Below are 56,228 nucleotides of genomic sequence, written 5' to 3'. Positions count from 1 at the left end.
GTCTTGAACTACAGTCAACTTGAAACTTTCGTCATACCTAGCCATGAAAATACCCCAAAGGTTGGATTTGCGTCCAACTTTTGGGGTGCAGTTCAACATCGCGGGGCTTTTGTTATGGTGAGGTGCCGTCAGGCGGGCTGGGTCTGCCCGAAGTAATCGGCCAGAAACTCATCAAAGCTCAGGGTGTCACTGCGCTCAATGTCACGCTGCTTGAGCAGGGAGTCGCGCGCTTCACCGGCGAAATACTCCTCATCCCAATACTCCAGCGCACTGCCACGCAGCTCGTCGCGATAACGGGCGGCCAGCTCGCGGCCAAAGCTGCTGTTGTCACGGTTATTTTCCCGCAGCTCGCGCAGCACCCGTGCCGACAGGGTCAGCTCCGGATCGTCGAGACGCTGGCGCAGGGAAGTGAGCGTCGCCATATAACGGCTGCGGCCGTTACTGCGATCAAGCAGTGCAGCAACCTTGGCCAGCTCGTCAAACAGGGCATGCCCGTACTCGTGCAGGCTGATTGGGCCAGCTTCGTTCTCCAACATCAGGCCGGGGCGACGACCTTCCAGCACCACCTTGGTCTGGTTGCGACGATTGCGCTCAATGGAGGCATCGTCGAGCAGGGCGGATGGGCGCAGCAGGCACCACACCAGGAAGATGTCAAAGAAGCGGATCTGATCGGCATCGACCCCGATCGGGCTGAACGGGTTGATGTCCACGGTGCGCAGTTCGATGTACTGAATACCGCGGCGCGCCAGCGCATCGGAAGGCTTCTCACCGGTGCGCGGCGGCTGTTTGGGCCGAATTGGCGCATAGAGCTCGTTTTCCAGCTGCAGCACGTTGTCATTGAGCTGGCGATAGTCGCCATTGACCTTCACACCGATGCGGGAGAAACCGGCATCGTGGGTGCGAATGGCTTTGCGCAGGCTATCCACATAGGCCGGCAAGCTGTCGTGGCTGATCTTGAGACCGGCCTGGGCATTGTTGGTGTAACCCAGATCCGACAGGCGCAGTGAGGTGGCATACGGCAGATAGAGAGTGCCCTTACCGAGTTTTTCAAACGGCAATGTGCTTGCACGCCCCTTGAGGAACGAGCTGCAGATGGCCGGTGAAGCGCCAAACAGATAGGGAACCAGCCAGCCGAAGCGGTAGACGTTGCGAATCAGCCCCATGTACTTCTCGGAGATAAAACGCTGGCTGCAACAATCCTTGCAGGCTAGGGCCTGCCATTCACACCAGAAACTCTCCGGCATCGAGAAGTTGAAATGCACACCGGCGATCACCTGCATCAGGCTGCCATAACGGCTCTTCAAGCCCTGCCGGTAGAGGGTCTTCATGCGGCCAATGTTGGAGCTGCCATATTGGGCCAGCCGGATATCATCCTGATCACCGACGAAGCAGGGCATGGAGAGCGGCCACAGCCGCTCTTCACCCAGTTCACGCACGGCAATGCGATGAATGTCCGCCAACTGCTCGAGCAGGGTATCGATTGAATCTGTCGCCGGAGTGATGAACTCCAGCAGCGGCTCGGCATAGTCGGTGGTAATGCTGGTATGGGTCAGGGCAGCACCAAGGGCGCGCGGATGATCCTGTTGCGACAGGGTGCCATCGGGCTGGATCCGCAGGGTTTCACGCTCGATGCCACGACGCATTCCCTTGAGGGCAGGCAGGCGTTCCGGTGTATTCAGGGCGGCCAGCAGTTCGTCCAGGGAGAGAGTCTGGGTGGTCATAATCACGGCTCATTCCGGGCTCCCCCCAGAGGAGGGAGCCGGTGGTTGTTATAAGCTGTCCGAAGAGAGCGACAGCGGATAGACAGGAAGATGTAGTTCTTTCAGCGGTTTTTCAAGTTTACTGCGATCTCCGACCACTACGATCACCATCTTCGCAGGATCCAGCCACTCATTGGCCAGTGCCTTGAGATCCTTGGCCGACACGTCGGTGATGATCTTGCCCTGCTGGTTCACCACATCGGGATCGAGCCCGTAAACCACCAGTTGCAGCAAGAAACCAGCCTTCTGATCCAGTGTTTCATAAGAGAGCGCATCCTGCTGGGTCACGGCGCTGCGCAGGTAGGTCATCTCGTTAGCACTCGGTCCTTGTGAACGGTATTTTTTGAACTCCTGCATAATCTGGCGAATGGCATCGACCGTGGCATTGGCTCGCACATCGGCACCGACCGAGAAGAAACCGGCGTCCCGATTGGCCTGGAAGCCCGAGCTGATCCCGTAGGTATAACCCTTGTCCTCGCGCAGGTTCAGGTTGAGGCGGCTGTTGAAATTGCCTCCCAGATTAAAGTTCATCAAACCGCTACGGAAGTAATCGCCGGTAGCGTCATAGGGCATGGCGCGCCGACCGATGCGGATCACCGACTGCGGCGCACCCGGCTTGTCCAGCAGATAGATACCCGGTTTGGCCTGTTTGCTCTTCGGTTTGAGGTTGCCGAACTTGGCCGCCTCGCCCTGCCACTGGGTCAGGAAACCGAGTTGCTGCTCGATGCTCTTCTGGTCCACATCACCGGCGACCACCACCTTGGCATTGGCCGGGTTGTAGGTTTGCTGCCAGAAGGCTTTCACATCGGCCAGGGTCAGCTTCTGCACATCGGCCAAGGTGCCGTCTCCGGGCAAGCCCAGGCGGGACGCTTTGCCGTAAATCAGCTCACGGAAGGCTTGTCCGGCCATGCTGGAGGGCTGCTGACGATTTTGCTGGATGATCTGCAGGATTTGCTCGCGGGTGCGGGCAAAGTCCTCTTCACGCATGCCCGGTTCGAACAATAGTTCACGCACCAGCGCGAGCGTCTGTGGCAGCTTGTCGGTGAGACTGCTGACAGAGATGAGGTTGCTGTACTGGCCGTTGGAGAAGCTGATGTTCGAGCCCAGTTTCTCCAGCTCGTCACTCAACTGCGCTTCACTCAGGCGGCGGCTCCCCTGCTCCATCATCATGGCGGTCAGGTTGGCCAGCCCCAGCTGCCCTTCCCCTTCAGCACGCAGCCCGCCCGGCAGGGCGATGGTGATGGAGACTGCCGGAATCTCGCTGCTGTGAGTACCGGTGATCTCGATGCCCTTGTCGAGGCGGCCATGCCAGATGGTCGGCACGTTAATCTTGACCGCCGGACCAGCCTTGGGCTGCACCGAGCGATCAAAGCTGTCTTTCACCACCCGCAGCGGCAGCGACTCACCGTGCTTGCTGTAATCGGGCAGTTGGCGAGCAGCCGGCGTGAAGTTGGGCACGCTCGCCTGCCATTCGCTCTTGCCGCGCGGCACCACGCTCAGCACCACAGCCGGTTTGCCGGCCACGTACTTCTCATAGGCCTCTTTCACCTGCTGCGCTGTCACCTTGGAGACTGCATCAAGGTTTTTCAGCATGTAGTCAGGGTCATTAGCCAGTACCTGGCCAAGCGAGAGCTGGTTGACCTTGCCCTCGACACTGCCCATGCGCCATACCACGCCGGCGCGGTATTTGCTGATCGCCTTGGCCACATCTTCAGGCTGCAATCCGCGCTGGGCAAACTGGGCCACCACCTTGTCCACGTCGGCTTTTAGCTGCTTGAGACTGCCGTTGGTCGCCGGATTGGGGTAGGCATAAATGCTCAGGGTGCACGCCAGTTCGGCGCAGGAGTGTGACGCCCCCGCATCGACCGCCTTGCCGCTTTTGACCAGCGCCTGATAGAGCATGGAGCTGGCCGAACCGCCCAGCACATCGCCGAGGATATCGAGCGCCGGCTCGGCGGCATCGTTAAAGGAGACGGTCGGATAGGTGATGTAGAGCAGCGGCAGGTGAACCTTGTCCTCCAGCGTCACATAGCGGGTCTCCGGCAGGGTGACCGGCTGCGGCGCCGGTTTGCTCACCTCGGGGCCGCGCGGGATCGGGCCGAAGAATTTCTCAATCCAGGCCAGCGCCTGGCTCACATCAAAGTCGCCACCGAGCGTCAGGGTCGCGTTGTTGGGGCCATACCAGCGCAGGAAGAACTGCTTGAGATCGTTCACATCGACCCGATCGAGATCCTGCACATAGCCGATGGGCTGCCAGGAGTAGGGATGAGTGCGCGGATAGAGCGTCTCGCCAAGCTTCTCACCAACCAGACCATAGGGCTGGTTATCCACTCGCTGGGCCCGCTCGTTTTTGACCGTAGCGCGCTGAATTTCAAACTTTTTCTGGCTCACCGCATCGAGCAAAAAGCCCATGCGATCGGCCTCCAGCCACAGCACCTTCTCCAGCTGGTTAGCCGGCACGGTTTCGTAATAGACGGTGCGATCCTGGCTGGTGGCGCCATTCATACTGCCACCGGCCTCGTTGATGATGCGCATGTGCTCCTGATCGCCCACATGCTTGGAGCCTTGGAACATCATGTGTTCAAAGAAGTGTGCGAAACCGGATTTACCCACCGTCTCACGCGCCGAGCCGACGTGATAGGTCACATCGAGGTGCACCAAGGGATCGGAGTGATCGGGAGTCAGGATGATGGTCAGGCCATTATCCAGCCGATACATCTGGTAAGGGATAGTCAGCTTTCCCTGACCGGCTTGTTGTTCGCCAACCAGAGTCGGCGCCGCCAGCGCCGGTGCGCCCAGCAGCAGCGAGCACACCGCAACGGTGACAAAAGAGAGAGTGCGATTCACGATTACCTCGCAGAAGAGACGATTTAGAGAAGGCGTAAGGTCAGCCAGGCAATCACGCCGTAGCGGGCCAGCTTGCCCACCGCGATAAGAAGAGATGCTCGCAGTGGCGCCATCTTGAGCCATCCGGCCAACAGGCACAAGGCATCCCCCACCAAAGGAGTCCAAGCCAGTAACAGCGCCCAGTGACCATGACGCTCCAGCCAGCGCAGGGCGGTCTGCTCGCCCCGTCCGGCTTTGCGCAGCGGCTGCTTTCGATTCGCCGCCCACCAGCCCAGCCAGAAGGTGGTCATAGAGCCCAGCGTATTACCCAATGTGGCCCAAAACAGCAGAGAGGCAGTGGACCAGGCTTGCTGGGCCACCATGGCGCCGAGTAGCACTTCGGAGCCTCCTGGCAGCAGGGTGGAAGAGACAAAGGCGCTGGCAAACAGTGCCAGCGGTCCCTGCCCACCCAGCCAGAGCGCCAGATCAGGCATGGGTATTCATGCGCAGCAGCAATTTGCCGCGAGTGTGGCCACTTTCAATCGCCTGATGGGCCAGCGCCCCTTCGGCCAGATCAAACACACCGGCAATCTGGATGCGGGCCTCACCCATTTCGAGCAAAGTCACCATCTGTGCCAGCTGCTTCTGATCCGGATGCACCAGCATGCCGCGCACCTCAAGGCCGCGCTCGGCGCCGGCTGTCTTGATCTGCTCGGCAGTGATGGTCGGCACCGTAATCAGACGCCCTCCCGCTGCGACACAGTCAAGTGCCTTGCGGCCATTTTCACCGCCCACCAGATCCAGCACCAGATCCACCTTGCCAACCAGCGCTGGCCAATTCGCGTCGTGGTAATCGACCACCCGCTTCGCGCCAAGGCTGCCGACAAAGCCATGGTTATCGGGGCCAGCCAGTGCAACCACTTCGGCGCCCCAGGCGCAGGCCCACTGCACTGCCAGGTGACCGACGCCACCGGCTGCCGCCAGGATCAGCACTCGCTGCCCTTTGCGCAGCTCGCCATGCTCGAACAGCCCTTGCCAGGCGGTCAGTCCGGCCAGCGGCAAGGCCGCCGCCACGTCCAGATCCACCTTGGCAAGGCGCACCAGCTCGCTGGCCGCGACCACCACCGATTCGCCATAGGCGCCGCCGGTCAGCGGGAAGCCCACCATGCCGCAAACCCGATCACCGACGTTCAATTGCTCTACATCGGGACCGAGCGCCTCGACCACGCCAGCCACGTCATAGCCCGGAGTCCAGGGCAGGCGATCCTTGTTTTGCGCAGCGGCCCAGCCCAAACCGGCCCGGGTTTTGGCATCGATGGGATTGACGCCGGCAAAGTGCACGCGCACCCGAACCTGCCCCTTGGCAGGAACAGTGTCGGGTACAGCAGCCAGTTGCAGGACGGAAGGGGAGCCAAAGGCGGTGATCTGCAGTTGATTCATTGTTACAGTCCATGTCGTGTGACACACAGACCTGACAGCATATCAGCGAGGAGCACATGGCTCGACTGTTTCTTCTCCCCCTGCTACTGGCCATTGGCTGGACGCTGTTTCTGATCTGGCAGAGGATTCCGCTCAAGCAGGGATTGACGGGGTATTACTGGATTATCGGGGGCGGCAGTGCCCTGGCCGGGTTTCTCACCCTGATGATGTGGCTGACCCATTAAGGGAGGCAACGCGATGTTAACCGGACTGAATCATATTACGCTGGCGACCGGCGATCTGGACCGCAGTCTGCTCTTTTACCGGGATCTGCTCGGCTTTACCGCCCATGTACGCTGGCTGGGCGGTGCCTATTTAAGCTTGGGCGAGCTGTGGCTCTGTCTCTCCTGTGACCAGAGCCTGCCAGCGCGCGACTACAGCCATGTGGCCTTCTCTGTTAGCGAAGAGGCGTTTGCCCCCTTCTGCGCCACACTGCGCGCGGCCGGCGTCAGGGAGTGGAAACAAAATCGCAGCGAGGGGCAGTCGCTCTATCTGCTCGACCCCGACGGCCATCAGCTGGAGATCCACGTCGGCTCGCTGCAAAGCCGTCTGGATACCCTGCGTCAACAGCCGTATCAGGGGCTGCAGTGGCTATAAGCCACCCCCATCTCTAAAGCGTAAACTGCCCCAGTTTTGCCAACAGGTCAGCACTTTGGCTGCGCATGCGGCTGGCCATCTCTTCGGCCGCCCGGCTATGCTCGACCACCTCCCGTGACAAGTTCTGCATGCTGGCCACATGCAGGTTCATGCCGCTGGTCACCTGGCTTTGCTGCTGCGCCGCCGTCGCCACCTGAGCATTCATCTCGTTAATGGTATGCATCTGCCCGGTCAGGGCCGTCAGCATGGTCTCGATGGTGGCGGTGGCCTGATTGGCCTGCTCGGCGCTCTGCCGGTTATGGGCTATCGAACCGTGCACTTCGGCGGTCGATTGCTGCAGCGCCTCAACCATGCGTTCGATTTCGTGGGTGGAGTCCTGAGTACGCTGCGCCAGGGTTCGCACCTCGTCAGCCACCACCGCAAAGCCGCGACCGTGCTCGCCGGCACGTGCCGCTTCGATAGCCGCATTGAGTGCCAGCAGATTGGTCTGCCCGGCAATCTCGCGGATCACCGTCACCACAGACCCGATCTGGCTGCTGTGCTCGTTAAGCGTCATCACCCGTACTGAGGTCTGATTCATCTCCTCGCCAATCTGGTGAATGGCGCGGGCATTCTCCTGCACAGTCCGGCTACTCCCTTCGGCCGCCTGACTGGCCTGATCGCTCGCCTGCAACGTCTGCCCGGCACTGTGGGAGACCGCCTCGGCCGAAGCCGAAATTTGCACCAGTGCAGCGGCAATCTGCTCTACCTCGCCCAACTGGCCACTGGCATTGCGCTGGGTCTGCTCGGCTTGAGCGCACAGCTGCGCCGATGAAGTGCTGACCTGATGCCCGATGCCAATCAGCTCATGAATCAGGGTGCTCAAGGTTGCCATGGTGCGGTTGAAGGCCCGTGCCAGCGCACCAATCTCATCTTGCCGTGAGTCCGGCAGGCGCCGCGTCAAATCGCCACCGCCACCGGCTATGCTGCCCAGCAGGGCGGCCACCTGATTGATGGGCCGCACCACCAGACCACGCACACACCAGAACACCATAACCGAGACCAGCAGCAACACGGTCAGCAGCACACCCACCAGAATCACCAGCAGGTGATTGCGCTGGGCAAGAGTGCCTGATGGGTCAAAGTCGAGGTGTAGATAACCTATCACCGCCCCATTCTCCTGCTTGAGCGCCACCTTCTTTTCAATGACGCCACCTGCGGCAGGTCGCTCGTGTTCGGCCAGCATCTTGTCATTCTGATCGCTAATCACCATGCGGGTCACTGACGGCAGGCCGGTCACTGCGTTGGCAAGATCGGTCATCTGGGCAAAATCAAAGGTGAGCACCGGTTGACGTGCCACCACCTCGACAAAGGCAGCCACCCGCTCGGCGTCATCACGAAAGGCGCTGTCGAGGTAGCGATTGACCATCACAGCTGAAATACATCCACCCCCAACCAGCCCCACCAGACCGGTGAGCAGCAGCCAGAGCAGCAATTTGACATTGAGGGAACGGAAACGGCGGGGAGCCGGTTTGTGAAGCGGTGTTGCCATGCCCGGAACGGGCAGCGAGGCGATATGGCTGTTCATCCTTCATGACTCATGCTGACGTCGGAAGCCGTCATCCTAGTCACCAAGCATGACAGTTTTGTGGCAACGCAATAGTCAGATAAATCAGCAGTAACAATATCTGCGACAGGTTATGCCAATATTGATTATTAAAATGGCATAAAGAGCCAATCAAAACCCAGCCAAATCAGCTTCATATGTAACCACCTCATCAACAAAAAAGGAGCCGTTATGGCTCCTTTTGGATGGGGACTGCTGAGCATTAGGCGCTCAGAGCAGCGATATCCACCTTCTTGACGGTGTCGCCGTCGAACTTGATGACCACGCCTTTCTTAGCCAGATCGGTGTCTTTGAAGGCATCCTTGGCGATCTGCTCCAGCGTCGGCTGTGCGGTTTTGATGGCGTTCAGATCGTAGGTCCACACCTCGAGACCCGCTTCGGTGGCCTGCTTGGTCGGCTTGCCAAACTTGCTCTCAACGGCCTGCTTGTTGGATTGCCCTTCCTTGATGCCCAGTGCACTCTTGAGCGCCAGGTCGGAGGCGCTGTTCATGGCGCTCTCTTTGGCACTGCCAGCGGCTTGCTTGACGCTGGAGGTGACATTGTCGGTCACCGACTGGGTCACCGAGTCGAGCAGACCAGCGTTGGCCATCAGGGGGAGCCCGAACAGAGCAATCAGTACTGCTTTTTTCATTGTTATCTATCCCGTGTATTGAAAAGCGGGCTTACCTTAACCACCGAGGCCACAAACATCAACCCGTGTTTTTTCTTGTAAATTAGTGAGTTAAACATCAAAAAAAGACCCCGGCACAAGCCGGGGTCGCGTGGTTCGTTCTTGATAAGGCGTTATTGAGTGCCGCCCACGGTCAGCTGGTCGAGCTTGAGCGTAGGCTGGCCAACACCAACCGGCACGCTCTGCCCCTCTTTGCCACACACTCCGACGCCGCGGTCGATCTGCAGGTCGTTACCGACCATGGAGACCTGGCTCATCGCCTCGGGACCGTTGCCAATCAGGGTCGCCCCCTTGATGGGGGCGGTGATGCGGCCATCCTCGATGAGGTAAGCCTCAGAGGCTGAGAACACAAACTTGCCGGAGGTGATATCCACCTGACCACCACCGAAGTTGGGGGCATAGATACCCCGTTTGACCGAGGCAATAATCTCCTGCGGATCGCTCTCGCCGGCCAGCATGTAGGTATTGGTCATACGCGGCATCGGCAGGCTGGCGTAGGATTCACGCCGGCCGTTGCCGGTCAGCGGCACCCCCATCAGACGGGCATTCTGCTTGTCTTGCAGATAGCCTTTGAGAATGCCGTTTTCAATCAGCACGTTGTAACCACCGGGCGTCCCTTCGTCATCGATGGTGACCGAGCCGCGCCGACCGGCCAGGGTGCCGTCATCGACGATGGTGCACAGGCTCGAGGCAACCCGCTCGCCGATGCGACCGGCATAGGCCGAAGAGCCCTTGCGGTTAAAATCCCCTTCCAGACCGTGACCGACCGCCTCGTGCAGCAGCACGCCGGGCCAACCAGCCCCGAGCACCACCGGCATGGTACCGGCCGGGGCATCGATCGCCTCGAGGTTGACCAGCGCCTGACGCACCGCCTCGCGCACATACCCCAGGGCGCGGCTCTCGTCCCCTTCCAGCTCAAGGAACCAGTCGTAACCAAAGCGGCCACCGCCGCCTGCACTGCCACGCTCGCGACGTCCGCCACGCTCGGCCAGCACCGTTACCGACAGGCGCACCAGTGGGCGCACATCAGCCGCCAGGGTGCCGTCGGTGGCGGCCACCAGCACCTCTTCATACACGCCGCTGATCGACGCCATCACCTGGGTAATAGCCGGGTCAAGGCTACGGGCAAAGCGATCCATCTGCTCAAGCAGAGCGATCTTCTGCTGTTTACCGAGGCTTTCGAGTGGGTCGCTGGCCGGATAGAGCAAACCAGTCTCGGTGCGTTGCCAGGCCTGAACTCGCCCTTCACCACCACTGGCGGCAATACCACGGGCGGCGATCACCGATTGTTGCAGCGCCGCCAGACTCAGCTCGTCGGAGTAGGCAAACCCGCTCTTCTCACCGCTGACGGCACGCACCCCCACCCCTTGGTCGATGTTGTAGCTGCCATCCTTGACGATGCCATCTTCCAACATCCACGACTCATGCCAGCTGCGCTGGAAATAGAGATCGCCAAAATCGATGCGGTGGTTCATCAGGCTGCCGAGCAGTCCTTCCAACCGACCGGTATCCAGATCATGGGGGGCCAGCAGGGACGCACTAACCTGTTCAAGTAGACTCAATGCTCTCTCCATCGCCATCACTCGGCGTTCAGATTCATCAGGCGGGCATGCTGCAAAACCGGCATGCGCGCCGCAAGCTGGGTGGCATGCTGCGGATCGAAGGGGGCCATCACCACGGCCGGGCCCGACTCCTGACACGCCACCACCCGACCCCAGGGGTCGATAATCATGCTGTGACCGTAGGTTTCCCGGCCCGTTTCATGGTCTCCCCCCTGCCCAGCGGCCACCACCCAGCACTGGTTCTCAATGGCGCGTGCCCGCAGCAAAGGCTCCCAGTGCGCCGCGCCAGTGGCCCGGGTAAAGGCTGCCGGCACGAGCAGGACTTTGGCGCCATGCGCCACTAGGGTGCGATACAGCTCGGGGAAACGCAGATCATAACAGATGGAGAGCCCCAGCGCGCCGAAGGGGGAATCCACCACCACCGGTTGCTCGCCGGCGGTGAAGGTCTCCGACTCCCGATAGCGGCCATGACTGTCGGCTACATCCACATCAAACAGATGCAGCTTGTGATACAGACCGCAGCACTTCCCGTCGGGGTTAAACACCAGAGAGCTGGTGTGGATTCGGCTCTCGCCGTCGATGCGGGTCGGCATGGCGCCGGCCACCAGCCAGATGCCATAGTGACGGGCCCACTCGGCCAGCTGATGCTGGATTGGCCCATCACCTGGCACTTCAGCACCATCGAGATAACCTTGCCGCTCACCAAACAGGGCGAAATTTTCCGGCAGCAGTGCCAACAGCGGTCGCTCGGCGGGCAACTGCGCCAGCAAGTTGGCAATCTGATCGCGATTCTCGGGCCAGCGGCGCCCGGAGATCAGCTGTAGTGCGGCTAGCCACATAACTTGCTCCTTGTCCCTGTTAATCAGGATCCACAATATCCGGATCTTGCTCCATGCAGGCCAACAGTTTACGCAGATGGTGCCTGACCAGTGCGCGCTGACCTCGTTGAGCCCATTTGAGACAGTCAAACAACTCCCAAACCAGACCGTTACCCTCCCCCATGTACGCGGGGAAATCCCAATGGCTGGGCGCCGGACCTTCTACCTCCAGCACAGACAAGATATTGCTTTTATCAAAAAGGGGAAGATAAGGCTTGGCAAGTGGGAAATCGGCTGTGCGATCAGCAATATGGATTTCAATACTGGTCATATCCAGAAAGATATAACGCCAATACGAGGCGACCTCTGAATGCCGCCCTTGCCAACAATGAAAAACCGCCCGCTCACCCACAATGGCCCGTACCAGTTCTTCCCCCTCGGCATGAAAACCCGGCTCGGCCAGCAGCAAGACGTCGACATCCGATACTCGGTCTGCTTTTCCCTTGGCAAGCGATCCAACCACAACGCCAGCCGCTATGGCGGGATGCTTGTTCCCATATTCCGCAACAGTTTGCAACAGAGCACGTTGCAGCGGTGGCACAGCGGCCCAGCGAGAATCGCTCATCAGCTCACCCCAACCTCTCCGGATTTCAGGGTGTAATCAAAGACGATGGCGCGCGCCATCACCGGGCGAAATACGGCCTTGAGGGCATCATGCTCGGGATGGGGCAGGTAGCGCTGACGGGCGGCCTCGTCGGCGAAGGTCATCAATACGCTATGGGTGTACCCATCGTGGCGCCCTTCCGGACTGTCCCCCACGCCCCACTCCACCGCAATGACCCCTTCCACCCGTTTGGGCATGGAGAGGAACTCCTGGCGCACCGCGTCAATGTGAGAGGCACTAGTATCCGGTTTGAACTCGATAAGCAGTATATGGCGAATCATCATCACCTCCGGTGTGAGCGTCATCAGGGGTTGGCGGGTGCCAACGGGGTAGCCTGCGCTGCAGCTTTCTGCTGCTCGGCGTTGAGCTTGATACGGGCCTTGCTGCGACCGGCTTCACTCAGGTGCGGGTTATCGAGTGGCCCTTCGACCCGAAAATCGATGCGGGTCACCACATCAACCACCGGCTCGAGCAATTTGGAGAGGGCAAACACATAGAGTCCGGTCAACGGCGTGAGCGAGAAAGCGGCCACCACCGGCAGGGTTCCGCCCAGATTGGGCGAGAAGCTGAGCTGATAATCCACATTCCAGCGCACCAGATCGGCAATCCCTTCGCCACGCAGGTTGCCAGCCGCCCCCTTCATAAAGAAGTCACGGTTGTCGATAAGGCCGTGGCTTATCTTGAAGCTGCCGGTCATTGACTCGAAATAGAGCCCCTTGTCGAACACATCGCGAAAATCGAGCCGCAGTTTACGCACCAGCGAATCGAAGCTAAGCAGCGAGAGGATCCGGGCGCCACGGTCATTGACCTCGCGCAGGGTGCCGCCATCGAGTTTGATGTTGCTTTCCCCACCGAGCCCGGCACGGCTCGGACGCCAGGGCACGTCATCCCAGCCCAGCACAAATTCGGCCTTGCCCGGCGCATCGCTGATGGGCGAGACATAACCAAAACGATGCAGCAGCAGTTCGCTGTTGTTGGTCTCGATTTTCCCTTCCAGACGAGTCTGCATCAGGTTGTCCTCGGCGCGCCACAACGCCTTGCCTTTGAGGGTTGAGCCCCCCAGCAGCGCACTGAAATTATCCAGCTCCACCCGATTGGCGCCGGGTTTGAGCTCACCCTTGATCTGCCCGAGCGGAATATCACCAAAGCGGCAATCGGCGCAGGTGAAGCGCAGCCAAGGCATCGCACGCAGCAGTGAGAGCTCCTGCGCATTATCGGGTTGCCCCTTGAAGTCTTCACTCGAACCGGACCAGTGCAGACGACCAAACTGCGCCTCTACCGGTTGACGCGGTTTAAGCGGCACCCGCACCACGCCAAGCACCTCAGGACTTTCAATCAGTACTTCGGTAGCCTCTTTGGTCGGGCCCACGGTGAACTGCACCGCCTTGAGCGTGGCCGAGCCCATCTTGGCCCGGTTGATATGACCATCGACCCACCAAGGGGCAGGCAGGAACGGCACCCCCACCAACGCTGGCGCCGCATCACTGCGTTCGGGCAGCCAATCGGACAGCTTGCTCAGCCAGCCCCCCACATCAGCTTCGTTCTGGCTGATAGTCAGCACCATTGGCGCCTCGCGCACCTTGCGAGTACCAGGTTGCCCGACGTCCACCCGTAGCCGGGACAGGTGCGCCGGACCCTCGCCATACTCAAGGCGCGCCACCAGATCCGTATCCATCCCCAGCACGCCGTGCAGATCGGCGCCGCCATCGCGGCCGCGCGCGGTCACCCGCAGCGGCAGGCTACCGCCCTCGCCCTTGGCCAAGGGCGTCGGCAGATTGAGCGCCATACCACGCAAATCACTCGACAGATCCACGTCAAACGAGAAGGGGGCATTTTGTGGCAAGCTGACCGCGACCTTGCCGCCCCAGCGGGTCTTGCCAGAGAGCACCTCCAGCCCGGGCGCACTTAAGGTCGTGCGCGCCGACGACCACTCCCCATTGACCCCTACATTAACCTGATAGCCATTCGGGCGAGTCTGCCCGCTGTAATCGAGGGTGACCGGGTTGCCAAACAGCTGGGCCTTGAGCCCCTTAAAACCGGTTTTCTCGTTATCGTAGCTCAGCACGCCATGCACCTGCTCTAGCGGCAGACCCAAAGAGGCCAGCTTAACCTTGCTCCCCTCAAAGCGGGCTTCACCGCCCACCTTCACCTCACTCTCGCCATCAAGCGGGATGTCGAGGCCAACCAGACCGGTCAGCGGGCCGGTCACCTGCACCTCGGTCAGCGCTTTGCCTACCGAGCCGTGCAGCGGCGAGTTAATCAGGTAATCGCTCACATCACGGCCATCACCGGCAACGTCAGCATCAATAAACAGGTGCGCCCCTTCGCCCAGATAGGGAATGCGGGCATGAATGCGGCTTGATGTGGCTTTGCCCAGCACCGCCGAGCGGCTCTGCATATCCAGCGAGGCGTTTTCAAACAGGAGATCGAGCTGCATGTCGGTCAGCGGTTGCCAACCGGGATCAAACTGGAAGGTAGTCTGCTCAAGCGGCACCGCAGCCTGGAAGATCCCCTCGCCCTTGGCATAAGGGAAATCGGCAAAGGCGCCATACCAGAGCAGGCTGGCGTGCTTGGCGTGGCCCCCTTTCAGAGCGCCACTCAGATAATCGACCAGCGGCATCCCCATCGCCTGCAGCGGGTAGTAGCGATCCGCATGACCGGCATTCTTCAGATCCACCGAGCCGGTCAGCGCCAGAAACGGCTGATTGGCCAGATCGAGCCGAAAGCGGGTATCGAGCGTTAAATCGGCGTTATCGAGGGCAATGTCCTGCCCATAGAGGCTCCAGCTGTCATCCTGACGCCACCAGTCGAGCCGGCCACTGAAGCGATCTACGGCAATCGGCTGCTTGAAGTGACCGCCGGTATCGATACGATCTTTGCCCAGGCGCAGCTCAACGCTGCCGCCTTCCGGGGTGATCCAAAACTCGCCATCGAGTGCCTGCACACCCGGCAGTAACTGATACGGATTGCCGCCGACCTTCTCCAGTTCACCGCTGACCTGCAGGTTGCTCCAGTCGGCATCAGCGGTCAGTTGCAGATTACTGACTACACCGTGCGGCTGCATGGCGCCGAGAGTGCGGGAGAAATCGGGATAGAGCCCGCTGACCAACTGGCCCAGCAGGGAGAGCTTGTCGAGCTCGATGCGCGGAATGGCGCCCTGAATACGCGAGCCGATACGCTCCAGCTGCATCTGGCTCTGCAACCAAGTGCGGCCATCAAGCTTGAACTGCACGTCGTAGCTGGCCAGCTGCCACTCATCGCCATCACGACGCAGCTGGATCTGGCCACCGTCGAGCCCGAGCCGGTGCATCGACTCCTGTTCTTGCCAGATCAGGTAGTTGTTACCAAATTTCAGCAGGCTTTCGCCCCATTGACCGCCCTTGAGCTCGCTCCACAGCTGCAGATCGAGCTGGCCATCAATGTTGGACTTGCCAGCCTGCATCCGGCCCAGCAAAGGGCCCAGATCGAGGTGGCGCGCCGCCAGATAGAACTTCCCTTCCAGATCGGCCCAGCGGCGGCTGGGCCCTTGCAGATCGATCACCAGATCGAGGGTGCTGTTACGCACCCCTTCCACCAGATAGGCCTTGCCGACCCCCTGATGGTGCTCGCCGCGGTTCTGCCAGCGCAGGTCGGCAATGCTCAGGGTGGTCAGATCCCCCAGCGGCGTCTTGAGGCGTAGCCGGCTGTCGTGCAGGGTGAAGTTACTAAAGCGCCCGAGCAGCATGTCGAGCAGCGTATCGAACTGCTGGTCGGACGATGCGGCGGCAGGCTGGGTCAGATCGAGCGTCAGATCGAGCCGGCTGAAATCGAGTCGGCGAAAGATGGCCTGCTGCTGCTGCAAAGAGCGCCACAGGTCGAGGCGGATCTGCGCTTCACCGAGTAGCAGCCGATAACGACTGCCGGACGGATTCACGCTTAAACCACGCAGGGAGAGGGCTGGCGCGCGATCAACCCAGGTCAGTCCGACCTCGTCAATATGCACGCCCAGTTCACTGCCAAACAGGCGATTGAGCAGCGCCTGACGATGCTGGTTGAGCAGGGGGCCACCATAGCGCACCGCCGTAATCGCAACGGCCAGTAGCACCAGACAGACACCCAGGGCCAGCCAGGCCCGGCTCAACCAGCGGTGAACCACTTACATCATCACCACGTCGAAGTGTTCCTGGCTGTAGAGCGGCTCGCTGACCACGCGCACCTGCTTGCCAATAAACACTTCCAGTTCGGCCAGACTGTGCGACTCTTCGCCGCGCAGGAACTCGGCAACTGCCGGCGCCGCATAGACGGTAAACTGGTCGGCATCGTAGGCACGGTTGACACGGATGATCTCGCGCAGGATCTCGTAGCAGACCGAATCGACCGTCTTGACCCGGCCACGCCCCTTGCACTCCGGACACTCGGAACACAGCACATGCTCGAGGCTTTCGCGGGTACGCTTGCGGGTCATCTCCACCAGACCGAGCTGGGAGAAGCCATTGACGTTGGTCTTGGCGCGATCCTTGGACAGCGCCAATTCGAGGCTGTGCAGCACCCGGCGGCGATGATCCTCGGACTGCATGTCGATGAAATCGATGATGATGATGCCACCGAGGTTGCGCAGACGCAGATGCCGGGCAATCGCCGCCGTCGCCTCGATGTTGGTGTTGAAGATGGTCTCTTCCAGATTGCGATGGCCGACAAAGGCGCCGGTGTTGATGTCCACCGTGGTCATCGCTTCAGTCTGATCGATAATCAGGTAGCCGCCGGACTTGAGCTCCACCTTGCGCTCGAGGGCGCGCTGGATCTCGTTCTCCACATCATACATGTCAAAGATCGGCGACTCGCCGGGGTAATACTCGACCTTGTCCGCTAGCTCGGGCACATACTCTTCGCAAAAGCGCTTGAGCGCCTCAAAGCTCTGGCGTGAATCGACCCGGATCTTATCAAGTTCAGTGCCGACAAAATCACGCACCACCCGAAACGCCAGGCTGGGATCTTCATAGATGACCCGGCACGGCGGATATTTCTGCTTGCGCTCGAGGATCTTGCGCCACAAACGCTTGAGGAAGGCGGCATCTTGCTCGAGCTCTTGCTCACCCACCCCTTCGGCTGCGGTACGGATGATAAAGCCACCGAGCTCGTCAACGTAGTTGCTGACCACGTTCTTGAGGCGTTCACGCTCCTCTTCCGATTCGATACGCTGGGAGACCCCGACGTGAGCACTGCCGGGCATAAAGACCAGATAGCGGGAGGGCAGGGTCAGGTCAGTGGTCAGGCGGGCACCCTTGGTACCCAGTGGATCTTTTACCACCTGCACCATGATGTCCTGCCCTTGACGTACCAGCTCGGCGATGTTGCCGGCCTGGAACTGCTCCTTCTCCTTGATCGCCACACACTCGGTGTGCGGCACGATGTCGGAGGCGTGCAAAAACGCCGCCTTGTCCATGCCGATATCGACAAAAGCGGCCTGCATACCGGGCAGTACCCGACTGATCTTGCCCTTGTAGATATTGCCAACGATACCGCGCCGGGCCTGGCGCTCCACGTGCACTTCCTGCAGCTGGCCGTTTTCAACCAGGGCGACCCGCGTCTCGGAGGGGGTCACGTTAATCAACAGTTCTACGGACATAAGTCACCATTCCTGATGCGTGTATTCGGGGAGACACCGCTCTGCCACAATCCCTGGCCGCAATACGGCAAACGTTCAGCGCAGCTCCAGCGCGCTCTTGATCAGCAGATCGGTCTCCAGCAGGGGCAGCCCGACCACGGCGCTGTAACTCCCCTCGATGCGACTGACAAACTTGCCAGCGATCCCCTGAATGCCATAGGCACCCGCTTTGTCACAGGGTTCACCCGTCTGCCAGTAGGCTTCAATCTCGGACTCTTCCAGCTTGCGAAACGCCACATTGGTCGTGACCAGCCGCACATCGCACCGCTCCGGTGTCGCCAGCGCCACCGCTGTCATCACCTGATGTACCCGACCGGAGAGGGCCTCCAACATGTCTTTGGCATCGAGCAGGTCGGAGGGTTTCTCCAACACCCGCTCACCCAACACCACTATGGTATCGGCGCCCAGCACTGGAAGCACAGTGGGCGCCACGGCCAAGCCGGCCTGCGCCTTGTCACGGGCCAGCCGACAGACATAATCCTGCGGCTTCTCGCCGCTTTGGCGCTCTTCCGGCACGTCACAGCGCAGCACCTCGAAGCGGTAACCCAGCTGGGTCAGCAGTTCGCGGCGGCGCGGTGAGCCAGAGGCCAGGTACAGTTGCGTTAAGTTGCTCATAACTATTTGATATTGAAGCGTCGGCGCAGCTGACGCAAGACCAGGAACACCCACGGCCAGAGAAACATGGTGGAAAGGGTCGACCAGAAGTAGACAAAGTTGAGGTTGGCGCGAGTAAACAGATGCTCGGCCCAGAACACCGTCGCCTTACCCACAAAGGTCAGGGCACCCACAATCAGGGCCTGTTGCCAGACCGAGAAGTTACGAATCTTCTGGAACTGGAACGCCGCCAGATAAACGGTGATCCCCATGGCCATGGCCCGCACCCCCAAGGTACTGCCAAGCAGCACATCAAGCAGCAGACCCGCCACCCAGGCACTGCCCACATTGACCCGGTGCGGCAGCGCCAGCGCCCAGTAGAGCAGAACCATCGACAACCAGTCAGGACGAAACGGGGCCAGCTGAATCGGCAACGGCAAAATGGAGAGACTAAGGGCCAGCAGGATCGTCAGCCAAATCCACAGCCGGCCACTAGCAGGTTGCAACATCAGGGTTTCTTCTCCGCGGTCGAGGTCGCACCCGACACGGCCGTGCTGGCGCTCGGCGCCTGTGCTTCATCGTCATGCAGCTCCGGGCGCTTGTCCGTCCACAGCAGCAGCATGTAACGCAAGCGATCAAGCGGAACCAAGGGTTTGGCCTCCACCTGGGCGAAGGGCTTGCCCTCCACGTAGTCGGAGCGGGTCACAGTCGCCACCGGGTAGCCTTCCGGGAAGCGGCCGCCAAGACCGGAGGTGACCAGCAGATCGCCGACCTGAATATCGGTGTTACGCGGCAGGTTACGCAGCTCAAGCTTATCGAGCTCGCCACTGCCGGTTGCAATAGCGCGCAGGTCGTTACGCAGCACCCGCACCGGCAGCCCATGGCTGGAGTCGGTGATCAGCAGCACCCGACTGGTGGTGGAGCCCACATGCAGAACCTGACCGATGACGCCCTGATCATTGATCACCGGTTGACCGTTATAGACGCCATCAAGGGCGCCCTTGTTGATCAGGATCTGGTGGCTGAAGGGGTCGGAGTCGACGGAAATCAGCTCGGCCACCATTTTGCGCGACTCTTTCTGCACCGGAGAGCCGAGCAGTTCACGCAGGCGCTGGTTTTCATGCTCGAGGTGCTCCATCTGCAGCAGACGGGTACGCAGGGTAAACAGCTGTTTCTCCTGCTGCTTGGTCTGCTCAATCAGATCGGCGCGGGTCTGCACCTGATCGGACATGGAGTCGAGCATGGTGCCGGGTGCATTGGCGAGGTATTGCAGCGGACTGACCAGCGAACCCAGATAGACGCGGACGTGCTCAAACACATTGAAGCGTGAATCCGCCACAATGGCTGCAATAGAGATGACAACGGCCAGAAAAAGCCGTAACTGAAGCGAGGGGCCTCGACCAAATATCGGTTTCATAAATCATTTCAGAGGCCGGTAGCCGGGTGCGCATTCAAGCCAGGCTTGAGGGGGCTCACCACAGGATATCCGGCGCCACGCTTGAAGGGGCCGCCAAAAAAGAGCCGGCATTGCCGGCTCATCTTCTGTTACTCGTAGTGGAACAGGTCGCCGCCGTGCATATCGATAAGCTCCAGCGCCTTGCCGCCGCCGCGGGCGACGCAGGTGAGCGGATCTTCGGCCACCACCACCGGGATACCGGTCTCTTCCATCAGCAACCGGTCCAGGTCACGCAGCAGCGCACCACCACCGGTCAGCACCATGCCACGCTCGGAGATGTCGGACGCCAGTTCCGGCGGGGACTGCTCCAGCGCCACCATCACGGCAGAGACGATACCGGAGAGCGGCTCTTGCAGTGCTTCCAGAATTTCGTTGGAGTTGAGGGTGAAGCTGCGCGGCACACCTTCGGCCAGATTACGGCCACGGACTTCGATTTCACGCACTTCGTCGCCCGGATAGGCAGAGCCGATCTCGTGCTTGATGCGCTCTGCGGTGGCTTCACCGATCAGGCTGCCGTAGTTACGGCGCACGTAATTGATGATGGCTTCGTCGAACTTGTCACCACCGATACGTACGGATTGGGAGTAGACCACACCGTTTAAGGAGATGATGGCCACTTCAGTGGTACCACCACCGATGTCCACCACCATGGAGCCGGTCGCTTCGGAAACCGGCAGGCCGGCACCGATTGCGGCGGCCATCGGTTCGTCAATCAGGTACACCTCACGGGCACCGGCGCCGAGGGCCGATTCCTTGATGGCGCGACGTTCAACCTGAGTGGAACCGCACGGTACGCACACCAGCACACGCGGGCTGGGGCGGAAGAAATTGTTGTCGTGAACCTGCTTGATGAAGTGTTGCAGCATCTTTTCGGTCACGTAGAAGTCGGCAATCACCCCGTCCTTCATCGGACGGATGGCGGAAATGTTGCCCGGAGTACGGCCCAGCATCTGCTTGGCAGCGTGGCCTACCGCGGCGACCGACTTGGCGTTCCCGCGCTCTTGGCGAATGGCGACAACGGAGGGTTCGTTGAGGACGATCCCTTGATCTTTCACGTAGATCAGGGTGTTGGCAGTTCCCAGATCGATCGACAGATCGTTGGAGAAGACGCCTCTGAGCTTTTTGAACATGGCTACGGGAAATCCTAAGAATTTGGAAGAGCAGAAAACCGGCTAACTTTACCAATGCCCATCCCATTGGGCAAGCGAACAAACCGTGGACTGCGGCGGCACAGCGACAAAAAAACGAAAGTTGTCACTTACCGCGCACTCCAACTCAAGCTTAATTTCCTGTGTTGACAAGCAGTTGTTCACTTTTCTGCTGGCGGCCCCGAACAGGGCCACCTAAATCGGGATCTGACTAGTAACGCTCCCGCCGGTAAATAATGCGATCATTGCCCCGGGTCACGCCGAAAATCGCCATACCGGAGAGAGATTCATCATCGGAGAGCCAGGTGGGCGACCCGCTCTGATTGGCCAACACCACCTTGTAGGGCACCTTGAGACTCTGCCCTGGCGCACCGAATTGCAGCAAGATCTGGCCAAGGGAAGCCTGCGCGGTCACCCCGCTACTGCTGCCATTGCCCAGCGTGGCACTGATATGCCCGGTCCCGCCGCTCGCGTTCGGGAAGGCCAACTCCTGATTGGTCTGACTGTAAGACTGACCATCCCCGGTAAAGTCGTAACCGGTCAGGGTCAGCGCCGTACAGCTATCGAGGCTGTTGGTCACCCACTGACCGGATTGGTAATACTGTAGCGTCTGCGCCAGCGACAGCGGTGCGCTGGCTAGCCCCTGACCGGTTGCAGCCTTGAGGCGGCCATAGAACCACTGCCCGCTGCCGAGCTTGACCGCATTACAGTTACCGCTCGTTGAACAATCGCCGCTTTGATCTGCCCGCAGGTCAGAATTTTTGACAAACGTCGTTGCTGTGCTCTCGTTGTCAGCGATCTTGATCCCGAGTGCCAGCGCCGTCAGTGGGCTTTCAACCGCCGAGCCACGTGCAAACACCGTATTGGGCTTAACCTCGCCCTGATTGACGCTGGCGACACCACTACTCCAGCTAAGCGTCGGGACTGTGGTCAAACGCGAAGAGAGATCCACCCCATCCAGATTGTTGGCCGCCACCAGGCTTGCTGTGCCTTTGGCAAAGGCATCCTTGTAGTTCTGGGTTGTGGCGCCCGAGGTATTGACCGCAGTGGCAACAAAACCGGTAGCAAAAGGCTGACCCATGTAAGTAAAAGAGTTCGTGCCATCGTTAGTGGTGCAATAAGGGGTAATACTCCCGCCGCTAATCACAAAACTGGCGGGCACAAAGCGGCCGACCGGTGCGCTGCTGGAAGCCGGGATAGTCATCCCCATATAGCTCGGCGGCGTGGCGGTGAGTTTAAATACCCCCACTTCGCTCACACTTTGGTTAAACGATGCGCTGCCGCTGGCACTACGGGTGTGGTCATAACTGGTCACCCCTAACGTGGCAGCAGCACCACCACTTGGCGCGACCAACGTTGAGCCCAGCACAATGCCACTCAAGGCAAAGTTGGGTGTCACCGTATTTCCGCTGCACAGATCCGTGTCACTGTCACTCTCCCAGGCGACCGGTTTCATGGTGACCGTAAAACTCTCACCGGCTTTTTTGAATACCGGGCAACTGGCGCTGCCGGCGCTGCAGGTCGTTTCTGGCGCAACACAGATGCCGGCTGGTGCGCTGACAAAGGTATCGCTGCCACTCATCACCAGACTGGCATCGCTGGTCGCGCTAGAGCCGGTATAAGTCGCATTGAGTGTCATCTGCCCGGCGTCCAGGTAATTGACGCTGCTCAGCGTCGCCGTCCCGGTGCTATCAAAGGCCAGCGCCAGCGAGGTTGCCGCTGCTTGAGATTTTCCGATATTACTGCCATTGACGGTCACGGAAGGGGCTGCAGCATTGACCGTGTCGCTTGGGCTGGTGTAACTGCTCCAAAACGCCACGTTACGGGTTACGTTAGCAAACCCGGGCACGCAGCTGGCACTGCTGTCGCTCTTGCGCACCGCCTGCACCGTCACACCGGTTGCGGGCTTGCCGGCAATTTTGTTAGGCACATCGAACAGCAATCCGCTGTCGGCAAAGGTCAAGGTACAGGCGGCACTGGTGGCCGTGGCACTACCGACCCGGCACAGGGTGGTGCTAAGCGGCTTGGCAGAGGGCGTCGACCCGGTCACATCCAGCGTCACGCTCCCCACTGTGCGTTTGGCCAGTTGCAAGGTGGTGCTACCGCCGCTGAAAGTCACACTGCTACCACTGACCCAACCGCCATCAGTCAGCGAAGAGGGCGACAGATTGGCGGTAACGCTGCCGGTGTAGAGCGTGCTGCAACTGCTGTCAGCACAGGCATACAGCGTCACCGCTTGCGGAGTGCAGGTCAGTGGCGATCCGCTGTAGCTGTATTCAAAATGGTCGATGACGCTGGTGCTCGTCGAGGTTTTCAACGCGCAGATCTGCACATTATCGACCGCGTGATAGTTGGTCAGCGAGCCGGTGGAGGATGTCAGTGACAGATAGAAGTTGCTGGGCAGGGTGGCTTGGCTGCTACTGCTTAAGGCATCAAAGCTACTAATCAGGGTCGAATAGCTCCCCGTACCCACTTTACGCTCGACCGTGACCAGTGCTTGGCCGCTGGTTCGGGTATCTACCGTAATACGATAGCGCCGGGTATCGGTCGGATAGCTGGAACTACTAATGGTGGGTGACAAGGTGCTGGTCTGCTTGAGCAGGTTGTAGCCACTGGTGCCAGAACCTGACCCGCGAATCGCCAGGGTATTGGCCACCCGGCTGGAATTGTTACTGCTTCCGCCCTGCACCGAGTACATACCGTACTCATCCAGCCCCACCCCCAGCCAGCCACCGGCAAAGCCGGAGATATCGGTCGTGCTCTGCCCGGATGCTTTGGTTTTAAAGCCATAACCGAGTGGCCCGCCAAATGCGCCAGGCTTAGGCGTGACACTGGCATCGGAGAGCACCACGGCCATGCCGTCCGCGCCAGAGCCGCCCCAGGCGCCGTGGTCCATTTCGACCGTGATCAGGTTGCCACTACCGGGAAACAGCTTTTGTAACGTGGTCGCGGTAGCCTGATTGGTCACAGCCTGAGTCATCTGCAAACGCCCGCTGACAATAGCCGGCGTGAAACTTCCACTGCTGACGGCAGTGACCCAATCGGTAGTACTGAGCGCCGAAGCAGAAAAATCATCACTAAAACAAGTCAATGTCTCGTCACATACGCCCGGCCAGCTATTGGCATAGGCTTCGTGAATGATTTTGCTGTTATCAGACATCGTGATATTAACGGCCGACGCCGAGCCGGTCAGCACTGCCTGCCCGGAGAGGGTCAGATTGCCGCTATTGACATAGACAATCCCGTTCAGGGTCGCATTACTGGCCATACTGACAGCGCCAAAGCTATAGAGCATCAGATTATTGGCAGCACCGCCTGGATTGAACTCCATCTGACTGGTAAGCGTCACATCACCATTCACATAGAGCTGTGCCGCCGTGCCACTGTCAAAAACGTAGTTGGTATTAGTTCCAGAGAGCGTCATCTGCTTGATCCAGTGGCTCCCCCCCCGGAAATAGAAGGTGATGTTGGAGCTGCTGGAGTGCTGGAACAGATTGAGGTAGTGAGCCTGCAGATAACCGTTGATAGTCCCATTATCACTGACATTCAGGGTCTGGTAGAGCTTGACCAGCAGATCGCTGCGACTGCTGGTAGTGGTCAACGTTCCCTGCGATGACATCACCAGAGTGTAGAGATCCAGCTCACCACTGCCCTGCACAATGACCTGGCTGTTGCCCTGCGCCGTCAACTGGCGAATCGGCCAGGTTCCGGCGGCCAGCTTCATGATGCTCTGTGCCGACAGCGTTGCCGTGGCCAGATAGTGGGGCTGGAAGGTGGCCGATACATTACTGGCGGTGTTACTCGACAAGGTGACCGAGTTATAGGCTGTCACGCTGTTGACCGAGAGTTTTCCATCCCCAGACACTGTCAGGTCGTTCACATGCAGCTGACCACTACTACCGGTCACCCCATTGGAATAACCGGAGATAGAGAGAGTTTTCACATACAGGGTGGCACCATTGAGATTAAGGGTGGCGCCACTGCTGATGGTCAGCGTGTCAAAATAATAGGTTTTTCCCGACTGAAGCGTTGCCGCACAGTTCTGACTACTCCATACCCCATAGCGATAAGTCCCTGCATCCGGGGAGATGCTAGACGTACAAGTCAGATCCTTGCTGCTGGTATAGGAAGGGAAATCTCTCGGATTGGCGGTGAAATCGTTAGGATCCGATATAAAAGTGAGACCGCTGATGGCGCTCGCCACACTGCCGGTGACGCTACAGTTGGAATTCCAGACTGTGCCAGTCGATGCACTCCAACTCCATGATCCGCCGTTATTGCAGCTCGCTTGCGACTGCACATTCTTGGTAATGAAGGGATAGCTGCTCCCCACCGTCGAACTGGTGATGCTACTTTGCCCGGACATGGTCAATACACCGGGGGAAGCATGGCTTTGAACAGGATAGGTAAATACGCCAGTACACTGACTGGCCGCCTGGAGCTGGCCCGAAAGCAACCCCAGCGCTAATAACCAGCCGGAACGGGAAGAGCAGAAGCGGGAGAGCATCATGCCTGCAGGCTCCTTGATACGTTATTGGGAAGCGCCATCATAGGCTTCCACCGTCATGGTCCGGCTGACCGCAAAATCCGGACTGCTGCTGTTAAGATCCGCATCACCACAGGTTGCTACCGCCTTGAGCCGCACACCGTTAAGCGTCTGTGAGCCGTAGCTGCTCGTCAACTCGGTGCAGGTCAACACCACCGAACATTGGCTCAAGCCGCTCACTGTGGCAGGAAAGGTAATCGTCTGTGACGGGCAGGTTTGCTTGCTCCATTTTCCATTCGGATAGACCTGATAAAGCCCTGTTTCCAGCGCACTCTGCGCGGCTGTCAGGGCACGGACGCTGCGCACTTCAACCGTGCTTTTCTCGCCGCTATCGACTAAAAAACGGCTCATGGCCGCCGCCAGCAGCGCGACGATGGTAATGACAAACAGGGCAATCATCAGGGCGCTGCCCCGTTGGCGGCTAGGGAACATTAAACACCGCCATCTTGTGATCAAGCACCACGGTCTCGTCGCTACGAGTCAGGGTCAAGCGCAGACCGATCCCGCTATCGAGGTTAAACGCCGCCTGATCGCGATAAAAGTAGCTGTCACTGGCCAGCATTCCGGCCATGGGCTCAGTCAGGGCGCTGCCATCCAACGTGGTACCGAGCGCAGCACTGCCACGCAGCAGTTGACCACCACTGATGCAGTAGAGCGACTGCTGGTCGGCTAAAAAGACCCGCCGCGCCGGAGAGTCGGCTGCAAACTGGGCATTAACCATCACAGACTGAGCGCCGGAGGCTGCACTGGCCACGCTGGTGACCTCAGCCACACAGGTACCGTTGACACACCCCTGCTCAATCGCAGTGGTGCCCGAGACCACCGGATAGACTATCGCCCACTGACCAGCCGCAGGCTGGGTATCACTGCTAGCAGGAGTGACCATGGTCAACTGCCAACCGCTCGCCCCCGAGACGCTCTCGTTCATGGCCAGATAGCGGCTGGCAGTGACCAATGGCCAGAAGCGTAAGCAGACACCCTGATCAGCCGCATTTCCTGCCAAATCCTCGATACGCACCGAGCCCGGGACGGCATCGCGCAGTTCCCGATTAAGCCGCTCCAGCGCAAAGCGGGCATCGCTCATCAGCTTTTCACGGGCGCTGGCATCGCCATAGATCCGGGTGCTGATACTGACAAACTGGGTGGAAAAGGTCGCCAGTATGCCCAGCAGCAACACCACCATCACCAGCTCAATCAGGGTAAAACCGCGGCTAACCATCAGTAGTTTCCCCGATAGGTGGCAAAATCCAGCTCGCTTTTGTCGGGCAGGCGAATCGACAGCGCAATGCGTTTGCCAATGGAACAGGGGTCGCTGCAGGTTGCACTCATGTCACCACTGCTGATATCAACCGGGGTGACAGCAATACGCACCGAGAAGTTGCGATAATCGCTCTCCTGGGTCCCGAGCGAGCTTTGCTGCACATAGAGATTGGCGGCACGCCACTGATCTCCCGTATCAAAGTCATCCACATCGTTATAGAGATAGGGGGCGGTTTCTCCGCTATCGGGGCCATAGCTCGCCTCTGCCGTGCAGGCGTCATAAGTCACGCTGTCAACGGTCTCGCCACAGCGATAACTGCCACTGTTGTGATCGGAGTGCTCGTCAAACGAGCGCTGCATCACCTCCCCAAGCAACCGCTCGGCCAACTGCGCGGCCCGCAGTTGCTGCACCGGGTCGATAGCCCGCGGCGCCTGATTAATCAGCAGGCCCAGTATGGTGGTCAGCGCAATGGCCAGCAGCACAATGCCGACCACCATCTCGATTAAGGTAAAACCGCGATCAGGGGAGCGCATGGATATACCCCTCTGATTCGATGCGGACAGTGCGCGCCTCACCGCCCGTCCCCACCACAATATTGCAGCCGGATGGGCAGAGCCAGGCGCCGCCCTCACTCGGACAACCCGCCAGAGTGCAGGCTTTGCCGGATTGGCGGTCAAAGCGCAAGGTCACTGTGCTCTGACTATTAAGGGTCACCGGAATGGAAAAGCTAACCAGCCGGCCACGGGATGTGGCGGCACTGCTCCAACTACTGATAGCGCCGGGAATAGCGCAGGAAGCCGTAGAGATATGACCAAAACGCCCCGACTCAATGCGCAGATAACTGCAACGATCGCTCGGTTCATTCATATTCATCAATTGCACCAATCGCAGCCGGGAAGCCAGCTCATCGGTGGTGGTGCGGATTTGCGCGCCGCCTGTGCCCAGCCATTTAGGCACGACATAGGCGGCCACAATCCCGAGTAGCAGGATAACGACAACCAGTTCAACCAGCGTAAAACCTTTATGTTTTTGCTTGCAGCCCTTTTGGAAAAACAATGGGAGAGCACTAGCTCTCCCATTGATGGACTTAATCGTCACAGCTGTCATCAACAGTAATGGAGGGTGACCCACCTGCGGATGTAAGAGCATTGTCATAGGTAACAGAACAAGTGTTATTAGACTGGTTGCTCGGAACGAATGTGCCACCGGAGCCAGACACAGCCCAACCATCCAATGTCACTGCTGCGCTAATAGATGCATTGGTGGGATAGCCATAATTAGTAAGAATGGTAGTGCCATCGGCGCCAGAAACCCCAATTGAACTACCAGCGGCGGTAGACTCAATTCCCTTCAGTGCAGCTTTGCTATAAACCAGCTGTGATGCACTTTGAAGAGATGCCTTGACTCCATCAGCTGCGGCTTTACGTGCATCACTCTGCAAATTCAGGAACTTGGGTGCGGCAGTCACGGCCAGAATACCCAAGATAATGATCACGATGACCAGTTCAATCAGGGTGAACCCCGCCTGTTTTCTCATTGTTGTTTCCTCTGTCAGTTAATATTGGTCGTCACTTTGCCGGAGGCGGGACGATAACTAAAACTCATAAACGCATCAGTGCGTCCCTGAGGGTCTTGATACTGGCCGTCGCTGCCTTTGGAGAGGCTATTGACCAGATAGTAACGGCACACCGAGTCATATCCATTGCTCTGTACCGTCACAAAGTATTTCAAATCATTGCCGCTGCTGGTCACATCGCTAAAGGTCGCGCTGGCCTTGGGCGGATTTTGCAAGATGCCATTCCACAGTTGCAGGCAGCGGGCAGCGGTCAGGCTGCTTGGCGCCACATCCACACTGCTGCTATCGGCGGTATCCACCGGATAACCGGGTGACATCAGGCTATTGCTGGTCTCGCTGTCACTCGGGGTAGTCAGATAGAAGCGAGTGCCGTCATAAACCACGGTATTGAGGCTGTTTTGCTTGGTGCGCCCCTCGCCTTCCCACTGGGCACGAACCAGCAGCACGCCGGTGGCGAAACCACCCGACATCCCCTCGACGCTGGCTTTTTTGGCCTCTTCGGTCACATCCAGAAAACGTGGCAAGGCGGTCGCCGCCAAAATGCCGAGGATCACAATGACGATCACCAACTCTATCAAGGAAAAGCCGCTTGTCCTGTTACTGCCCATCTCGCCTCCCGAATCCTGGCGGTATTATTTCACGGCAACCCGTAAAAATCATGACCATCAATAGGTTAACTCTGTGATCACCCTCGCGGCATACGGAACACATGTCCATCCTGCCAGTAGTAGATCCAGCGCGAATCGCCCAACCGAAATTCACAGCCGCTGCCAGTCTGCAGCGCCAGCCACTGCAGTGGCTCGCCATCCAAGTCTGCGCGCTCGACCAAGGCCAGCCACAGCGCCTGGCACTCCTCTGAGGGTGATTTGGCCGCATCGACCCCCTGCGGCCAGCCCTGGGCTGAAAAGCGCCACAAGCGCCCTTGTGCATGCACACTGTCCGGGCGCTGCTCCGTTAACCATACGCCGTGCAGCCGCTGGGCCCGCTCGGCAAACTGACTGCTCAGCGCCTGCATGGCCGCCTCCAGCGCGCCATCACGCTGATCGAAATAGCTACGCACCAGCGCACTCATCAACACCAGCATCACGATGCCGGCCACCACCAACTTCAGGCCCTTGCGCCAGTTGTCGCGGTCTTCATTACTGCCCCGTTTCATCCACCGCGTACCACTCTCATCATGTCCCACATCGGTGTAAAAATACCGAGCGCCAGGATCAGCACCATCACCGCCACAATCCCTATCAGGATCGGCTCAATGCGGTCGGTCAGGCTCTTGAGGTCATAATCCACCTCGCGCTCGTAATACTCGGCCACTTCCTGCATCAAATCATCAACCTGCCCGGTCTCTTCCCCCACCGCCACCATCTGCAGCACCAGTGGCGTAAAAAGATGGCTATGAGTGGCGGTGCGCAGCAAGCTTTCACCGCGCTCGATACCGCTACGCATCTCGCGAATGCACTGCGCCATCCAGGCATTGTCCACCGCCTCAGACACTAGCGTCAGAGCAGTGTTAAGCGGCACCCCGGCACGCAGCATCATGGCAAAACTGCGAGCAAAGCGTGCCAGCAGAGAGCGCTCTATGATATCGCCCACCACCGGCAAACGCAGCTGCCATCGGTGCCAGGTGAGCTCGCCCTTGGGCGTTTTGACCCACCAGCGCCACAGCATGCTGCTGCCCACCACCAGCGCCAGCAGCAGCCACCACCAGTGCACGAAAAAATGCGAGGTGCCAAGCAGGATACGAGTCGCCAGCGGCAACTCGACCCCGAACTTGGCAAACATGCCGGCAAAGGTCGGGATCACAAAGATATTGAGGATCACCATGGCAATGCCGATGGCGATCAACACAAAGCCGGGATAGCGCATCGCGGTCTTGATCCGCTTGCGGGTCTCCAGCTCCAGCTCAAAGTAGTTAGCCAGCTGCAAAAAGGCCTCTTCCAGCTGACCGGTGTTCTCCCCCACATGCACTATCGCCACAAACAGCGAGCTAAACACCTTGGGGTGGCCTTGCATGGCACTCGACAGCGGTCGGCCATTGCCGAGCTCTTCACCCAGATTGAGCAATGCCCGCTTAAGCGGCTTGCTGTGAGTGGTGTCAGCCAGGCCTGCCATGGCCCGCAGAATCGGGATACCCGCGCGGGTCAGGGCATACATCTGGCGGGTGAAGATCACCAGCTCTTCGAGGCGAACATGACGCTCAAGCAGCAGCGTCCACTCTATGGCGCTCTTGCTGCCTTTACCGGCTTTGAGCTCGGTGGGCAGTATGCCGCGCCGCATCAGGGTGTCGGCTGCCGCCATCTCACTGACCGCTTCCAGCTCACCGCGTGATTCGCGCCCTTGCGCATCCCGTCCTCGATAGATGAAGTGAGCCATGGCTTACCCCAGATCCTCGGCCAGTCGCAGCACCTCATCGACCGATGTCACGCCCTGACGGGCATAATCGAGCGCCACCCGCGCCAGCGGACGATAAAGGGGATGGGCCCGGGCCGCCTTGGCGAATCCTTCTGCGTCGTCACTGCGCAGGGCATCCATCATCGGCTGATCCAGCTCGAGCAGTTCATAGACCCCGATCCGGCCGCGATAACCGGTGAAGTTACAGCTCTGGCAGCCACGTCCGGCGTGGTAAACGTGCTCGCCTGCCCGCTCGCCCGAGAGGCTGGCAAGCCAGGTTGACTGCGCCTCACTCGGCGGCTGTGGTGAGCTGCAGTGCTCGCACAAGCGGCGCACCAGCCGCTGGGCCACCACGGCGCGCAGCGCACTCGCCACCAGATAGCCGGGGGCCCCCATATCAATCAGGCGCAGGGCACTGGTCACCGCATCGTTGGTGTGCAGGGTAGTCAGCACCAAGTGGCCGGTGATGGCGCCGCGCAGGCCGATCTCGACGGTCTCGTTATCGCGCATCTCCCCCACCAGCAGGATATCCGGGTCTTGCCGCAGGGTAGAGCGCAATACATGGGAGAAGGTCAGGCCGATTTTGGGGTTCACTTGCACCTGATTAATGCGCGGTAAGCGATATTCAACCGGGTCTTCTACCGTAATGATCTTGTTGCTTGGCAGATTGATCTCTGAGAGCGCGCCATAGAGGGTGGTGGTCTTGCCACTCCCGGTCGGGCCAGTCACCAGAATCATGCCGTGCGGACGGTGCAACTGGCGCCGGAAACGGGCCAGCAGATCGGCCGGCATACCGGTGTCATCGAGCGAGAGGATTCCGCCCGACTGGTCGAGCAGACGCATCACCACCGATTCACCATGCTGCACCGGCATGGTCGAGATCCGCACATCCACATCGCGGCCGCGCACCTTCATGGCGAAGCGACCATCTTGCGGCAGCCGTTTTTCCGAGATATCCAGCCCGGCCACCAGCTTAAGCCGCAGCACCAGAGCTTGGGCGATCCGCACTTCGTTGAGGGTATTCTCATGCAACACGCCGTCAATGCGCTGGCGAATGCGCAGCAGCTTCTCGTCCGGCTCGATATGGATATCCGATGCACCGACCTGCACCGCATCTTCAAACAGGGAGCGCAGCAGCTTGGCCACGGTGGCCTCGTTCTCGCCGGTGCCGCTATCAAAGGCGCTGCCACCGAGCTCAAAATCGGCCTCCTGATACTCTTCGCGCAGCTGCTCGGCGAAGCTCTCAATCTCGCGTGTGCGGCGATAGAGGCGATCAAAAAAGTCGAGCAGTTGCCCTTCGCGGGCCACCGCCAGCGCCATCTGGCGCGGAGCAAGCAGCCCCGCCACCGCATCGAGTGCGCTCAAATCAGCCGGATCCGACATGGCCACGGTGGCCACATCGCCAGTCAGATTGACCACCAGCGCCCGATAGCGGCGTGCCTGCACTTCCGGCAGCAGTGACACGGCGCGGGCATCGATGGTCAGGGTATTGAGGTCAAAAAACGGCACATCCAGCTGGCGAGCGAGGAAGGTGAGCAGCTGCATTTCGCTGATAAACCCGAGATCGATCAGGGTCGCCCCCAACTTGCGGCCAGTCTGGCGTTGCTGCTGTAGGGCCAGTTGCAGCTGATCATCAGAGATAATCTGCTCCTGAACCAACAGGTCACCAAGGCGCATCTTGAGTCTGGGTTGTGCCATGAAATCTACTCCTAAGCCTTGTTACTGCTGCGCCAGCGCGGAAATTCGCTGGGTGAGCCACTGGGTAGTGGTATCGCCCAGCCCACCGTGCAGCCGGGCACTCTGATAGGCATCCAGCGCCCGCTCACGGCTGCCAAGCTTCTCTTCGGCAACCCCCAGCCCCAGCCACCAGCGCCCCTCATCGGGCTTTTTGCGCAGCAGTTGCAGATAGAGCTCACGTGACTCCAGGGTGTGCCCCAAATCCTGGGAGAGCGCCGCCCAGGTCGCGTAATAATCGAGATTGCCAGCCAGCGGCGGGCGCGCACCGGCCAACCAGTCATAGGCGGCCTGTTGCTGGCGGCTGGCCAGGGCAATTCGCGCCAATAGCAGACGAAAATCGGGTTCGGTGGGCAGTTGCCGCACCCCTTCCTCAAGGATGCGGCTGGCATCGCTCAGACGCCCCTGACCATAGAGCAGAGCGGAAAGCTGCTTGCGGGCATCCACATCACGGGGTTTTTGCTCGAGCAGTAGATAAAACTGCTGCTCAGCCTCGGCCAAATCGCCCTTGGCCATGGCGATGGTGGCTTTCTTGTCGGCGATAGTGGCCAACTCATCTGGCGAGAGGGTGACCTGCTCGATCTTCATCTTGTTTTTGGGCTTGGCGACCACGGCCGCTTGCGGCTCACTGGCGAGCTGATCGGCCAGCTCATCCTCGGCCTGCCGATCGGGCTGCAACCCGGCATCCACCTTGGCATAGAAGCTTTTCGGATCTTCTCCCGGCGGCACCACCAGCTCATCGGTTTGGTGATGCACCGACTCTTCGTTGGCCGCTGAGGCCGGCAGTGGCAGCGCAACCACCGCATCCAGCGGCTCACTGCTGGCGGTAGGCGTAGTAACGGGCTGCGCAGCTACAACCGGCTGCGGCGCTGGCGCGGCAACCGTGGCCGGCATCGCCGGATGCACTTGCGTCAGGCTTTGCGCTTCACGCTGGGTTTGTTGCCAATAACCCCAACCACGCCAACCGACCAGCAGCAAACCAGCCAGACAGGTCAGCGTGACCAGCGCCAGCAGCCACAACGGCTGTCTGGCTCGCGGCTGATAACGCGCGCCGTCGCTGCCACCGCTCTGGCGGGCATCCAGATCTTTGAGCATCTGGTTGATCACGCTCATCGCCATATCCCCCACAACAACAACGGGACAGCCAGCAGCACGACGGCGCCAAACCGCCACCACGGCAGATGGCGCGCATCGGCCGTATCGCGCACGGCGGCGCGTACCAGTGCACGATCGATATGATTCTCACCACGCCCATAGGCCAGCATCAGGCTTTTGTGCGCCAGAATGTTGATAAGGCGGGGAATGCCACGCGCCGCCCGCCACAGCAGACGCTGCGCGCTGGCACTAAACAGCGGGGCACCGCGATAACCGGAAACCTGTAACCGGTGCTCCACATAGGCACGCGCCTCGTCACGGCGCAGCGGCCGCAGACGGTAAGAAAAACTGATGCGCTGGCGCAACTGGCGCAGATGAGCACTGCCAAGCCGGACATCCAGCTCGGGCTGGCCGAACAACACCACCTGGATCAGTTTGCTCGATTCGGTCTCCAGATTGCCAAACAGGCGGATCGCCTCAAGGGTTTCATCCGGCAGCGCCTGTGCCTCATCAATCAGCACCACCACCCGGCAGCCAGCCTGATGCAGTGAAATCAGGTGACGATGCAGCCGATCGGTCAAATCCAGCTGCCACCCCTCTTGCTGCGGCATCCCCAGCTCATGGGCCAGCGCGGCGCGCAGCTCATCCGGCGTCAGGTGCGGATTGGGCAACCAGGCACTGCGTACCGGTTGTGCTTCCGAGCCGAGCTCCCCGAGCAGCTTGCGACAGAGCAGGGTCTTGCCGGTGCCGACCTCGCCGGTCACCTTGATAAACCCCTCCCCCTGCGAGAGAGCCCAGCGCAGCACCTCAAGCGCCTCTTCGTGCGGCGGCAACCCGTAGTAAAACCCGGTGTGAGGCGTCAAACCGAAGGGGGGCTCACGCAGACCAAAATGGGCCAGGTACATGCTTAGCGCCTTGCCGGATACCACTTGTCGAGCAGTTCGCTCGAGCGCTGCAGCTCCTGCTGCCAGGTATTGTCTTCCACCACGGTTGGCTTGAGCATAATCACCAGCTCAACCTTCTGGTTGCTGTGCTTGCGGTTGGTAAAGGCTTCCCCCACCCAGGGAATGTCGCCAAGCAGCGGTACCTTGGTCACCTGCTCCTGCTTGTCAGTCTTCATCAGCCCGCCGATCACCACGATATCGCCATTGTTGGCCTGCACCACGGTATCGGACTCGCGGATCGAGCTCTTGGCCAGCGGCAGTTGCAAGGTGCCGCCGGAATCGCCCATGTCGATGGTCTTGGTCTGCTCCTCGGTATCAATCACCGAGGGGTGAATATGCAGCAGCACCTTGCCCTGCTCGTCAATTTGCGGCGTCACATCAAGCGAGATGCCCGAAAAGAAGGGGGTCAACTCGACGTTGGGGGTGCGCTCGGTGCCGGAAGTGGTGGTCGTGATGGTGGTCGAGGCGTTGGTGACGTAATACTCGTCAGTCCCGACCTTGATCACCGCCTTCTGGTTGTTGGTCGCGGTTACCCGTGGGCTCGACAGGGTATTCACATCACCCTGGGTCTTGAGCAGATTAACTGCCACGTTGAAGTTGCCATCCGACAGGGTAAAGCCGCCACCGCCACCCAGGGCAGTAAAAATGGTATTGGACGCGCCAACATTACTGGACGCAATGGACGCTCCGCCGGTAATACCTTTGCCGCCATCCCAACTGGCCGACAGTCCACTCCAGTCAACCCCTTGCTCGAAGCCTTCGCTTAAGGAGACTTCCAGAATGCGCGCCTCAAGGATGACCTGACGCTTGAGATGCTGCTCGGACTGATTGAGGAACTCGCGCACCGCCTTGAGCTCGGCCGGATAAGCGCGTACGGTCACCAGACCGGCCTGCGGGCTGGTGATCACCGCGCGGCCATTGCCACTACCGACCAGTGCCTGCAAGGAGCTATTGAGATCGCGCCAGAAATCCGTGTCGTTGTCAGTCTCGATACGGGTGCCGTTGCTGCTGGTCTGATTGGTGGTCGTGGTCGAGCCGCTGGAGCTAGAGCTAGATGAGCTGGAGCTACTGCTGTTGAGATCGCTGCTACTGCTGTTATTGGTATTGGTCACACCACCGGTCGAGACCATGGTGCGTGACAGGCCGCGGCGGGAGAGCATCAGGTAGTTGACCGGGATGGTCTCGGTACGCAGACCAGCCGGATAGATGTGATAGACATAACCGCGGCGCTGGATATCAAAGCCGTACATGTCGGCCACCGTGCTCAGCACTTCCGGCAGGGTCACATCTTTAAGCTCAAGAGTAATCAGACCGCTGACGCCGGGGTGCACCGCGACGCTGTAACGCGACCCTTTAAACAAAGAGCCGAAGAACGCCGCCGCTTCCACCTCTTGCGCCGCGATACGCAGACGCCTTTCAGGCATAGCCGGCACCGCCAGATTCTGCTGTGGAATCGCCAACAACTCGCTTTGCACCGACGAGGGCAGGGTCAAGGGCGGCAGCGTGCTCTGCTGATGGGCTTTTTTAAGCTCCTCCTTGGCATCCTTCGGATCGGGGTGTTTGTAATAGCTGGAACAGCCGGCCAATGCCAGCGCCAGAAAAATCAGAGAGGGTTGTAATAATTTCATGCGTTGTCTACCCGAAAGCCTTTCTTAACAGCGCTGTTAGCGGACAATCCGCTTGGCAAACAGGGTGAGCGTGGTCCGTTCTCCCCCCTTTTCCAGCACGACCCGATCCTGTTGAATGGCGGCAATCCGCCAGCCCGATACTGTCTCTCCATGACGATAGTCCTTGCCCCCCAGCACGGCCACCGCCGGCCCGCTGCCGAGAATCACGCTCTGCAGCTTGGGCAGACCACTCGCCGCCACCTGGGGCGACGCGCTACTGCTCACTACCCCGTTGATCGGGGTGGTCGGGTCTTTCAGGGGAACCAGGGCCGCCATGACCCCCAATACAGCCAGCAGATTAGCCACGGATAAACTCCTTGCTGGTACTCAGGGTATAGATTTGCAACTCAACCCGTGCCTTGGGCCAGTCGGTTACCTGATAGTCAAACAGGCGCCAGTAAAAATGCCGTGGCAGCCCTTCGAGCGCTTGCAGATAGCGGTATACATCGAAATAGCCCCCCTCCAGCACCAAGGTGATCTGGTGACGATAGAGGTTGGCATTCTGCTCTTTGGGCAGCAGCGGCTCCGGTGGCTGGCTCTGCATCTCGAGCATACGCAGCCCCTCACCGTGACTGAGCATGGCTTGCAATACGCCGGGCATCTCTTCAGCGGCAATCAGATCCACCGTCTGCTCGCGCAGTTGTTGCTCAAGCTGCGAGAGCTCACGACCGGCCTGACTCAACTGCTGACGCACTTCCGCATCAGGATCACGCGCCAGACGCGCCTGCTTGCCCTGAATCTCAAGGCCGACAATCTCCAGATCGCGCCGCTCACTCTCAAGCTGACGGGCAACCTTCTGATTTTGCTGCCACTGCGGCGTCAACCACCACTCGTTAAGCCCCATGACCAGCAACACCACACCGGTGAGCAGGATTAATGCCCGTTCACGCAGGGAGAGCCCACCAACCCGCTCGGCCAGTTGCTGCCACTGCGCCTTGATAGAGAGACTCATTGCTGCACCGCCTTGGGCAGTCCACCCAATTGGAACTGCAACACGCCCTGCTTGTCGCGATTGAGCTGCAACTCGGAAAACTCCTTGCCAGAAAGAGTCGGCGTCGTGCGAAAGCGGCTGACCCACTGGGGTACATCATGGCTGCCGCGAGTCTGGCCGCCGAGACTGACACGACCACCTTCAAAGCGGATACGCGACAAGGCCAGATGGTCATCCTGAATTCTGGCCAGATCGGCCATCAGCGCGGCATAACTTTCACCACGCTCTGGGGCCAGCTTGCCCAGTTGCTGCAACATCAACTGCATGCTGGCAATGCGCCCGCGCACGTCAGTGAGCTGGGTATTGAGGACCGGACTGGGCTGATGCTTGGCGAGCCGGGCATCCAGCTGGGCCGACTCGGCGCGGCGGGTAGCAAGCTGGGCACGCAACTCACTCTGCTGGCGCGCCAGTTCGCGCTGCTGCCAGATCATGGTTCCAGCGCAGATCAATGCCAGCAACAACACCAGCCCCCACAGGCCAACGATCTGATTCAGGGAGGCCCACACCCGACGCGGGCGAAATTCGGGGCCATAGAGGTTGATATGGCGCTTCATGGCTGCGCACTCCGTGCCAGGGCATAGGCCGGCAGATAATCAATCCCGCTCAGGATCGCCTTGTTGGCCATGGCCGAGACAGCAAAGCCAAAGGTCTGCTCCAGATGGCGGATGAGCGCCCCCAAACCAGGAGAGCTCAATGCCAGCTGTAGCGACGCGCACTCCGGCAACTTGAGCTGACCTTGCAGATAATCGAGGGAGCGCTGGATCTCCAGCGCCAGCGAATCGAGTTCCATGGCATCGGGCTCAGCCGCTGCCAAGCCTTTGAAGCCACGCAGTACCCGCGAAAAACAGAGACCGCCCTGCTGGAATACCAGTAGTTGCAGATCTTGGCCAGCCGGCTGCCACAGCAGCAGACGCACGCTCTGGTCCTGCGCAAACAGTCGCCCCAGCGCCAGCTCGTCAATGGTGATATACACCAACTCGGCCACGCTGTTGACCGCATCGGCCACCGCCTGAATGCGCGACTTGCTCACCGCAATGACGTTGATACGCGGCCGACCGGCCGGCGCAGTAGGAAGATCAACATAATCAAGCGCCAGTTGCAGCACCGACTCACTGACATAATCCTTGATGGCCCACGGCAGAGCACCCAAGATTTCCGGTTCGGGAACGGCGGGTTTGTCGATCTGGATCTGCTGGTACAATCCGGCGGCGAGCACCACACGAACCGGGCGACGAGCCATGCCCTGATGGCTTAGCAGAGAGCCTATTGCGCTGGACCACTCCTGGGGACCGTTGACTGGCTGTGACGCAAACAAGGGCGCAGGCTCAGCACCCGCCAGCCACAGACGATCACTTCCCAACAACAGGCCAACGGGACCGGCCACAGACTTCTTCTGAAATAGTCGTCGCATCTTCCACTTCGCGGCGTTTGGCGAGAAAACCGTTAGAATCTAACACTATATTCGGATGTTCTGAAGAAAGATAATTGTGTCAAGAGATTACAGTGATCCACGCCTCTTTTTGAGTGTTCAATCAGCACGTTTTGACCGGCTGAAGCAGGCTTTTTCAGCGATTCCCCACTCCCCTTTGCAACGACTCGAACTGCCTCTGTTCGAGCAATGCGGTGTAGAAGTGTGGTGCAAGCGTGACGACCTGATTGACCCCATGCTCTCGGGTAACAAGTGGCGCAAGCTCAAATATGCTTTGCTGGCTGCGGCGAAAGACAATATCCACACATTGCTCTCGTTTGGCGGCGCCTACTCCAACCATCTGCACGCCCTGGCGGCGGCCGGCGCCCGCTTCGGCTTTGCCACCCGCGCCATCGTGCGCGGTGAAGCCAGCTCGGCGAGCAATGCCACCTTGAGCCAATGCCGCCAGTGGGGCATGCAGCTCACCTTTGTCGATCGCCAGACTTACCGACAGCGCCACGATCCCGCTTGGCTGGCGAGCCTTGCCGAGCCCGGCCTGATGTTGCTAGCCGAAGGGGGCAGCGGCCCGCTGGCGCTCGATGGGGTGGGCGAGCTGGTCGCCGAGGTGCCGTTTTCGCCCGATCTCTGGGTGCTGCCTTGTGCCAGCGGCGGCACCCTCACCGGCCTATTAAAAGTAAAGCGACCGGATGAGAAGGTTTTGGGAATTGCGGTGATAAAAGGGGGAACGGCGCTGCGTGATACCGTCACCAATCTGTGGCCAGGCGCTGCCTGCGATCCGCACTGGCGCATAGCACTGGAGCATCACGATGGCGGCTATGCCCGCTTTTCCAGCGAGCTTTGGCAGTGGCTGCAAACAGTAACGATGCAGACCGGCCTCCCGCTAGAGCCGGTCTACAGTGGTAAAGCGCTGTGGGGATTGTGCCGCGAGCTGGCGGCCGGGCGCATCCAGCGCGGCAGCCGCATCGTGTTCGTGCACACCGGCGGCATGCAGGGATTGGCCGGTCTTAAGGAGCGGGGATTGTGCTGAGCAGCGGCTCGGGCTCGGCAAACCAACTGCCCTGCCCGGCATGTACGCCGAGATGGCGCAGGCACTGCCACTCTTGCGGACTTTCTACGCCAACGGCCACCACCCGCGCCTGAGTATTGGCGCAGCCGCCGATCAGGCTGCGCACCGCCATCTGATTAACCTGTCGCAGATGAATGTCGCGCACCAGACTGGGGTGCAGCTTGAGGAAGTTGATCTCAAACTCCTTGATGTACTGGGTGCTGACCACATCCTGCCCGGCATGATCCACCGTAAGGCGGCACCCAAGCATATGCAGTGAGCGCAGCGGCTTGCGCAGCGCTTCGAAATAGCGGCTGATCTGCGCCTCTGACAGCTCCAGAATCAGCTGCTCATTTAAGCTGCGCGACTGCTGGAAGACGCTGAAAAACAGCCAGCGGTGGAAGTCGCGATTAAGCAGACTCTGGGCAGACAGGTTGAGGGTGATGGGAGGATCCCCCGGTTGCCAGCGGCGCAGCAATCCGAGCGCGGCTTCAGCCATCAGCCGATCCAGCGGCAGCAACATACCGGCCTTTTCGGCCATCGGGATAAAGATACCGGCAGGCAGTTCGCGCCCCTGCTCGTCATCAATGCGGGCCAGCAGTTCATATTGCAGCACCAGTTGTCCCGGCTCCTGCATCACCGCTTGCCGATAGAGATGCACCGAGCGCTCCTCGATGCGACGGGTCAACAGAGTGCGCCAGCGTACCGTGCCCTTGTTGCTGTTTTCGTCATCGGGCACCAGTTTTTCAAACAGGAACCAGCCGCTGCCACCTTGCAGGCGGGCGCTCTTGAGGGCCAGCTCAGCCTCTTCCTGCACCTGAGCCAGCGAGTCATCCGCTCGGTAGCAAACCGCACCGATATAGAGGGCGCTCTCTTCCGAGCGACTGTTCGGCCAGTGCAGCCGTTGCAGGCTCTTGAGTACCTGATCTGCGCCATCCACCAACTCGTCTTCGGTCATGTTGGGCAGCAGGATGGCAAACACATGGCCGGCATAGCGCGCCTGCAGGGCTCCGGTGTGCTTGCGCACAAAGGCGGAGATAAGCAGGCTCGCCTCTTGCAACACCTCATCGGCAAAGCGCTCGTTCCCTTCCAGTTCATCAAGACCGGTCAACTCAATCAGCAACAGGCCGCCACTCATGGCGGTGGCATCGCGAATGGCGCTCTCGAGCCGGTTATCAAAGAAGATGCGGTTACCGGTGCCGGTCACCCGATCAACAAAGGCATTGCTGCGGATAAAGCTGTCGAAGCGACTGCGCTCCTTGCGGGCATCGGCCAGGTCTTCCAGCAGCAGATCGAGCGCCTTGCTGGCACTGACCGGCCACTCGTCGGCCGGATCGTGGCTGAGCTTGCCCAGATGGCCGGTGAGAATAAGCTCGGCACGGTGATTGAGCAGTTCAGCGCCGCGTAGCTGCAGCCGGAGCCAACGAATGGAGAACCACAGGCCAAACACCACGATGAATATACCGGCGGAGACGCCGAACATCGCCTGCAGGGAGTACTCGAACTCTTTAAACGGACGCTCCAGCTGCAGATGAGCCTGCATACCCGGATGCTGAGGCATGGGATAGCGGTAATTGATCAGCGGATTATCAAAGCTGTCGGCGGTAAGATCGCGAAAGGCATAGATCTTCTGCTCGCCCCGGCGCACCTCAAGCGAGACCACGTGGGAAGCACGCAGCAACGGCGGCATCCACTGGGCCAGATCTTGTCCCTGCTGGCGGTTGTCGAGCTGGCTGTCGAGCACCTCGACCAGCGCCTGCACTTTTTTCTCCTGCAACTCGAAACCGAGCTGGCGGAAGCTGAACACCCCGCCCAGCAGCACCATGGCCATGGCAGCGATGACGCAGAGGGTAATAAACGAGACGAGTTGGGTCGTGAGTTTCATCCTTGAATCCATCACAGTGCGGGACACCATCTCCCGCCAGTGCCGCATGCTAGCATGGGGGCGCGATCAAATCTGCCGCAACCCGCCCGGCAACAAAAAAAGGCGCCCCGCAGGGCGCCAACAACAGTGGGTAACAATCATGTGAGGAAAACACTGCATCGGGATGACCGGCTGGCGTCACTGGCCGATCACAAGGGCAAGCATAGTTCAGGATCGCTGAAGCCAGACTGAGTGGATTATTCATAAGGGATTCACGCGGTCGCAACATCTTGGCAGGGCTCTAAAAACAAATCGGCCCCGCAGTGCGGGGCCTGGGTTCACACCCTGCGTTCAAACAGGGCTCGTCGCGCCGGATTTTGTGGTGCATCCGGGTCGGTCACCGGCAACGCGGTGATCATCAACGAGAGATCCCGCGCCAGCTTGAGCGCCTGCTCACTGCTGATGCCCGGCGTTGGCGGCGATTGCAGCGAGCAGGAGAGGTATTGACCCACCCCTTCCATGTCACTCACCACAAAGGTGGCGTTGCCGCACGGCAGTGCCACACCGATGCGCTCACCCAAACGGCGAGCCGGCCACTCTTGCTCGGGCCCCGGCAGGATCATCAGACTGAGCAACCAGGGGGTGAGCATCACGCCCACCCACTGCTCCTCATGACGGGTAAACCCCACCGCCCGCACCGGTAACTGGTGCTGATAGAAGGGAAGCGCTTGCATCTCACCGGCTGCCACCTGAGCAAACGCCGCTTCCAGCAGCGCCGACGGATTCTCGGCAAAGCCGCTGATGGCCTGGGTCATCTCGCTCATGCCAGAGCCTCCCGAGATTTGGCGCTGACCGCAATGCCGCTCTGTGCGAGGGCATCACACAGACGGCGCAGCACCTCGTCGAGCGATGCAGCGACCGTGTCGGTCAGGCCGATGGCCGGCTCGACCGATTCGGGCACCACCCCGACCAGGGTGAGTTTGTCCGGAAACTCACCGGTCAGGTGCAAAGCACTGAGCACGTCAGCCAGTCCGAGCTGATGGGGCGAGATCTTGCGGCTGAACAGGGCCGGCACTTCCCCGTCGCGCAAGGTGACGACGGTGCCGGGCTCTGCCCCGGTCAACACCGCATCGGCCACGATCAGGTGCTGACGGCTCGCCATGTCGTCGATCAGCTCCATACCGCAGGTACCACCATCGAGCAGATCGACCCCGTCCGGCAGGTGGTAACGTTGTTGCAGCGCTTCCACCGCCCGCACACCGACCGCTTCATCGCTGAGCAGCAGGTTGCCGATGCCCAGCACCAGCACCGGCGCCTTGGTCACGTCCATCACAGTACCTTCACCTCGGTGACCTGCTCGCCACGGGTATCCACGATGTGGACGGCGCAGGACATACAGGGGTCAAACGAGTGCACGGTACGCACCACTTCGAGCGGTTTGGCCGGATCCGCCACCTTGGTCCCCACCAGCGAGGCTTCATAGGGGCCGGGTTGGTCGTGATAGTTACGCGGACCCGAGTTCCAGGTAGAGGGCACCACGGCCTGATAGTTGGCGATCTTACCGCCTTCAATCACGATCCAGTGGGAGAGCATGCCACGCGGCGCTTCCTCGAAACCGACCCCCTTGATGCGGGCCTTGGCCGGAATATCGGGCTTGATGTAGGCAACGTGGTCACCCTTGCCGATATTGTCGATCAGCGCCTTCCACTGCTGGGCCAGGGTGTCTTTCATCACGGCGCAGCGCACGGCACGGGCGACGATCCGACCCAGGGTCGAGGGCAGATCAGCCACCGCCACCGTGCGACCGCTGACGCTCTTGTAGAGGCCGAGCAGGGTGTCGAGGTGGTGCTTGGTGCCTTCATGACCGGCCGCCAGCATGCAGAGCACGTTGGCCAGCGGGCCCACTTCCACCGCTTCACCGTAGAAGGTCGGCGCCTTGACCCAGGAGTATTTCCCCTCTTCCTGCCAACCGGTGTAGTTGGGCTCGGTTGTCCCTTCCCACGGTTTTTGCGGCTGATTGTCCTGATACCAGGAGTGCTTGCTGCTCTCCTCAATCCCGTTGATGAGGTACTCATCCTGATGGGAGTTGATGGGACGGAAGGTGGAGAGATCTCCGTTCTTGATAAAGCCGCCCGGCATCAGGAAGCTGCCGCCCTTGGCGTCGGTCGGCAGTTCAGGCACCGACAGGAAGTTGGTTACACCGCGCCCCATCTCCAGCCACTCTGGATAGAAGCTGGCGATGATGGCCGCATCCGGCATGTAGACCTGCTCGATAAAATCGTTGAGACGATCGATGAAGGTCTTGAGGTAGAGCAGACGCTCCATGTTGAGCACGCCGATCCCGTCGAGGTTGATCGGGTTGGCCACACCGCCTACCGCCAGGTTCTGGATGTGCGGGCTCTTACCACCGAGCAGCGCCACCACACGGCTGGCGTCACGCTGATATTCGAGCGCCTGCATGTAGTGAGCCACCGCGATGAGGTTTACCTCGGGCGGCAACTTCATGGCTGGGTGACCCCAGTAGCCATTGGCGAAGATACCGAGTTGGCCGCTATCAACCAGCGCACGGATCTTGTCCTGCACGCGCTTGAGCTCTTCGGCGTTGTTGAGATGCCACTTGGAGAGGCCGCTCACCAGACCGGCCGCCTTGACCGGATCGGCCTTAAGGGCCGAGGTGATGTCCACCCAGTCGAGGGCAGAGAGCTGATAGAAGTGCACCACGTGATCGTGGATGTTACTGGCCGCCAGAATGATGTTGCGGATGTACTGGGCGTTGACCGGCACATCCAGCTTGAGGGCGCTCTCTACCGCACGCACCGAGGCAATGGCGTGGATATTGGTGCACACGCCGCAGATGCGCTGCATGATGATCCAGGCATCGCGCGGGTCACGTCCCTTGACGATCTCTTCCATACCCCGCCACATGGTCCCCGATGACCATGCCTTGACGACCTTGCCGTTCTCGATTTCGCAGTCAATGCGCAGGTGACCCTCGATACGGGTGATCGGATCGATGGTGATACGTTGGCTCATTCTTTACCTCGAACAACTGGATGGCTGACCTGATAGTCCCGATCGATTCGTTCCAGGGAGGGCAGGACAGGGAAAATACGGACAAGCAGGATGTAGGCACACACTTCGATGGCAACAAAACCGACCGAGATCAACAGCTCTTCGGCGGTCGGGAAGTAGTGATAACCCTCACCCGGATTAAAGGCGATCAGCGAGTAGTCAATCCGCCACAAAGCGGCACCGATCAGCATGCTGACGGCACTGATAAACAGCAGGCGCGAGTCGTTGCGGGTCTTCTCCCAGTGGAAAATCAGCAGTGGCAACAACATCAGCATGATCTCGGTCCAAAACAGGATCGAGTAGCGATCGAAGTTGGAGAGATAGTCGCTCTTGTCGTGGTAGACCAGCTCGCCAAAGCGCAGGGCTATAAACACCATCAGGAAGATGTCGATCACCTTGGTCAGGCGATAAAACAGCGCCTTCTCATTGGGACCATTACCCGCTAGACCGGCCTGCACCAGCGACCCTTCAAACACCACGATAGAGAAGCCCATGATAAAGGCGGTCAACAGCGAGAAGACCGGCAACAGCTCATAGCTCTGCCACAGCGGGTGGATCTTGTAGCCAGCAGCGATCATCAGGGAGCCCATGGAGGACTGGTGCATGGTCGGCAACAGGGCGCCCAGTGCAATCACCAGGAACATCACCTTGTTAAGCGTCTTGAGCTGCACCTTCCAGCCAAAGCGCTCCAGAATGGCCGGAGCAAATTCCAGCGCCAGCACACCGATATAGACCGTCATACAGGCCGCCGTCTCGAACAACACCGAGTTCACGTTGAAGTGGCCCGGGATGTAGAAGTAAGGCAGGTTCCAATAGCGACCCACGTCGATGGTGATGGAGAGGCCCCCGAGCGAATAACCAAACAGGCTCGCCAGCAGGGCCGGCCGCACCAACGGGTGATATTCACCACGGTTGAACACATAGACCGCCCAAGCCAGCGCCCAACCCCCACAGGCAAAGCCAGTGCCGATCAGCAGGTCGAACGAGATCCACAGCCCCCACGGATAACCGCCATTCAGATCGGCCACCGAACCAATCCCGAACACCAGCCGCTTGAGGATGATAAGACCACACAGCACCACAAACGGGGCAAAGAACAGCACCGGCCAGCTGACCAGCTTGCCGCCGAGCGGCTTGGCATTAACGTGAGCCATCGTGGTCCTCCTTGTGGGTGTCATGCTCATCCTTGTGCGCCGCATCGTGCATACGGGTATGCCGACGGGTCAGGATGGCCAGACCGGCAAAGGCAGCCAGCGGCAGCACCATTCCCTTATAGAGGGTGTGCTGAACCGTTTCGGAGCGGGAACCGGTCGAGAGCGGATCGAGCGCCGGCAAGTTGAGCTTGTCGTACGGAATCGCCGCCAGCGTCAGCACCTGGGTGCCGCCCCCTTCCCGTTCGCCATAGACGTAGGGTTGGTAGTGCGGAATCGCCTTCTCGTGCTTGTCGCTACTGGTGACGGTTTGGCGCGGATACAAGTAGAGATCGCCCGGTTTCTGAGCCAGACGGCGCTTGGCCTCGGCCAGCAACTCCTCGCGCGTTCCGTAAATCACCGCACCGGCCGGGCAGACTTCGACACAACCGGGCAGCAGACCCTGATCGAGCCGCTCGACGCCAGCCTGGTTGCACAGCTCGCACTTGCGGATACGACCAAACGGGTTGTCGTACTCGTACTTGGGCACGTTGAACGGACAGCCGACCATGCAGTAACGGCAACCGGTACAGACGTCCGGGTTGTAGTGCACGATCCCGGTCTTGGGATCCTTGGTCAGCGCCTGCACCGGACAGACGGAGACGCAGTTGGGATCGACGCAGTGCATGCACTGCTTCTTGATAAAGGCAAAGCCGTTATCGAGCTGATCCTTGTGCTTGCCATCGCCGCTTTGCCACACCTGAATGATGTTATTGGTAAAGGGGCCGAGCTTGTCGTTGTTAGACCAGGTTTGGGCGCCACTCGGGTTCACCTCAAGGTGATTGACCTGCTGACACTTGGTCACGCAGGCCTGGCAACCGACACACAGGGTCGAGTCATAGAGCATCCCGAGGGCACCGGGGATCGGCTGCTTGTTGGGACGCGCTTCGACACAGGGCACCACGGTCGAGGCAATCACCCCGCCGGCGGTGTATTTGAGAAACTGTCGTCTGTCCACGATTACTGCTCCCGGTCACGGGAGGCCATCAGATGCGCCTCGGCGTCCTTCTTCTCGCGCTGCTGGCGGCCCAGCTCACGCACCGTCATCAGGCTGACACCGCCCACCAGACCAATCACACCGCCCAGCAGTGCAGTCGCTGTTGGCGTGATATCGCCCCCCTGACGGCTCTGCAGGTCGGGTTTCTGGGAGCGCGGGGTTTGGTTCTCGACCGTTGCCAGCTGGTGAATGCCCTTGGTAAAGCCAACCCCTTTCTCGTTACAGCCATAGCAGGGGTGACCGATACCGACCGGCCAGATACCGCCGCCGATGTCGCAAAATTCCAGGGTCGAGCAGTTACCGTAGGTTTCCGGACCCTTGCAACCGAGGTGATAGAGGCACCAGCCGTTGCGATGGCCATCGTCGCCAAACTGCTTGGCAAAACGACCGGCATCGAAATGGGGACGACGCTCGCAGTGCTCGTGGATCAGCCGGCCGTAGGCAAACAGCGGACGCCCTTCCTTATCGAGCCCGGGGGCGCGCTGGTAGGTGATGATGTGCGCTACGGTGGCGAGGAAGTTGTGCGGGTTAGGCGGGCAACCGGGGATATTGATGACAGCCTTGCCGCCGAGCGCCTCCGAGAGGCTGACCGCGCCGGTTGGATTGCCACCCGTCATGGGTACCCCGCCCCAAGAGGCGCAGGAGCCAATGGCGATGATGGCTGCCGCTCCTTCGGCTGCCTCTCGGATATGCTCCACGATCGGCTTGCCGGCGACCATGCAGTAGATACCACCGTCCTTAAGCGGGATTGAGCCATCGACCACCAGAACATAGCGGCCCTTGTAGCGGCTCATCGCCTGACGCTTGTTCTCTTCGACCTGATGGCCAAAGGCGGCAGACAGCACTTCGTGGTATTCCAGCGAGATCGTATCGAGAACCAGGTTCTCCAGGGTCGGGTGAGTCGCGCGCAGCAGGGATTCGGTGCAACCCGTGCACTCCTGGGCACCAATCCAGATGACCGGCGGACGTTCTGGCGCACTCAGCGCAGACGCCACCTTTTCGGCAGCACTGACCGGGAGACCTGCCGTAGCAGCCAGACCGGCGCAGAACTTCATGAAATCACGACGACTCACGCCCAGACGGGTAAGAAATGAATCATTTATATGCATTATCAGCACTTCGCTTTTCGTGGAGGAAGAGAAGAACAGCAGAACCGGCAAATTGTGTGGCGCCGATTGGATAAAAGTGTGTCAAATAAAAACCATACAGGCTGTGATGACAATCATGATTTAACAGACTTTCTGTTGTTTTATTCATAATTTTTATGAACTTTCCAAATATGGAATCGAGAACAATTCCCAGTTTCTCGCCATTACCACTTTAGGGATACTCAATGAAATTAATGAGATAACTATCGCCACAGCGTCCGCGCTGCAGTAAAAGAGAATTAATTGCTATTGAACAAAATGAAATAACGATGCGTTTTATTGCATGACTAAATCGGTGCTTGATTCATTTTTATGAAAATAAAATCCACAGCCGTGAATTTTATTTTCAGCAACGAATTTAAAAGGGAAAAGTAGAGATAAACAGCAGATCGCGTGTTATTCACCCATCTATTTTTTGGCAAATAACATAGACGGGAAATATTATTTAATGGCCCCCGCTTGGCGGGGGCCGAAGAACATTAGAGCGCGGCCAACCAGCCCAACCAGGCTTCCATCCCCTCACCTGTGCTGGCGCTGAGCTGGATCACCTGAATGTCAGGATTGACGCGGCGAGCATTCTCGATGCAGCGCGCCACGTCAAAGCTGACATGGGGCAACAGATCGGTTTTGTTGATGATCATCAGCTCGGCAGCGGCAAACATATCGGGATATTTAAGCGGCTTCTCTTCGCCCTCGGTCACCGACAGCACGGCTACCTTGGCCCGCTCACCCAAATCAAACCCGGCCGGACAGACCAGATTGCCGACGTTCTCGATAAACAGCACGCCCCCTTCTGCCAGCTCCAGCCGGTGGCAGGCATCGTGCACCATCTGGGCATCGAGGTGACACCCTTTCCCGGTGTTCACTTGAACGGCGGCCACCCCGGTAGCACGAATCCGCTCGGCATCGCTGCTGGTCTGCTGATCCCCTTCAATCACGGCGCAGGGACGCTGATCCTTGAGACGGCGCAGGGTCTCGCACAGCAAGGTGGTTTTTCCCGAGCCCGGACTCGACACCAGATTGAGCACCAGCTGCCGCGCCGCCGTGAAATGCTCGCGGTTATGGGCCGCCAGCTGATTGTTTTTGTCCAGCACATCGCGCTCGATGGCGATCAGCTTGCGTTGGCTCATGCCCGGCACAGAGACCCCGGCCGCCCCCTTGCCATAGTGCAGATTGCGCACAAACCGGTGCTGGGTCTGGTCCTGATGGTGATGCGGGTGGTCATGTTCATGGGAATGCGCGTGGTCATGAGTATGGCCATGGGCATGCTCGTGACGCTGAGCACCACCATGATCGTGCTGATGCGCATGCGCGTGGCTATGCGGGTGGTCGTGCTCATGTTCATGATGGTGAGCGTGAGCAGACTGCGCGGCAGGCGCTTCGCTAGCCGCAGCCCCATGATAGTGGTGATGCACATCGCCCTGATGGTAGTAGTAGTGATGATGGTGGATCACCACCTGCGCCGGTTGAGCATGCTGATGGGTGTGGCCATCATGGCCATGATCGTGGTGGTCATCGTGGTGATGGTCGGCATCGGCCACCCGGGCCTCGCCGCAACCGCAGACAGTACACATGTTCAGGCGACCTCTATGTTGGTGACGCGCAGGCTGTCGCCCTGGGCGACGCGCAGCTTGAAGCCCCCGCAGTGCGGGCAGGGTTGTCCGCGCTCTTCGAGGGTGACGGTACGGGCGCAGTCATAACACCACGCCTCGGCCGCCTTGTGTTCAAAGTGAAGTGCCGCCCCTTCGGCAGCGGTGCCGCGGGCGGCGGCTTCAAAACAGAATGCGATGGTATCGGCTTCGACACAGGAGAAACGACCGACCTCCAGCCAGACGCCGGTCACCTTGGCAAACCCTTGGCGAGCCGCCTCTTCGACCACCAGATCGATGGCGCTCATGGCCAGTGACATTTCGTGCATATGCGCTCCTAGCAGATCCGTGGCAACAGTTCGCCCTGCGGCAGTTCGAGATAGCGTCGGCTGCCCCAGGCCGAGGTGAGTACCACCTTGCCCGGATGCGCCGCCACGGCCTCGCCGATACAGGCTGCCTGACCGTTAAAGCGCTGCAGCACCGCTTCGGCCGCTGGGGCCAGCTCGGCTGGCAGGGCCATCACCAGCGTCCCTTCATTGGCCAGATCGAACGGCTCGAACCCGTACAGCTCACACAAGCCACGCACCGGGTCGCTGACCGGAATCGCTGCTTCAGACAGAGCCAGCCCCACCTGGGAGGCGAGCGCCCACTCATTGAGCACCGCCGACAAACCGCCGCGCGTGGCATCACGCAGGGCGTGCGGGACAATGCCTTCGGCCAGCAATGCCTGCACCAGTGGCCACAAGGTGGCGCAGTCGCTTTCCAGTCCGGAGTGCAGCTGCAGACCATCACGGGCCATCAGAATACAGGCGCCATGGCATCCTACGTCACGGGAAACCAGAATAGCATCACCCGGTCGGATGGCTCCGGCCGAGATGCCGGGCGCCTTGATACTGCCCACGCCGCTGGTGGTGATAAACAGCCCGTCAGCCGCCCCGCGCGGCACCACCTTGGTATCGCCACAGACGATACGGGCGCCACTCACGGCCAGCTCATCGGCCATCGAGCGCACAATCTGCTCCAGCTCGGCGTGCGGGAAACCCTCTTCGATGATGAAGCTGCAGGCCAGATATTGTGGCTGCGCCCCCATCATCGCCAGATCGTTGACCGTGCCGGCGATGGCCAGCTTGCCGATGTTGCCGCCCGGAAAGAAGATCGGCGCCACGGTAAAGCCATCGGTGGTCAACGCCAGCGGCCCTTCCATCTGCAACACAGCAGCATCTTCACCGCGCAGCAGGATCTCGTTGCCGAAGTGGCGAAAGAAGAGATCGTGGATCAGCCGGTTCATCTGTACGCCGCCACCACCGTGGCTCAGCTCAATCGACTTCATGCAATCCCCTTGTAACGGTAATAGGCGTTGCAGGCCCCTTCCGAGCTGACCATGCAGCTCCCCATCGGTCTGGTCGGGTCGCAGCCACGGCCAAACACCCGGCAGTCGCTCGGTTTGGCCAACCCGCGCAGAATGTCGGCGCACTGACAGGCCTTGTGATCTTCAATCGGTGTCTGATCAAGCGCGAAGTGGCGCTCGGCATCGCGATGGGCAAATTCCGCGCGCAGACCCAGGGCCGAGGCCGGGATATCCCCCAGCCCCCGCCAGCGAAAGTGCTCACGCAGCTCAAAGCAGCGCGCCACCATCTGCTGGGCCACCAGATTGCCTTGCGGCGTCACGGCGCGGCGATACTGCACCTCCAGCTCGCTGCGTCCTTCCACCTTCTGGCGCACCAGCATCAGCATGGCTTCCATCATGTCCACCGGCTCGAAACCACTGACCACCAGCGGCAGGCGATAACGCTCGACAATCGGTCGGTAAAGCTCAGAGCCGGTAATCACGCTGACATGAGAGGGGCCGATAAAGGCATTGACCCGGCAGGCCGGTTCGGCCATCACCGCATCGATCGCCGGCGGCACCAATACGTGATTGATATGAAACAGTAAATTGGCAATGCCCAGCGCTTCGGCCTGCAGCAGCAGCGCCGCCGTCATCGGCGTGGTGGTTTCAAAACCGATGGCGAAGAACACCACGGTGCGATCCGGATTCTCTTGTGCGAGTGTCAGGGCATCGAGCGGGTCATAGAGCGGGCGCACATCGCAGCCACGCGCCCGGCATTGGGCCAGCGAGCCGCGCGAACCGGGCACCCGGATCATGTCGCCCAAGGTAGCGAGTATCACGCCCGGCTGCTCGGCCAGGGCAATCGCCTGATCGATACGCTCTTTGGGCATAACACAGACCGGGCAACCGGGGCCGTGGATAAATTCGATCTGCTCCGGCATCAGCTGGTTCAGGCCGTATTTCATGATGGTGTGGGTGTGACCGCCGCACACTTCCATCACCCGCAAGGGCTCAGGCAGACGCGCAGCCAGCGTGGCAATCTCGCCCGCCAGGGCGCGGATCACCTCCGGCTGACGAAATCCCTGAAACAGATCATCAAGCGTCAGCATGGGGCCTCCGCACCACCCTGCGCGGATGGCTCGCTATTGGCCAGCATCTGACGATAGAACTCCAGGCTCTCTTCGGCTTCGCTGGCATCCACCCGGCTCATCACAAAACCGACGTGCAGCAGCACATAATCACCGATGGCGAGCGGCTCGCCCAGCAGCAGAGTGCTCACGTCACGCTGCACCCCGAGGGTATCGACCGTCACCTTGCCCTGCTCGGGGTTGAGGGCCACCACCTGGGAGGGGATGGAGAGACACATGCTAAGACTCCTTACTCTGAAACGGTGGCCACCCGCCGCGCGGGCGCATGACACCTGTGAATGGCATGCCACAACTGGCCGGCCGCGATGCCGCCGTCGTTGAGCGGCAAGGTTTCGCTGACCAGTGCCGGACGCGGCAGCAAGGTGGCAATCCGGTCCATCAGCAGACGGTTTTGGAACACCCCGCCACTGAGCACCAGCGGCAGCTCGGGTTCACGCTCGGCCAGCGTGAGGACCAGCTGCGCCAGCGCCTCGATAAAACCGGCCGCCTTGGCGGCGGCAGAGCCCGGGCCGAGTAGAGCGGGTAATAAGGCATCGGCATCAAAGATGCCCTGCTCATCGAGGCTAAAAGCCATCGGTAGCGGTGCTGGCGCACTGGCCGCCAATCCCTCCACCAGCAGGCCAGCCTCCCCTTCGTAATCGATGGTATCGACCACCTCCAGCAGGGCCGCCAGCGCATCAAACAGGCGTCCAACCGAGCTGGCATAAGGGGCGTTGCGACCGAGTTGCCACAACCGGCAGAGGTTGGCAAAGCGCTCGTCACCAAGACGCTCAATCGCCGGAATGCGCAGGGCCCGGATCGCCTCGGGCGTCATCGACTCCAGCAACCAGCCCAGCAACACCCGCACCGGCTCGCGGATCGCCTGCTCGCCGCCAATCAGGCGAAACCCCTTGAGATGGCCGCGCCGCTCAAAACCGTGCACGTCGGCGTACAGCCACTCACCGCCCCAGACGGTGCCATCGTCACCCCATCCGGTGCCATCAAAGGCAATGCCGTTAACTGGCCCGGTGATGCCATGCTCGGCCATCACCGAGAGCAGGTGGGCGTGGTGGTGCTGCACCGCCAGCAGATCGCCGCCCATACGCTCGGCCTGCTCTGTGGCCCAGCGGGTGGAGGGGTAATCCGGATGGCGGTCGCACACCCAGAGCGCGGGCTGAAACTGGTACACCTCACGATAGAGGGCAAACTGATCGTCCAGCTCGGCCTGCATGGCCAGCGAACCGAGATCGCCGATATAGGGGCCGTAAATGCGTTGCTGCTCAAAGGCCAGCGCCAGACTGGCTTTCTGCTGGGCACCGACCGCCAGCATCGATTGCGCTACCGGCGCAGGGAGCGGCGGTGACCAGGGGGCGTAACCGCGAGCCAGACGCAGCATCTGACGATGACCGCCAGCAATCTGCACCAGACTGTCATCGCAGGGATGAATGATGGGTCGGTTGTGGTCAAGCACCAGATCAAGACCATGACCCAGCTCGCGCAATACCGCCTCACCCTCGGTGAGGATCGGTGAACCCGACAGATTGGCACTGGTCGCCACCAGCGGCATATCGCACTCATCGAGCAGCATCTGATGCAGTGGCGTGTAGGGGAAAAACAGCCCGAGATAAGGCACGCCCGGTGCCAGATTATCGGCCAGTGCTGCGTGCGGCGCTTTGCGCATCAGGGTGATGGGTCGCGCCTGGGAGAGCGCCAGCTGCCATTCGGCCTCACTGGCCTGCACATAGGCCTCAGCCTGTGCGCGATCCCGGCACATCACGGCCAGCGGCTTGCGCGGCCGACGTTTGAGCGCACGCAATCTGGCCTCGGCCAATTCGCTCTGCGCATCGCACATCAGATGAAAACCGCCCATTCCCTTGATGGCCACCAGTGCGCCCGCTTTAAGGGCCAAGACTGTCTCAACCAGCGCGGCATCGCGCTCGGCCAAGGTGTCACCGCTGGCGCTACGCAGCGTCAGACTCGGCCCACACTGCGGGCAGCTTACCGGCTGGGCGTGATAGCGGCGATCGAGCGGATCGTGGTAGGCCTGATGGCAACTCGGACACATGGCAAAACCGGCCATGGCGGTGGCGGGGCGATCGTAAGGCAGACGGCGAATAATCGTATAACGCGGACCGCAGTGCGTGCAGTTGGTAAACGGATAGCGATGGTGGCGATCAGCCGGATTGGCAACATCGGCCAGACAGGCGGCGCAGGCACCTTGATCGGGCGAGATACAGGCGCTGGCCGAGCCGCTCTGGTGGCTCTGGTGGATAGCAAAGCCCTGCTCGTCTGCGCTGGGGGCAAGCGTCGACACCACGCAGCGGTCAATCCGGCTGAGCGGGGGCGCTTTGCTTTGCAACGCCTCGATAAAGGCGTGAAGTGGCCCTTCGGCGCCCTGCACCTCAATGGTGACTCCCTGGGCATCGTTACGCACCCAACCGGTTAACTGATGGGTGAGCGCCAGACCATAAACAAAGGGACGAAAGCCGACTCCTTGCACTATCCCGGATATTTCGACCAGCTTGCGTGTATTCATAGCTATTTGCTGATGACGCCAGACGCCATCATTCAGATTGCTGTGGCGTCAGCCACAGGATGATATTGGGGTGAGCACGAACAGGATATATCCGGCACACACCGCGAAGACCGGGCTACTCTACACCCTGCCTGTCAGCAATAAAACAGGATCGCCGCACACAATAAGATGGAGCGGGAAAATAACTTAAAAATTATTAGCGCAATGCGTCAGGATCTTGCGAGAGGTCACGGAAATGCAGAGACAAGAGGAGTAACAGCGCTACATGATATTAATCGACATATGCGACAAGTTTTCATTTGCATTTAAAAACCGATCGCAGTGCCCTTTAAAGATATATTTTCAATTCAACAAAACACTGCCCTTCATGAAAAAAAGTGGCCGGTTATCTCATCAAAAATAACCGGCCAGCATCCTTCACTGACAATTAGTGCGACAAACGCAGCGCGAGCCCGGAATATCGCTCGGTCTTCTTTCTGACCGCCATCGCCAACAGGGCGGGCGTGCCGTAGAGATCGAGCCGCTTTTTGGCCCGGGTGATACCGGTATACACCAGCTCACGGGTCAGCAGCGGACTGGGGGTGTCGGGCAACACCAGCACGGTGTGGGCAAACTCCGAGCCCTGCGATTTGTGGATAGTCATGGCATAGACGCTCTCATGAGGTGGCAACCGGCTCGGCAGCAGCGAGCGCAGGGAGCCATCCGGCTGCTCAAACCAGACCCGCAAGCGGCCATCATCACCCGGCAGGCACAGACCAATATCACCGTTGTAGAGCGAGATGCCGTGATCGTTTTGCACCACCATCACCGGCCGCCCGGCATACCAGTCTCCGCCACGCTGGATCAGGCCCGCGCGCTGCAGCGCCTGCTCGATACGTTGACCCAGCCCTTCGACCCCGAACGGCCCTTCACGCAGGGCGCAGAGGATCTGAAAATCATTGAAAGCCCGGAAGATCTCCTTACATCCCGCCCCTTGCTTCACGCCCTCCAGATAGTGGCGATACCCCTCCACCGCCTGCGCCACCAACGCCTCATAGCGATCGCCGCTCCACTCATGCAGGGCGATATCGGCAAAACCGGCCCGCCACACGGCCTCGACATCACGCACCGAGCCGGCATTACAGGCTCGCGCCAAGCGACCAATGCCGGAGCGCTCATCAAAACGCCAGCTGCGGGTCAGCAGGCAGAGACTGTCACGGATCAGCGCCCCCTCTGGTTGTCCCACCACATGTTGACCGGTTTGGCGACCAAGCCAGTCTGCTTGGGCCAGGCTCGGCCCTTGTGTCACAAAGCCGCAGATATCGGCCAGCACGGCGCCAGCTTCGACCGAAGCGAGCTGGTCCTTATCGCCGAGCAGAATCAGCCGGGCATGCTCGGGCAAGGCATCGAGCAGACGCGCCATCATCGGCAAGTCCACCATGGAGGCCTCATCGACCACCAGCAGATCCAGGTGCAGCGGGTTGCCTGCGTGGTGGCGGAACTGGTTGCGCCCCGGAATCACCCCGAGCAGTCGATGCAAGGTGCCGGCCGATGCGGGAATCGCCTCCTTGACCTCGGGGGCAAGCGGCAACTGCGCCAGTGCATTGCCAATACTCTCGGTCAGACGGGCCGCCGCCTTGCCGGTTGGCGCAACCAGCCGGATGGTGGGCGCTTGGCCGGCGCGCAGGCCCACCTCCACCAAAATGGCGAGCAGCTTGGCCACCGTGGTGGTTTTGCCTGTCCCCGGTCCCCCCGAGATAACGGTAAAAGGACGCGCCGCCGCCGTGGCTGCCGCCAGCTTCTGGCCGTTGCAGCAGAGCGACTCGGGCACCAAGGTGTCGAGGAGCGCAAGCTCGGCTGCGCTCTGGGCGCGTGCCAGCAAGGCGCTCACCT

The 56,228-nt window shown here is 60.0% G+C and carries 50 protein-coding genes (1 of these 50 only partly in view); 3 read left to right on the top strand and 47 right to left on the bottom strand.

What is annotated here, in order from left to right:
* Positions 1–128: 128 nt before the first annotated feature.
* Genes gshA through BW958_RS18320 form a run of 4 tightly spaced genes read right to left on the bottom strand, consistent with a single transcriptional unit; the run spans position 129 to position 6,026 of the window.
* The gene (gene gshA / locus BW958_RS18335; RefSeq protein ID WP_076577349.1) at positions 129–1,721 is read right to left on the bottom strand and encodes a glutamate--cysteine ligase; all 1,593 of its coding nucleotides are present in this window, start codon (positions 1,719–1,721) and stop codon (positions 129–131) included.
* Positions 1,722–1,769: 48 nt separating this feature from the next.
* Complete coding sequence (locus BW958_RS18330; protein WP_372630082.1) at positions 1,770–4,607, bottom strand: M16 family metallopeptidase; 2,838 nt, start codon at positions 4,605–4,607, stop codon at positions 1,770–1,772.
* A 23-nt stretch (positions 4,608–4,630) separates the two neighbouring features.
* Positions 4,631–5,080, bottom strand: a complete 450-nt coding sequence (locus tag BW958_RS18325; RefSeq protein WP_076577348.1) for a YqaA family protein — start codon at positions 5,078–5,080, stop codon at positions 4,631–4,633.
* Positions 5,073–6,026 (bottom strand): NADP-dependent oxidoreductase, encoded by a 954-nt coding sequence (locus BW958_RS18320; protein ID WP_076577347.1) that lies wholly within the window; start codon positions 6,024–6,026, stop codon positions 5,073–5,075. The genes BW958_RS18325 and BW958_RS18320 overlap by 8 nt, the downstream gene beginning before the upstream one ends.
* Positions 6,027–6,082: 56 nt before the next feature.
* On the opposite strand from BW958_RS18320, the gene BW958_RS20570 reads away from it, so the two are divergent.
* Together BW958_RS20570 and fos are read left to right on the top strand one after the other, a co-directional pair.
* Entirely contained in the window at positions 6,083–6,250 is a 168-nt protein-coding gene (locus BW958_RS20570) for a hypothetical protein (protein ID WP_179078880.1), read from the top strand.
* Between the two features lie 13 nt (positions 6,251–6,263).
* Positions 6,264–6,662 carry a fosfomycin resistance glutathione transferase gene (gene fos / locus BW958_RS18315; protein WP_076577346.1) on the top strand — a complete coding sequence of 133 codons (399 nt, stop codon included), beginning with the start codon at positions 6,264–6,266 and terminating at the stop codon, positions 6,660–6,662.
* A gap of 13 nt (positions 6,663–6,675) precedes the next feature.
* Here the strand turns inward: fos and BW958_RS18310 are convergent, their stop codons facing one another.
* From BW958_RS18310 to BW958_RS18170, 29 genes are all read right to left on the bottom strand, one after another.
* Positions 6,676–8,229, bottom strand: a complete 1,554-nt coding sequence (locus BW958_RS18310; protein ID WP_076577345.1) for a methyl-accepting chemotaxis protein — start codon at positions 8,227–8,229, stop codon at positions 6,676–6,678.
* Between the two features lie 241 nt (positions 8,230–8,470).
* Positions 8,471–8,899: a hypothetical protein gene (locus tag BW958_RS18305; RefSeq protein ID WP_076577344.1), complete on the bottom strand. Its 429-nt coding sequence runs from the start codon at positions 8,897–8,899 to the stop codon at positions 8,471–8,473.
* A gap of 152 nt (positions 8,900–9,051) precedes the next feature.
* Positions 9,052–10,500 (bottom strand): metalloprotease TldD, encoded by a 1,449-nt coding sequence (tldD, locus tag BW958_RS18300; RefSeq protein ID WP_083687399.1) that lies wholly within the window; start codon positions 10,498–10,500, stop codon positions 9,052–9,054.
* Between the two features lie 17 nt (positions 10,501–10,517).
* Positions 10,518–11,339 (bottom strand): carbon-nitrogen hydrolase family protein, encoded by an 822-nt coding sequence (locus BW958_RS18295; RefSeq protein WP_076577343.1) that lies wholly within the window; start codon positions 11,337–11,339, stop codon positions 10,518–10,520.
* Between the two features lie 19 nt (positions 11,340–11,358).
* On the bottom strand, positions 11,359–11,943 hold the full coding sequence (locus BW958_RS18290; RefSeq protein ID WP_256702071.1) for a nucleotidyltransferase domain-containing protein: 585 nt from the start codon (positions 11,941–11,943) through the stop codon (positions 11,359–11,361).
* Positions 11,943–12,263, bottom strand: coding sequence for a Dabb family protein (locus BW958_RS18285; protein ID WP_076577341.1), 321 nt, complete (start codon positions 12,261–12,263; stop codon positions 11,943–11,945). The genes BW958_RS18290 and BW958_RS18285 overlap by 1 nt, the downstream gene beginning before the upstream one ends.
* 23 nt (positions 12,264–12,286) lie before the next feature.
* Positions 12,287–16,117, bottom strand: coding sequence for a YhdP family protein (locus tag BW958_RS18280; RefSeq protein WP_076577340.1), 3,831 nt, complete (start codon positions 16,115–16,117; stop codon positions 12,287–12,289).
* Positions 16,118–17,587, bottom strand: a complete 1,470-nt coding sequence (gene rng / locus BW958_RS18275) for a ribonuclease G (RefSeq protein WP_076577339.1) — start codon at positions 17,585–17,587, stop codon at positions 16,118–16,120. It abuts the gene before it with no gap.
* Positions 17,588–17,662: 75 nt separating this feature from the next.
* Positions 17,663–18,241 (bottom strand): Maf family protein, encoded by a 579-nt coding sequence (locus BW958_RS18270; protein ID WP_076577338.1) that lies wholly within the window; start codon positions 18,239–18,241, stop codon positions 17,663–17,665.
* Positions 18,242–18,243: 2 nt separating this feature from the next.
* Entirely contained in the window at positions 18,244–18,729 is a 486-nt protein-coding gene (gene mreD, locus BW958_RS18265) for a rod shape-determining protein MreD (protein WP_076577337.1), read from the bottom strand.
* Positions 18,729–19,637: a rod shape-determining protein MreC gene (mreC, locus tag BW958_RS18260; RefSeq protein WP_076577336.1), complete on the bottom strand. Its 909-nt coding sequence runs from the start codon at positions 19,635–19,637 to the stop codon at positions 18,729–18,731. The genes mreD and mreC overlap by 1 nt, the downstream gene beginning before the upstream one ends.
* 128 nt (positions 19,638–19,765) lie before the next feature.
* Entirely contained in the window at positions 19,766–20,806 is a 1,041-nt protein-coding gene (locus BW958_RS18255) for a rod shape-determining protein (RefSeq protein ID WP_076577335.1), read from the bottom strand.
* A 229-nt stretch (positions 20,807–21,035) separates the two neighbouring features.
* Entirely contained in the window at positions 21,036–25,334 is a 4,299-nt protein-coding gene (locus tag BW958_RS18250) for a DUF6701 domain-containing protein (RefSeq protein WP_256702070.1), read from the bottom strand.
* A 21-nt stretch (positions 25,335–25,355) separates the two neighbouring features.
* Positions 25,356–25,802 carry an MSHA biogenesis protein MshP gene (locus BW958_RS18245; protein ID WP_076577334.1) on the bottom strand — a complete coding sequence of 149 codons (447 nt, stop codon included), beginning with the start codon at positions 25,800–25,802 and terminating at the stop codon, positions 25,356–25,358.
* The gene (locus BW958_RS18240) at positions 25,792–26,589 is read right to left on the bottom strand and encodes a PilW family protein (protein ID WP_076577333.1); all 798 of its coding nucleotides are present in this window, start codon (positions 26,587–26,589) and stop codon (positions 25,792–25,794) included. The genes BW958_RS18245 and BW958_RS18240 overlap by 11 nt, the downstream gene beginning before the upstream one ends.
* On the bottom strand, positions 26,589–27,164 hold the full coding sequence (locus BW958_RS18235) for a type II secretion system protein (protein WP_076577332.1): 576 nt from the start codon (positions 27,162–27,164) through the stop codon (positions 26,589–26,591). The genes BW958_RS18240 and BW958_RS18235 overlap by 1 nt, the downstream gene beginning before the upstream one ends.
* Entirely contained in the window at positions 27,151–27,687 is a 537-nt protein-coding gene (locus tag BW958_RS18230) for a prepilin-type N-terminal cleavage/methylation domain-containing protein (protein ID WP_076577331.1), read from the bottom strand. The genes BW958_RS18235 and BW958_RS18230 overlap by 14 nt, the downstream gene beginning before the upstream one ends.
* 31 nt (positions 27,688–27,718) lie before the next feature.
* A complete protein-coding gene (locus BW958_RS20755) occupies positions 27,719–28,168 on the bottom strand; it encodes a prepilin-type N-terminal cleavage/methylation domain-containing protein (protein WP_076577330.1) in 450 nt (149 codons plus the stop codon).
* Positions 28,169–28,182: 14 nt separating this feature from the next.
* Positions 28,183–28,815 (bottom strand): prepilin-type N-terminal cleavage/methylation domain-containing protein, encoded by a 633-nt coding sequence (locus tag BW958_RS18220; RefSeq protein WP_076577329.1) that lies wholly within the window; start codon positions 28,813–28,815, stop codon positions 28,183–28,185.
* Between the two features lie 77 nt (positions 28,816–28,892).
* The gene (locus tag BW958_RS18215; RefSeq protein ID WP_076577328.1) at positions 28,893–29,363 is read right to left on the bottom strand and encodes a hypothetical protein; all 471 of its coding nucleotides are present in this window, start codon (positions 29,361–29,363) and stop codon (positions 28,893–28,895) included.
* On the bottom strand, positions 29,360–30,580 hold the full coding sequence (locus BW958_RS18210) for a type II secretion system F family protein (RefSeq protein ID WP_076577327.1): 1,221 nt from the start codon (positions 30,578–30,580) through the stop codon (positions 29,360–29,362). Before BW958_RS18210 ends, BW958_RS18215 begins: the two co-directional genes overlap by 4 nt.
* Before the next feature lie 3 nt (positions 30,581–30,583).
* Entirely contained in the window at positions 30,584–32,296 is a 1,713-nt protein-coding gene (mshE, locus tag BW958_RS18205) for an MSHA fimbrial ATPase MshE (RefSeq protein ID WP_076577326.1), read from the bottom strand.
* A gap of 21 nt (positions 32,297–32,317) precedes the next feature.
* On the bottom strand, positions 32,318–33,445 hold the full coding sequence (locus tag BW958_RS18200) for a tetratricopeptide repeat protein (protein ID WP_076577325.1): 1,128 nt from the start codon (positions 33,443–33,445) through the stop codon (positions 32,318–32,320).
* The gene (locus BW958_RS18195; RefSeq protein ID WP_076577324.1) at positions 33,442–34,332 is read right to left on the bottom strand and encodes an ExeA family protein; all 891 of its coding nucleotides are present in this window, start codon (positions 34,330–34,332) and stop codon (positions 33,442–33,444) included. Before BW958_RS18195 ends, BW958_RS18200 begins: the two co-directional genes overlap by 4 nt.
* Before the next feature lie 2 nt (positions 34,333–34,334).
* Positions 34,335–35,999 (bottom strand): pilus (MSHA type) biogenesis protein MshL, encoded by a 1,665-nt coding sequence (mshL, locus tag BW958_RS18190; protein ID WP_076577323.1) that lies wholly within the window; start codon positions 35,997–35,999, stop codon positions 34,335–34,337.
* A gap of 36 nt (positions 36,000–36,035) precedes the next feature.
* Positions 36,036–36,344, bottom strand: coding sequence for a SctD/MshK family protein (locus tag BW958_RS18185; RefSeq protein ID WP_256702069.1), 309 nt, complete (start codon positions 36,342–36,344; stop codon positions 36,036–36,038).
* Entirely contained in the window at positions 36,337–36,990 is a 654-nt protein-coding gene (pilO, locus tag BW958_RS18180) for a type 4a pilus biogenesis protein PilO (protein ID WP_076577322.1), read from the bottom strand. Before pilO ends, BW958_RS18185 begins: the two co-directional genes overlap by 8 nt.
* Positions 36,987–37,583 carry a PilN domain-containing protein gene (locus BW958_RS18175; protein ID WP_076577321.1) on the bottom strand — a complete coding sequence of 199 codons (597 nt, stop codon included), beginning with the start codon at positions 37,581–37,583 and terminating at the stop codon, positions 36,987–36,989. Before BW958_RS18175 ends, pilO begins: the two co-directional genes overlap by 4 nt.
* Positions 37,580–38,440 (bottom strand): MSHA biogenesis protein MshI, encoded by an 861-nt coding sequence (locus BW958_RS18170; RefSeq protein WP_076577320.1) that lies wholly within the window; start codon positions 38,438–38,440, stop codon positions 37,580–37,582. Before BW958_RS18170 ends, BW958_RS18175 begins: the two co-directional genes overlap by 4 nt.
* A gap of 109 nt (positions 38,441–38,549) precedes the next feature.
* Here BW958_RS18170 and BW958_RS18165 point away from each other — a divergent pair, with 109 nt between their 5' ends.
* On the top strand, positions 38,550–39,485 hold the full coding sequence (locus BW958_RS18165; protein ID WP_372630068.1) for a 1-aminocyclopropane-1-carboxylate deaminase/D-cysteine desulfhydrase: 936 nt from the start codon (positions 38,550–38,552) through the stop codon (positions 39,483–39,485).
* Here BW958_RS18165 and BW958_RS18160 read toward each other — a convergent pair.
* The 14 genes from BW958_RS18160 to recD all read right to left on the bottom strand — a co-directional run.
* Complete coding sequence (locus tag BW958_RS18160; protein ID WP_076577319.1) at positions 39,463–41,388, bottom strand: EAL domain-containing protein; 1,926 nt, start codon at positions 41,386–41,388, stop codon at positions 39,463–39,465. The two genes, BW958_RS18165 and BW958_RS18160, sit on opposite strands and share 23 nt — an antisense overlap.
* 317 nt (positions 41,389–41,705) lie before the next feature.
* Positions 41,706–42,191: a hydrogenase-2 assembly chaperone gene (hybE, locus tag BW958_RS18155; protein WP_218641781.1), complete on the bottom strand. Its 486-nt coding sequence runs from the start codon at positions 42,189–42,191 to the stop codon at positions 41,706–41,708.
* On the bottom strand, positions 42,188–42,697 hold the full coding sequence (locus BW958_RS18150) for a HyaD/HybD family hydrogenase maturation endopeptidase (RefSeq protein WP_076577318.1): 510 nt from the start codon (positions 42,695–42,697) through the stop codon (positions 42,188–42,190). Before BW958_RS18150 ends, hybE begins: the two co-directional genes overlap by 4 nt.
* Positions 42,697–44,400 (bottom strand): hydrogenase 2 large subunit, encoded by a 1,704-nt coding sequence (gene hybC / locus BW958_RS18145; protein WP_076577317.1) that lies wholly within the window; start codon positions 44,398–44,400, stop codon positions 42,697–42,699. Before hybC ends, BW958_RS18150 begins: the two co-directional genes overlap by 1 nt.
* Entirely contained in the window at positions 44,397–45,593 is a 1,197-nt protein-coding gene (gene hybB, locus BW958_RS18140) for a Ni/Fe-hydrogenase cytochrome b subunit (protein WP_076577316.1), read from the bottom strand. Before hybB ends, hybC begins: the two co-directional genes overlap by 4 nt.
* A complete protein-coding gene (gene hybA, locus BW958_RS18135; protein ID WP_076577315.1) occupies positions 45,580–46,587 on the bottom strand; it encodes a hydrogenase 2 operon protein HybA in 1,008 nt (335 codons plus the stop codon). The genes hybB and hybA overlap by 14 nt, the downstream gene beginning before the upstream one ends.
* A gap of 2 nt (positions 46,588–46,589) precedes the next feature.
* A complete protein-coding gene (gene hybO / locus BW958_RS18130) occupies positions 46,590–47,735 on the bottom strand; it encodes a hydrogenase 2 small subunit (RefSeq protein WP_076577314.1) in 1,146 nt (381 codons plus the stop codon).
* Between the two features lie 518 nt (positions 47,736–48,253).
* Positions 48,254–49,348 carry a hydrogenase nickel incorporation protein HypB gene (gene hypB / locus BW958_RS18125; RefSeq protein WP_076577313.1) on the bottom strand — a complete coding sequence of 365 codons (1,095 nt, stop codon included), beginning with the start codon at positions 49,346–49,348 and terminating at the stop codon, positions 48,254–48,256.
* Between the two features lie 2 nt (positions 49,349–49,350).
* Positions 49,351–49,692, bottom strand: a complete 342-nt coding sequence (gene hypA, locus BW958_RS18120; protein WP_076577312.1) for a hydrogenase maturation nickel metallochaperone HypA — start codon at positions 49,690–49,692, stop codon at positions 49,351–49,353.
* An 8-nt stretch (positions 49,693–49,700) separates the two neighbouring features.
* A complete protein-coding gene (gene hypE, locus BW958_RS18115; RefSeq protein WP_076577311.1) occupies positions 49,701–50,693 on the bottom strand; it encodes a hydrogenase expression/formation protein HypE in 993 nt (330 codons plus the stop codon).
* Complete coding sequence (gene hypD, locus BW958_RS18110; protein ID WP_076577310.1) at positions 50,690–51,802, bottom strand: hydrogenase formation protein HypD; 1,113 nt, start codon at positions 51,800–51,802, stop codon at positions 50,690–50,692. Before hypD ends, hypE begins: the two co-directional genes overlap by 4 nt.
* Positions 51,796–52,059 (bottom strand): HypC/HybG/HupF family hydrogenase formation chaperone, encoded by a 264-nt coding sequence (locus BW958_RS18105; RefSeq protein WP_076577309.1) that lies wholly within the window; start codon positions 52,057–52,059, stop codon positions 51,796–51,798. The genes hypD and BW958_RS18105 overlap by 7 nt, the downstream gene beginning before the upstream one ends.
* A gap of 11 nt (positions 52,060–52,070) precedes the next feature.
* On the bottom strand, positions 52,071–54,356 hold the full coding sequence (gene hypF, locus BW958_RS18100; RefSeq protein WP_076577308.1) for a carbamoyltransferase HypF: 2,286 nt from the start codon (positions 54,354–54,356) through the stop codon (positions 52,071–52,073).
* Positions 54,357–54,783: 427 nt separating this feature from the next.
* Positions 54,784–56,228, bottom strand: the 3' portion of a protein-coding gene (gene recD / locus BW958_RS18095) for an exodeoxyribonuclease V subunit alpha (protein WP_076577307.1). It continues 604 nt past the right edge of the window; the window shows 1,445 of its 2,049 coding nt (coding positions 605–2,049); its start codon lies beyond the right edge, outside the window; its stop codon occupies positions 54,784–54,786.

Origin of the sequence: Aeromonas sp. RU39B (assembly GCF_900156095.1) — a bacterium.
Classification (GTDB): domain Bacteria; phylum Pseudomonadota; class Gammaproteobacteria; order Enterobacterales; family Aeromonadaceae; genus Aeromonas.
Note: the sequence above shows the minus strand (reverse complement) of the source record. Positions and strands in the feature narration are given on the sequence as shown.

Bases quoted from the DNA above. Each gene is read 5' to 3' on its own strand.
- BW958_RS18245 (WP_076577334.1), bottom strand. From the start codon at position 25,802: ATGTTCCCTAGCCGCCAACGGGGCAGCGCCCTGATGATTGCCCTGTTT.
- pilO (WP_076577322.1), bottom strand. From the start codon at position 36,990: ATGAGTCTCTCTATCAAGGCGCAGTGGCAGCAACTGGCCGAGCGGGTT.
- BW958_RS18290 (WP_256702071.1), bottom strand. From the start codon at position 11,943: ATGAGCGATTCTCGCTGGGCCGCTGTGCCACCGCTGCAACGTGCTCTG.
- hypD (WP_076577310.1), bottom strand. From the start codon at position 51,802: ATGCTGACGCTTGATGATCTGTTTCAGGGATTTCGTCAGCCGGAGGTG.
- BW958_RS18105 (WP_076577309.1), bottom strand. From the start codon at position 52,059: ATGTGTCTCTCCATCCCCTCCCAGGTGGTGGCCCTCAACCCCGAGCAG.
- hypB (WP_076577313.1), bottom strand. From the start codon at position 49,348: ATGTGTACTGTCTGCGGTTGCGGCGAGGCCCGGGTGGCCGATGCCGAC.
- gshA (WP_076577349.1), bottom strand. From the start codon at position 1,721: ATGACCACCCAGACTCTCTCCCTGGACGAACTGCTGGCCGCCCTGAAT.
- BW958_RS18255 (WP_076577335.1), bottom strand. From the start codon at position 20,806: ATGTTCAAAAAGCTCAGAGGCGTCTTCTCCAACGATCTGTCGATCGAT.
- BW958_RS18160 (WP_076577319.1), bottom strand. From the start codon at position 41,388: ATGAAACTCACGACCCAACTCGTCTCGTTTATTACCCTCTGCGTCATC.
- BW958_RS18325 (WP_076577348.1), bottom strand. From the start codon at position 5,080: ATGCCTGATCTGGCGCTCTGGCTGGGTGGGCAGGGACCGCTGGCACTG.
- hybO (WP_076577314.1), bottom strand. From the start codon at position 47,735: ATGCATATAAATGATTCATTTCTTACCCGTCTGGGCGTGAGTCGTCGT.
- BW958_RS18235 (WP_076577332.1), bottom strand. From the start codon at position 27,164: ATGCGCTCCCCTGATCGCGGTTTTACCTTAATCGAGATGGTGGTCGGC.
- hybB (WP_076577316.1), bottom strand. From the start codon at position 45,593: ATGGCTCACGTTAATGCCAAGCCGCTCGGCGGCAAGCTGGTCAGCTGG.
- BW958_RS18150 (WP_076577318.1), bottom strand. From the start codon at position 42,697: ATGGACGTGACCAAGGCGCCGGTGCTGGTGCTGGGCATCGGCAACCTG.
- BW958_RS18220 (WP_076577329.1), bottom strand. From the start codon at position 28,815: ATGGGCAGTAACAGGACAAGCGGCTTTTCCTTGATAGAGTTGGTGATC.
- BW958_RS18250 (WP_256702070.1), bottom strand. From the start codon at position 25,334: ATGATGCTCTCCCGCTTCTGCTCTTCCCGTTCCGGCTGGTTATTAGCG.
- BW958_RS18305 (WP_076577344.1), bottom strand. From the start codon at position 8,899: ATGAAAAAAGCAGTACTGATTGCTCTGTTCGGGCTCCCCCTGATGGCC.
- BW958_RS18285 (WP_076577341.1), bottom strand. From the start codon at position 12,263: ATGATTCGCCATATACTGCTTATCGAGTTCAAACCGGATACTAGTGCC.
- BW958_RS18270 (WP_076577338.1), bottom strand. From the start codon at position 18,241: ATGAGCAACTTAACGCAACTGTACCTGGCCTCTGGCTCACCGCGCCGC.
- mshE (WP_076577326.1), bottom strand. From the start codon at position 32,296: ATGGCACAACCCAGACTCAAGATGCGCCTTGGTGACCTGTTGGTTCAG.
- BW958_RS20570 (WP_179078880.1), top strand. From the start codon at position 6,083: ATGGCTCGACTGTTTCTTCTCCCCCTGCTACTGGCCATTGGCTGGACG.
- hybC (WP_076577317.1), bottom strand. From the start codon at position 44,400: ATGAGCCAACGTATCACCATCGATCCGATCACCCGTATCGAGGGTCAC.
- BW958_RS18170 (WP_076577320.1), bottom strand. From the start codon at position 38,440: ATGCGACGACTATTTCAGAAGAAGTCTGTGGCCGGTCCCGTTGGCCTG.
- BW958_RS20755 (WP_076577330.1), bottom strand. From the start codon at position 28,168: ATGAGAAAACAGGCGGGGTTCACCCTGATTGAACTGGTCATCGTGATC.
- BW958_RS18295 (WP_076577343.1), bottom strand. From the start codon at position 11,339: ATGTGGCTAGCCGCACTACAGCTGATCTCCGGGCGCCGCTGGCCCGAG.
- hybE (WP_218641781.1), bottom strand. From the start codon at position 42,191: ATGAGCGAGATGACCCAGGCCATCAGCGGCTTTGCCGAGAATCCGTCG.
- fos (WP_076577346.1), top strand. From the start codon at position 6,264: ATGTTAACCGGACTGAATCATATTACGCTGGCGACCGGCGATCTGGAC.
- BW958_RS18210 (WP_076577327.1), bottom strand. From the start codon at position 30,580: ATGGCTCACTTCATCTATCGAGGACGGGATGCGCAAGGGCGCGAATCA.
- BW958_RS18195 (WP_076577324.1), bottom strand. From the start codon at position 34,332: ATGTACCTGGCCCATTTTGGTCTGCGTGAGCCCCCCTTCGGTTTGACG.
- hypA (WP_076577312.1), bottom strand. From the start codon at position 49,692: ATGCACGAAATGTCACTGGCCATGAGCGCCATCGATCTGGTGGTCGAA.
- BW958_RS18200 (WP_076577325.1), bottom strand. From the start codon at position 33,445: ATGAGCGTGATCAACCAGATGCTCAAAGATCTGGATGCCCGCCAGAGC.
- mshL (WP_076577323.1), bottom strand. From the start codon at position 35,999: ATGAAATTATTACAACCCTCTCTGATTTTTCTGGCGCTGGCATTGGCC.
- BW958_RS18320 (WP_076577347.1), bottom strand. From the start codon at position 6,026: ATGAATCAACTGCAGATCACCGCCTTTGGCTCCCCTTCCGTCCTGCAA.
- BW958_RS18215 (WP_076577328.1), bottom strand. From the start codon at position 29,363: ATGAAACGGGGCAGTAATGAAGACCGCGACAACTGGCGCAAGGGCCTG.
- hypF (WP_076577308.1), bottom strand. From the start codon at position 54,356: ATGAATACACGCAAGCTGGTCGAAATATCCGGGATAGTGCAAGGAGTC.
- mreD (WP_076577337.1), bottom strand. From the start codon at position 18,729: ATGTTGCAACCTGCTAGTGGCCGGCTGTGGATTTGGCTGACGATCCTG.
- rng (WP_076577339.1), bottom strand. From the start codon at position 17,587: ATGTCCGTAGAACTGTTGATTAACGTGACCCCCTCCGAGACGCGGGTC.
- BW958_RS18175 (WP_076577321.1), bottom strand. From the start codon at position 37,583: ATGAAGCGCCATATCAACCTCTATGGCCCCGAATTTCGCCCGCGTCGG.
- BW958_RS18240 (WP_076577333.1), bottom strand. From the start codon at position 26,589: ATGGTTAGCCGCGGTTTTACCCTGATTGAGCTGGTGATGGTGGTGTTG.
- BW958_RS18310 (WP_076577345.1), bottom strand. From the start codon at position 8,229: ATGAACAGCCATATCGCCTCGCTGCCCGTTCCGGGCATGGCAACACCG.
- mreC (WP_076577336.1), bottom strand. From the start codon at position 19,637: ATGAAACCGATATTTGGTCGAGGCCCCTCGCTTCAGTTACGGCTTTTT.
- hypE (WP_076577311.1), bottom strand. From the start codon at position 50,693: ATGAAGTCGATTGAGCTGAGCCACGGTGGTGGCGGCGTACAGATGAAC.